Annotated in this window: 55 protein-coding genes, 1 tRNA gene and 2 riboswitches (1 of these 58 only partly in view); of the genes, 32 read left to right on the plus strand and 24 right to left on the minus strand. The window is 70.4% G+C overall.

Annotated features, from left to right (window positions below):
- Window positions 1-28: 28 nt before the first annotated feature.
- Window positions 29-181 carry a hypothetical protein gene (locus AC3EO4_RS17815; RefSeq protein ID WP_431896626.1) on the minus strand — a complete coding sequence of 51 codons (153 nt, stop codon included), beginning with the start codon at window positions 179-181 and terminating at the stop codon, window positions 29-31.
- A 170-nt stretch (window positions 182-351) separates the two neighbouring features.
- Between AC3EO4_RS17815 and AC3EO4_RS17820 the strand changes: the two genes are divergently transcribed.
- The gene (locus AC3EO4_RS17820) at window positions 352-2013 is read left to right on the plus strand and encodes a DUF885 family protein (protein WP_431896627.1); all 1662 of its coding nucleotides are present in this window, start codon (window positions 352-354) and stop codon (window positions 2011-2013) included.
- Window positions 2014-2020: 7 nt separating this feature from the next.
- On the opposite strand, the gene AC3EO4_RS17825 is transcribed toward AC3EO4_RS17820, so the two are convergent.
- Both AC3EO4_RS17825 and AC3EO4_RS17830 read right to left on the minus strand, forming a co-directional pair.
- Window positions 2021-2671 (minus strand): DUF4230 domain-containing protein, encoded by a 651-nt coding sequence (locus tag AC3EO4_RS17825; RefSeq protein WP_431896629.1) that lies wholly within the window; start codon window positions 2669-2671, stop codon window positions 2021-2023.
- Between the two features lie 39 nt (window positions 2672-2710).
- Window positions 2711-4045, minus strand: coding sequence for a hypothetical protein (locus tag AC3EO4_RS17830; RefSeq protein WP_431896631.1), 1335 nt, complete (start codon window positions 4043-4045; stop codon window positions 2711-2713).
- A gap of 217 nt (window positions 4046-4262) precedes the next feature.
- Here AC3EO4_RS17830 and AC3EO4_RS17835 point away from each other — a divergent pair, with 217 nt between their 5' ends.
- The 3 genes from AC3EO4_RS17835 to AC3EO4_RS17845 all read left to right on the plus strand — a co-directional run bounded on the left by AC3EO4_RS17835 (window position 4263) and on the right by AC3EO4_RS17845 (window position 6431).
- A complete protein-coding gene (locus tag AC3EO4_RS17835; RefSeq protein ID WP_379576815.1) occupies window positions 4263-4763 on the plus strand; it encodes a MarR family transcriptional regulator in 501 nt (166 codons plus the stop codon).
- Window positions 4764-4859: 96 nt separating this feature from the next.
- A complete protein-coding gene (locus tag AC3EO4_RS17840) occupies window positions 4860-5792 on the plus strand; it encodes a tetratricopeptide repeat protein (RefSeq protein WP_379576817.1) in 933 nt (310 codons plus the stop codon).
- A 9-nt stretch (window positions 5793-5801) separates the two neighbouring features.
- Window positions 5802-6431: a cytidylate kinase-like family protein gene (locus tag AC3EO4_RS17845; protein WP_379576819.1), complete on the plus strand. Its 630-nt coding sequence runs from the start codon at window positions 5802-5804 to the stop codon at window positions 6429-6431.
- Here AC3EO4_RS17845 and AC3EO4_RS17850 read toward each other — a convergent pair.
- Complete coding sequence (locus AC3EO4_RS17850) at window positions 6406-7563, minus strand: phosphatidylinositol-specific phospholipase C1-like protein (RefSeq protein WP_431896632.1); 1158 nt, start codon at window positions 7561-7563, stop codon at window positions 6406-6408. The two genes, AC3EO4_RS17845 and AC3EO4_RS17850, sit on opposite strands and share 26 nt — an antisense overlap.
- A gap of 186 nt (window positions 7564-7749) precedes the next feature.
- Between AC3EO4_RS17850 and AC3EO4_RS17855 the strand changes: the two genes are divergently transcribed.
- A complete protein-coding gene (locus tag AC3EO4_RS17855) occupies window positions 7750-9159 on the plus strand; it encodes an NAD-dependent malic enzyme (RefSeq protein WP_379576919.1) in 1410 nt (469 codons plus the stop codon).
- Between the two features lie 132 nt (window positions 9160-9291).
- Here AC3EO4_RS17855 and AC3EO4_RS17860 read toward each other — a convergent pair whose 3' ends face one another.
- Together AC3EO4_RS17860 and AC3EO4_RS17865 are read right to left on the minus strand one after the other, a co-directional pair.
- Entirely contained in the window at window positions 9292-10695 is a 1404-nt protein-coding gene (locus tag AC3EO4_RS17860; RefSeq protein ID WP_431896634.1) for an MFS transporter, read from the minus strand.
- Window positions 10696-10885: 190 nt separating this feature from the next.
- Complete coding sequence (locus AC3EO4_RS17865) at window positions 10886-11500, minus strand: hypothetical protein (RefSeq protein WP_379576825.1); 615 nt, start codon at window positions 11498-11500, stop codon at window positions 10886-10888.
- 121 nt (window positions 11501-11621) lie between these two features.
- Here AC3EO4_RS17865 and AC3EO4_RS17870 point away from each other — a divergent pair, with 121 nt between their 5' ends.
- On the plus strand, window positions 11622-12200 hold the full coding sequence (locus AC3EO4_RS17870) for a YqgE/AlgH family protein (protein WP_379576827.1): 579 nt from the start codon (window positions 11622-11624) through the stop codon (window positions 12198-12200).
- Here the strand turns inward: AC3EO4_RS17870 and AC3EO4_RS17875 are convergent.
- Window positions 12197-12814: a TetR family transcriptional regulator gene (locus tag AC3EO4_RS17875; protein ID WP_379576829.1), complete on the minus strand. Its 618-nt coding sequence runs from the start codon at window positions 12812-12814 to the stop codon at window positions 12197-12199. The two genes, AC3EO4_RS17870 and AC3EO4_RS17875, sit on opposite strands and share 4 nt — an antisense overlap.
- A gap of 122 nt (window positions 12815-12936) precedes the next feature.
- Between AC3EO4_RS17875 and AC3EO4_RS17880 the strand changes: the two genes are divergently transcribed.
- The 6 genes from AC3EO4_RS17880 (at window position 12937) to AC3EO4_RS17905 (ending at window position 19963) form a co-directional block, all read left to right on the plus strand.
- Window positions 12937-14517: an MFS transporter gene (locus AC3EO4_RS17880; RefSeq protein WP_379576831.1), complete on the plus strand. Its 1581-nt coding sequence runs from the start codon at window positions 12937-12939 to the stop codon at window positions 14515-14517.
- Window positions 14518-14606: 89 nt separating this feature from the next.
- Window positions 14607-14867 carry a DUF3039 domain-containing protein gene (locus AC3EO4_RS17885; RefSeq protein ID WP_379576833.1) on the plus strand — a complete coding sequence of 87 codons (261 nt, stop codon included), beginning with the start codon at window positions 14607-14609 and terminating at the stop codon, window positions 14865-14867.
- 133 nt (window positions 14868-15000) lie between these two features.
- Window positions 15001-15882, plus strand: a complete 882-nt coding sequence (locus tag AC3EO4_RS17890) for a zinc metalloprotease (protein ID WP_431896636.1) — start codon at window positions 15001-15003, stop codon at window positions 15880-15882.
- A gap of 26 nt (window positions 15883-15908) precedes the next feature.
- Entirely contained in the window at window positions 15909-17285 is a 1377-nt protein-coding gene (locus tag AC3EO4_RS17895) for an MFS transporter (RefSeq protein ID WP_431896638.1), read from the plus strand.
- Window positions 17286-17358: 73 nt separating this feature from the next.
- Window positions 17359-18087, plus strand: coding sequence for a hypothetical protein (locus tag AC3EO4_RS17900; protein ID WP_431896640.1), 729 nt, complete (start codon window positions 17359-17361; stop codon window positions 18085-18087).
- A 124-nt stretch (window positions 18088-18211) separates the two neighbouring features.
- Window positions 18212-19963 (plus strand): DEAD/DEAH box helicase, encoded by a 1752-nt coding sequence (locus tag AC3EO4_RS17905; protein ID WP_379576841.1) that lies wholly within the window; start codon window positions 18212-18214, stop codon window positions 19961-19963.
- 140 nt (window positions 19964-20103) lie between these two features.
- Here the strand turns inward: AC3EO4_RS17905 and AC3EO4_RS17910 are convergent, their stop codons facing one another.
- The 3 genes from AC3EO4_RS17910 to AC3EO4_RS17920 form a co-directional block, all read right to left on the minus strand.
- Window positions 20104-20628 carry a hypothetical protein gene (locus tag AC3EO4_RS17910; protein ID WP_379576843.1) on the minus strand — a complete coding sequence of 175 codons (525 nt, stop codon included), beginning with the start codon at window positions 20626-20628 and terminating at the stop codon, window positions 20104-20106.
- A 123-nt stretch (window positions 20629-20751) separates the two neighbouring features.
- A complete protein-coding gene (locus tag AC3EO4_RS17915; protein ID WP_379576845.1) occupies window positions 20752-21321 on the minus strand; it encodes a nicotinamidase in 570 nt (189 codons plus the stop codon).
- 68 nt (window positions 21322-21389) lie between these two features.
- Entirely contained in the window at window positions 21390-22673 is a 1284-nt protein-coding gene (locus AC3EO4_RS17920) for a nicotinate phosphoribosyltransferase (RefSeq protein WP_379576921.1), read from the minus strand.
- A gap of 46 nt (window positions 22674-22719) precedes the next feature.
- Between AC3EO4_RS17920 and clpS the strand changes: the two genes are divergently transcribed.
- The 5 genes from clpS to AC3EO4_RS17945 all read left to right on the plus strand — a co-directional run bounded on the left by clpS (window position 22720) and on the right by AC3EO4_RS17945 (window position 25904).
- On the plus strand, window positions 22720-23013 hold the full coding sequence (gene clpS, locus AC3EO4_RS17925) for an ATP-dependent Clp protease adapter ClpS (protein WP_358131639.1): 294 nt from the start codon (window positions 22720-22722) through the stop codon (window positions 23011-23013).
- A gap of 10 nt (window positions 23014-23023) precedes the next feature.
- Complete coding sequence (locus AC3EO4_RS17930) at window positions 23024-23548, plus strand: DUF2017 domain-containing protein (RefSeq protein WP_379576848.1); 525 nt, start codon at window positions 23024-23026, stop codon at window positions 23546-23548.
- A gap of 95 nt (window positions 23549-23643) precedes the next feature.
- Window positions 23644-24048, plus strand: a complete 405-nt coding sequence (locus tag AC3EO4_RS17935; RefSeq protein ID WP_379576850.1) for a M67 family metallopeptidase — start codon at window positions 23644-23646, stop codon at window positions 24046-24048.
- 196 nt (window positions 24049-24244) lie between these two features.
- On the plus strand, window positions 24245-24523 hold the full coding sequence (locus AC3EO4_RS17940) for a MoaD/ThiS family protein (RefSeq protein WP_379576852.1): 279 nt from the start codon (window positions 24245-24247) through the stop codon (window positions 24521-24523).
- 433 nt (window positions 24524-24956) lie between these two features.
- The gene (locus tag AC3EO4_RS17945; protein ID WP_379576854.1) at window positions 24957-25904 is read left to right on the plus strand and encodes a PLP-dependent cysteine synthase family protein; all 948 of its coding nucleotides are present in this window, start codon (window positions 24957-24959) and stop codon (window positions 25902-25904) included.
- Window positions 25905-25920: 16 nt separating this feature from the next.
- On the opposite strand, the gene AC3EO4_RS17950 is transcribed toward AC3EO4_RS17945, so the two are convergent.
- The gene (locus tag AC3EO4_RS17950) at window positions 25921-26448 is read right to left on the minus strand and encodes a GNAT family N-acetyltransferase (protein WP_379576856.1); all 528 of its coding nucleotides are present in this window, start codon (window positions 26446-26448) and stop codon (window positions 25921-25923) included.
- A 175-nt stretch (window positions 26449-26623) separates the two neighbouring features.
- Window positions 26624-27376, minus strand: a complete 753-nt coding sequence (locus AC3EO4_RS17955; protein WP_431896644.1) for a TetR/AcrR family transcriptional regulator — start codon at window positions 27374-27376, stop codon at window positions 26624-26626.
- A 76-nt stretch (window positions 27377-27452) separates the two neighbouring features.
- On the opposite strand from AC3EO4_RS17955, the gene AC3EO4_RS17960 reads away from it, so the two are divergent.
- The gene (locus AC3EO4_RS17960) at window positions 27453-28133 is read left to right on the plus strand and encodes an SDR family oxidoreductase (protein WP_379576860.1); all 681 of its coding nucleotides are present in this window, start codon (window positions 27453-27455) and stop codon (window positions 28131-28133) included.
- A 199-nt stretch (window positions 28134-28332) separates the two neighbouring features.
- On the opposite strand, the gene AC3EO4_RS17965 is transcribed toward AC3EO4_RS17960, so the two are convergent.
- Together AC3EO4_RS17965 and AC3EO4_RS17970 are read right to left on the minus strand one after the other, a co-directional pair.
- Window positions 28333-30204 carry a DUF3352 domain-containing protein gene (locus AC3EO4_RS17965; protein ID WP_431896673.1) on the minus strand — a complete coding sequence of 624 codons (1872 nt, stop codon included), beginning with the start codon at window positions 30202-30204 and terminating at the stop codon, window positions 28333-28335.
- Window positions 30205-30303: 99 nt separating this feature from the next.
- Window positions 30304-30627: a hypothetical protein gene (locus tag AC3EO4_RS17970; RefSeq protein ID WP_379576862.1), complete on the minus strand. Its 324-nt coding sequence runs from the start codon at window positions 30625-30627 to the stop codon at window positions 30304-30306.
- 100 nt (window positions 30628-30727) lie between these two features.
- Here AC3EO4_RS17970 and AC3EO4_RS17975 point away from each other — a divergent pair, with 100 nt between their 5' ends.
- The 8 genes from AC3EO4_RS17975 (at window position 30728) to AC3EO4_RS18010 (ending at window position 38772) form a co-directional block, all read left to right on the plus strand.
- On the plus strand, window positions 30728-31519 hold the full coding sequence (locus AC3EO4_RS17975) for a thioesterase family protein (protein ID WP_431896646.1): 792 nt from the start codon (window positions 30728-30730) through the stop codon (window positions 31517-31519).
- Window positions 31520-31732: 213 nt separating this feature from the next.
- Complete coding sequence (gene murI / locus AC3EO4_RS17980) at window positions 31733-32557, plus strand: glutamate racemase (RefSeq protein WP_379576866.1); 825 nt, start codon at window positions 31733-31735, stop codon at window positions 32555-32557.
- Window positions 32554-33306, plus strand: a complete 753-nt coding sequence (locus AC3EO4_RS17985) for an MBL fold metallo-hydrolase (protein WP_379576867.1) — start codon at window positions 32554-32556, stop codon at window positions 33304-33306. The genes murI and AC3EO4_RS17985 overlap by 4 nt, the downstream gene beginning before the upstream one ends.
- Before the next feature lie 40 nt (window positions 33307-33346).
- Window positions 33347-34066, plus strand: coding sequence for a ribonuclease PH (gene rph, locus AC3EO4_RS17990; protein WP_379576869.1), 720 nt, complete (start codon window positions 33347-33349; stop codon window positions 34064-34066).
- Window positions 34063-34650, plus strand: a complete 588-nt coding sequence (locus AC3EO4_RS17995; protein WP_379576871.1) for an XTP/dITP diphosphatase — start codon at window positions 34063-34065, stop codon at window positions 34648-34650. Before rph ends, AC3EO4_RS17995 begins: the two co-directional genes overlap by 4 nt.
- Before the next feature lie 252 nt (window positions 34651-34902).
- Window positions 34903-36801 (plus strand): molybdopterin-dependent oxidoreductase, encoded by a 1899-nt coding sequence (locus AC3EO4_RS18000; RefSeq protein ID WP_431896648.1) that lies wholly within the window; start codon window positions 34903-34905, stop codon window positions 36799-36801.
- A 388-nt stretch (window positions 36802-37189) separates the two neighbouring features.
- Window positions 37190-38512 (plus strand): toxin glutamine deamidase domain-containing protein, encoded by a 1323-nt coding sequence (locus AC3EO4_RS18005; RefSeq protein WP_431896649.1) that lies wholly within the window; start codon window positions 37190-37192, stop codon window positions 38510-38512.
- Window positions 38509-38772: a hypothetical protein gene (locus tag AC3EO4_RS18010; RefSeq protein WP_379576877.1), complete on the plus strand. Its 264-nt coding sequence runs from the start codon at window positions 38509-38511 to the stop codon at window positions 38770-38772. Before AC3EO4_RS18005 ends, AC3EO4_RS18010 begins: the two co-directional genes overlap by 4 nt.
- Window positions 38773-38921: 149 nt before the next feature.
- Here AC3EO4_RS18010 and AC3EO4_RS18015 read toward each other — a convergent pair whose 3' ends face one another.
- The 4 genes from AC3EO4_RS18015 to AC3EO4_RS18030 all read right to left on the minus strand — a co-directional run bounded on the left by AC3EO4_RS18015 (window position 38922) and on the right by AC3EO4_RS18030 (window position 44139).
- Window positions 38922-41372: an ABC transporter permease gene (locus tag AC3EO4_RS18015; protein ID WP_379576879.1), complete on the minus strand. Its 2451-nt coding sequence runs from the start codon at window positions 41370-41372 to the stop codon at window positions 38922-38924.
- Window positions 41369-42118 carry an ABC transporter ATP-binding protein gene (locus AC3EO4_RS18020; RefSeq protein WP_379576881.1) on the minus strand — a complete coding sequence of 250 codons (750 nt, stop codon included), beginning with the start codon at window positions 42116-42118 and terminating at the stop codon, window positions 41369-41371. Before AC3EO4_RS18020 ends, AC3EO4_RS18015 begins: the two co-directional genes overlap by 4 nt.
- Before the next feature lie 183 nt (window positions 42119-42301).
- On the minus strand, window positions 42302-42973 hold the full coding sequence (locus AC3EO4_RS18025) for a response regulator (RefSeq protein ID WP_431896652.1): 672 nt from the start codon (window positions 42971-42973) through the stop codon (window positions 42302-42304).
- Window positions 42970-44139, minus strand: a complete 1170-nt coding sequence (locus tag AC3EO4_RS18030; RefSeq protein ID WP_379576885.1) for a sensor histidine kinase — start codon at window positions 44137-44139, stop codon at window positions 42970-42972. Before AC3EO4_RS18030 ends, AC3EO4_RS18025 begins: the two co-directional genes overlap by 4 nt.
- Window positions 44140-44295: 156 nt before the next feature.
- Between AC3EO4_RS18030 and AC3EO4_RS18035 the strand changes: the two genes are divergently transcribed.
- Window positions 44296-44805, plus strand: a complete 510-nt coding sequence (locus AC3EO4_RS18035) for a hypothetical protein (RefSeq protein WP_379576887.1) — start codon at window positions 44296-44298, stop codon at window positions 44803-44805.
- Window positions 44806-44967: 162 nt separating this feature from the next.
- Window positions 44968-45417, plus strand: coding sequence for a VOC family protein (locus tag AC3EO4_RS18040; protein WP_431896655.1), 450 nt, complete (start codon window positions 44968-44970; stop codon window positions 45415-45417).
- A gap of 165 nt (window positions 45418-45582) precedes the next feature.
- On the opposite strand, the gene AC3EO4_RS18045 is transcribed toward AC3EO4_RS18040, so the two are convergent.
- The 5 genes from AC3EO4_RS18045 to AC3EO4_RS18065 form a co-directional block, all read right to left on the minus strand.
- The gene (locus AC3EO4_RS18045) at window positions 45583-46143 is read right to left on the minus strand and encodes a hypothetical protein (RefSeq protein WP_379576890.1); all 561 of its coding nucleotides are present in this window, start codon (window positions 46141-46143) and stop codon (window positions 45583-45585) included.
- 154 nt (window positions 46144-46297) lie between these two features.
- Window positions 46298-49417, minus strand: a complete 3120-nt coding sequence (locus AC3EO4_RS18050; protein WP_431896656.1) for a M28 family peptidase — start codon at window positions 49415-49417, stop codon at window positions 46298-46300.
- Window positions 49418-49511: 94 nt separating this feature from the next.
- Window positions 49512-50462, minus strand: coding sequence for a LysR family transcriptional regulator (locus tag AC3EO4_RS18055; protein WP_379576894.1), 951 nt, complete (start codon window positions 50460-50462; stop codon window positions 49512-49514).
- Window positions 50463-50528: 66 nt separating this feature from the next.
- The gene (locus AC3EO4_RS18060) at window positions 50529-51023 is read right to left on the minus strand and encodes a hypothetical protein (protein WP_431896657.1); all 495 of its coding nucleotides are present in this window, start codon (window positions 51021-51023) and stop codon (window positions 50529-50531) included.
- Window positions 51023-51631, minus strand: coding sequence for a DUF6286 domain-containing protein (locus AC3EO4_RS18065; protein ID WP_379576897.1), 609 nt, complete (start codon window positions 51629-51631; stop codon window positions 51023-51025). The genes AC3EO4_RS18060 and AC3EO4_RS18065 overlap by 1 nt, the downstream gene beginning before the upstream one ends.
- Before the next feature lie 100 nt (window positions 51632-51731).
- Here AC3EO4_RS18065 and AC3EO4_RS18070 point away from each other — a divergent pair, with 100 nt between their 5' ends.
- Complete coding sequence (locus AC3EO4_RS18070) at window positions 51732-52919, plus strand: amino acid deaminase/aldolase (protein WP_431896660.1); 1188 nt, start codon at window positions 51732-51734, stop codon at window positions 52917-52919.
- A 1-nt stretch (window position 52920) separates the two neighbouring features.
- Here the strand turns inward: AC3EO4_RS18070 and AC3EO4_RS18075 are convergent, their stop codons facing one another.
- A complete protein-coding gene (locus AC3EO4_RS18075; RefSeq protein WP_379576900.1) occupies window positions 52921-53250 on the minus strand; it encodes a DUF3618 domain-containing protein in 330 nt (109 codons plus the stop codon).
- Between the two features lie 107 nt (window positions 53251-53357).
- Between AC3EO4_RS18075 and bcp the strand changes: the two genes are divergently transcribed.
- The 3 genes from bcp to gcvT all read left to right on the plus strand — a co-directional run.
- A complete protein-coding gene (gene bcp / locus AC3EO4_RS18080) occupies window positions 53358-53831 on the plus strand; it encodes a thioredoxin-dependent thiol peroxidase (RefSeq protein ID WP_431896662.1) in 474 nt (157 codons plus the stop codon).
- Between the two features lie 79 nt (window positions 53832-53910).
- Window positions 53911-53994 (plus strand) — tRNA-Leu (locus tag AC3EO4_RS18085).
- A gap of 49 nt (window positions 53995-54043) precedes the next feature.
- Window positions 54044-54141, plus strand: a riboswitch (glycine riboswitch).
- Window positions 54142-54237: riboswitch (glycine riboswitch) on the plus strand.
- 33 nt (window positions 54238-54270) lie between these two features.
- On the plus strand, window positions 54271-55256 hold the 5' portion of the coding sequence (gene gcvT / locus AC3EO4_RS18090; protein ID WP_431896664.1) for a glycine cleavage system aminomethyltransferase GcvT. It continues 100 nt past the right edge of the window; 986 of the gene's 1086 nt are visible here — the first part of the coding sequence; it begins with the start codon at window positions 54271-54273; the stop codon falls past the right edge of the window.

The following is a 55256-nucleotide window of genomic DNA, read 5'->3' on the forward strand; positions in this document are numbered from 1 at the left end:
TGTTGGCGGCCGGGCTGTCGGACGGGGATCATGCGGCGCGGAGGCGGGCGAAGAACGAACGCTGGCGGCGCTCGGCTCGCGGCGCCTTGCGGGCCTCCCTTACCTGCCGCTCGTGCGCGGCGGCGGCGTGCAGATCGTCGATCCTGCTGCGCATGATCTGGAAGTTGACCTCGGGGTTCATCCGGTGCTCCCGTGATGTCGTGTTTCTTGCTGACAGTCTCTAGATTCGTGCTAAGTCCCACCCCGCCACATCGGACGGATGCCTTATCTCCCGGTCTGGCCCCGGCTCAGGGATGCCTAAGGCGGGGCGGTGGACGCCTAGGCATACGTGAAACAGGAGGTCGGTGCGGGATGGCGGACGCGGGCAAGCTGCTCAGGGATCTTGCGGAACGGTTCTGGGAGTGGCGCGTGGCCACCGCTCCCGACACCTCTGACGACATCACCAGGGTCGAACGCCCGCCGGGCTGGACGCCCGACTGGTCGCCCGCCGCGGTGGCGGCCAGGCGTGATGCGTGGCGCGGCTTCGACGCCGAGCTGCGCGCGCTCGACCTGGCCGGCGAGCCGGTCGAGGTCAGGGTGGACGCCAGGCTGATGGGGTCGGCGCTGGCCAGGGTCAGGTGGGAGCTGGACGTGCTCGCCGCGTGGCGGCGCAACCCCTGCTTCTACGTCGACCAGGCGCTGGTGTCGGTCTACAACCTGCTGCTGCCCCCACCGCCGTTCACCGCCGAGAGGTCGGCCTCGATCGTCAGGGTGCTCGGCGCGATCCCCTCGATGCTCGGGCAGGCGCGCGAGAACCTGGAGGGGCACGCGGCCGCGCCGTTCGCCCGCTCGGCGATGGCGCTGCTCGACGACGCCGGCGAGCGCCTGCGCGCCGCCATGTCCGCGCTGGCGCCCCTCCTCGAGTCCGGGAAGGGCTCCGGGGGCACAGGGAAGGGGCTGCTGGAGGCGACGGAGGCGGCCGTGGAGGCGCTCGACGGCTTCAACCGGTGGCTGGGGGAGCGGGTCGGGTCGTTCGCGTCGGAGACGGCGGTGGGGGCCGAGGGGCTGGCCTTCTTCCTGCACAGGGTGGCGCTGCTGCCGTACGGGGCCGAGCGGCTGCGCGCCATGGGCAGGCAGGAGTGGGACAGGGCGGTGGCGATGGAGGCGACGCTGCGGCACCGCCACCGTGACGCCGGTGATCCTCCGCTGCCGACCGACGCCGCGGCACTGGTCGAAGGGGAGGCGGCCGACGAGCGTGCCGTCCGGGCCTTCTACGTGGACAGGGGGCTGCTCAGCCAGCCTGACACGCTGCGCCGCTACCGGTTCGCCGAGATGCCCGCCTACCTGGCGCCGCTGGCGTGGCTGGGCGTCCCGCACGAGATCGGCGTCGAGTCGCGCCCTGACGCCGACGCCTTCAGGTACGTCGAGCAGCCCAGGCAGGACCTGCCGTACTTCGAGCTCGCGGCGGCGCGCGACCCGCGCACCCAGATCGCGCACGAGGGCGTCCACGCGCAGCAGCTCGCGCTGTCGTGGCGGCACCCCGATCCGGTACGGCGCCGCTACTACGACTCGGCGGCCAACGAGGGCATCGCCTTCTACCACGAGGAGCTGATGCTGCAGTCGGGGCTGTTCGACGACGCTCCACACAGCGCCGTGTTCGTGGCCAACGCGATGCGGTTGCGGGCGTTGCGCGTGGAGGTGGACCTGGCGCTCGCGCTCGGCGACCTGACCCTGGACCGGGCGGCGGACGTGCTGGCCGAGGCGGTGCCGATGGACAGGGCCACGGCCTGGGAGGAGGCGGTCTTCTTCTCCGGCAACCCCGGGCAGGGACTGAGCTACCAGATCGGCAAGCTGCAGGTCCTCGACCTGCTGGCCACGGCCGTGCGAGGGCAGGGCGAGGCGTTCGACCTCGGAGCATTCCACGACCGGTTGTGGCTGGAGGGCAACGTGCCGCTCTCGCTGCAGCGCTGGGAGCTGCTCGGCCTCGCCGATCACATCGAGGAGGCCGACAGGCTCGCGGACGGGATCGCGTAGGGAGCGGTCAGGTGGCGGGCGCCGCGCTGACCGTGACCTTGGTGAAGCCGAGCGACTTCAGCAGCCCCTCCAGCATCGCCTTGGTGTTGGCGTCGGCGCGGGCCCGCAGGTCGCTGGAGACCGCCGCCTCGGAGATCTTCTTCTCGGCCAGCACGTACAGCTCCTGCTGGTTCTCGGGCGAGGACGACAGGAAGCCCTGCACCCTGTCGAAAAGCCCGCGCTGCTGGGCGAAGACGTAGGAGCGCTTGTTGTCGAGGTTGGCCTTCTCGAGCTGGGCGGCGGGCAGGCGCACGGTGACCTCGGTGCGGTCGGCGTTGACGGTCACCGCGTTCTTCGCCAGCGACCCGAAGTCGACGTAGGCGTCGACGTTGCCCGCGCCGACGAACAGGGTGCGCGATCCCTTGACCGCGTCGGGCAGGAACGGCGCGTCCTTCTCCAGGTCGACGACGACCTGGAAGGAGCCGGTGGCCGCCTCGAACCTGGCCAGGTCGTGGATGGACTGCAGCAACACCGGCTGGCTGCGGTCCACGGTCCGCTCGTCGAAGGGATTGAGCCACGTCCAGGCCAGCCGCGCGCCCACCACCAGCAGGACCGCGAGCACCAGCAGTCCCGCCACATATCGCCAACGCCTGCGCTTGGCCACCGTCTGAACACTCATGCAGACACCCCTGCCCTCATAGAAACAGTGTCTACATGATCAACGCCAGCTCTGAGGTGACATCTCCGGACCCCAGCTCGCTCCGCTGGAGGTCGGATAGACGGGATAGCTCTGGGTGGCGCTCGGCACCGGCGAGGCGACGGCGGGGCCGCCGCCGAAGTGCCTGGCCGACAGGTGGCACGACTGGAAGTCGGTGTAGAACATGCGCAGCCACTCGCGGCGCTGGTGCTCGGTCAGCCCGGAGAACCAGGCGGCGGCGTACTGGTGCTCGGTCAGCGGCCCGCCCGGCAGCGGCTCGCCGCGCAGCCACGCCATCACGATCTCCCTGTAGCCGCCCGCGGACGTGTCGGAGCAGGTGGCGGCCAGGCTCTCGACGAAGTCGTAGGCGGCCTGGTCGGCGAAGCCCGCCGACAGGTCGGGCACGTGGATCGGCACGATGCCGGTCGAGGCGCGCAGGCTCTCGCCCAGCGGGCGCTGCTCGACCCTGGTGAACGCGGCGGGCGTCCCCGACAGCTTGGAGGCGATCTTGGTGAACTCGTCGCCAACCTCCGTCAGCCCCGCGCGCATGCCTGGGTGCAGGCAGACCGTGATCGGCCACTCCTGGCAGCTGTAGACCAGAGGCTGCGCGCTGGCGGCCTTGGGCTCGGTCACCAGCCGCGCCACTCCCGTGCCCGCCGCCAGAACGGCCAGCAGTGCGAAGGCCAGCACCAGGGCCTGCCTCGTCACCGCCGCCGCCCAGCCGAGCAGCAGGGCCAGCGCGATGCCCAGCAGCCACAGCGTCTGGTCGAGGAAGGCGGCTCCGGCCAGTCCCTGGAACAGGTCGTAGGGCTCGCCGGTGCCGGGGGCGAGCTTGTCGACCCACGTCCTGCCGTCGGCCAGCCAGGTGAACAGCCCGTAGCAGCCCAGGCCCGCCACCAGCGGCGTCGCCGCGCGCGGTACGAGCCAGCCGGCCACCCACCCGATGACGGCGTAGAGAGCCAGCCCCGCCATGCCCATGCCGAGGCCGGCGAGGTTGAGCCGGCCCGCCTGCTCGGTCAGCACGGTCTTGACCGCCAGGACCAGCACAGTGGCCGTGAACGAGCCCACGACCACGACCACGATGGCCAACGGCGCCTTCAGCGCGATCCACGTCGAGACCGCCCTGCCGCGCAGCGCACGGCGCTTGCGGGCGGCGACCCACGCCGCGAACGCGGCGGCGACGGGACCGGTCAGCTTCAGCGACCCGATCACCGCGACCACGATGTTCTCCCATGCGTCGACGCCGGGGATCAGGACGCTCCAGGCGGCGACCAGACCCAACGCCAGCAGGACGGCCGTCGTGACGGCCGCGCTCTGCTTCAGCTCCTCGCGCGTGACGCCGGCGTGCTCACGCACGGCGAAACCCCCCGCTGAAATACATCAAGCACCCCCCGTGCCCCATCAGCGACCGCGGAACACCGGCTCATGGCCGTCCCCTGGGCTCCGCGTCACCGTTTCGTGCGAGAACCATAACTGAGCGTGATGATTAGCGCCCGGGTTCTTGGTCAAGCGGTGAATATGGTTGCGCTGAGTAATCATACGAACCAGGACGAGGGCACGCTAACGTAACGGTGTGTCGCTCAACCTGCCGTTCGATCCCATCGAGCGCGCTGCTGAGACCTGGCGTGTTCACTTCGGGCCGTCCTCCGCCATGGCCGCGGTCACTTCGATCATGAGAGCGCACCAGATCCTGCTGTCGCAACTGGACTCGCTCCTCAAGCCGTATGACTTGACCTTCGCCAGATACGAAGCGCTCGTGTTGTTGACCTTCAGCAGAACAGGCGCCCTCCCGCTGTCCAAGATCGGTGAGCGGCTCATGGTGCATCCCACCAGTGTCACCAACACCGTCGATCGCCTGGAGAAGGCCGGTCTGGTCGTGCGTCTGCGCAATCCTCGCGACGGCCGGGGGGTCCTCGCCCAGATCACCGGCAGGGGGCGGGAGATCGTGGAGTCCGCGACCGCCGATCTGATGAACGCTGACTTCGGCATGACCATGTACGGCGAGAGCGAACTCGACGACATGTTCGGCCTGCTCCGCACCCTCAGAGTGGCGTCGGGTGACTTCAGTGCCTGATGGTCGCGCCCGCCTCGGCCTCCGTTGGCTCCTTCGTCGCTCTCTCCGGCCGGGCTCCTGCGCTTGGTGCGGCGGCGATGCGGCAAGATGAGGAGCATGGCTGACATCTCTAGGCCCGGCTCGCTCTACGGAGCGGTGGATCTGGGCGCCAGGAAGCAGGCGTTCGAGGCGCAGGCCAGGCGGGAGGCAGCGGGTCCCCAGGCAGCCGCGTCGGTGGTCGACGTCACGGACGAGACATTCACGACCGACGTCATCGACAGGTCGATGAGCGTCCCGGTCATCCTCGACCTCTGGTCGCCGCGCGCCCCCGGCAGTGCCCAGCTCAGCCCCATCCTGGAGAAGGTCGTCACCGACCTCGGCGGCAGGGCGACGCTGGCCAAGGTCAACGTCGACGCCAGTCCCCAGGTCGCGCAGGCGCTGCGGGTGCAGGCCGTGCCGACGGTGCTGGCCATCTTCCAGGGTCAGGCGGTGACCGGCTTCCAGCAGGTGCTGCCCGAGGAGGAGGTGCGCCGCTGGCTCGACGAGCTGATGGGCGCGGTCGAGCAGTTCTACGAGGCCAACCCCGACGCCAGGCCGCCGGCCACCGAGCCGGGCGCCGCCGCGCCCGAGGCTCCTCCCGTCGACCCCGACCTCGCCGCGGCCGAGCAGGCCATCGACGAGGGCGACCTCGACGCGGCCGCCGCGGCCTACGAGCGCCTGCTGGCCCGCTCGCCGGGCAACGAGGACGCCAAGATGGGTCTGGCGGGGGTGGGCCTGATCAAGCGCACCGCCGAGGTCGATCCCGCCGACGTGCAGCGCCGCCTGCAGGATCCCGCCGACATCGAGGCGCAGCTGCTGGCCGCCGACATGGAGATGCTCTCCGGCAACGTCGAGGAGGCCTTCGACCGGCTCGTCGGTTTGGTCAAGCGCACCTCGGGCGAGGAGCGCGACACCGTGCGCAAGCACCTGCTCGGTCTGTTCGACGCGCTTCCTGCCGACGATCCCGCTTTGGTCAAGGGACGTAGAGCGCTTTCGAGCGCGCTGTTCTAGCCTGGAGGCATGCGGGTCGTCACCATCTCGGCGACGTACGGCACGGCTGGGAGCATCATCGGCCCGGCCGTCGCCGAACGCCTTGGCGTGCCCTTCGTCGACAGAGCGATTCCCAGCGCGGTGGCCCAGGAGCTCGGCTGCTCGCTGGAGGAGGTGCTGGTCCACGACGACAGGGCGGAACACGGCCTCGGACGGCTGCTCTCAGGGGCGATGCGGCTGCCGACGGTCACCTTCGGGGGAGTCGACATGTACCTGCCGGGGGCGATGCCGCTGGCGCCGGAGGAGTTCGTCAATCGCATCGAACGCATGATCAAGGAATCCGCCCGGTCCACGGGCGGGGTGTTCCTCGGTCGCGCCGGCGCGCTGGTCCTGGCCGAGCATCCCGGCGCCCTGCACGTTCGTCTCGACGCGCCGTTGCGCAGGCGGGTGCTCCAGACCGCCTCGCTCGCCGACGTGTCCGAACGGGCGGCGCGCAAGCTGGTGGAGGACAACGATCGGGCCAGGTCGGCATATGTCCGGCATTTCTACCGGGCCGACCCGGCCGATCCGCAGCACTACCAGCTCGTCCTCGACAGCACCATGATCCCCGTGGGGGCCTGCGTCGAGATCATCGTCACGGCTGCTGAGGCGCTTGCCTGACGCGAGGCTCCAGCGTGTGGTCGCGGCAGCCGCGCTGCGCGATGACCGGGTTGCAGCGCGCGGTCGCGCCGCCCGGCAGCTCGGCCACGTAGTCGGTGCCGTTGCGCGCCGACAGGCCGACCACGGGGAAGTCCGTGCTGATCATCTGGGCGCCGCTGTCGAGCGCCGCCTTCAGCCGCGTGGTGTCGCCCGACCTGGCCTCGGTGAACGGGACGTCCGAGCGGGTGCGGACGTAGTAGCCACGCCGTACGAAGTCCTGGATCTGGGCGGTGTTGGCGCCGAGCGGGTCGTTCCAGCCGATGAAGGCGGCGTCGGGGCGGCCAGGCCTGGAGTTGGTGAACAGGACCCTGCCCTCCAGGTTCGGGTGGCCCGTGAGGTAGGGCGTCTGGACGGCGGGCGCCGAGTTGTCCATGAAGAACATCACCTTGCCGCGCGAGGACTCGAGGCGCGGCCAGCCGTGCTTCAGCACGCTCTCCTCCAGTGACAGGCCCGGCTTGCGCAGGTCGTCGGCGGTGATCAGCCTCTCCTCGGAGAACACGGTGCGGATCTCCGCGTCGAGCGCGCCGAGCAGGGCCGCGTCCCAGGCGGGGCTCTTGGCGCCGCCCATGGCCTCCTTGGCGGGGTCGGTGCTCTTGAGCTCGGTGAGGATGGTCAGCGGGACGTGCCCGGGGTTGGCGTCCGACCAGTCGCGCACCTGGCGCAGGCAGGCGACCAGTGTCGAGCAGTTGGTGCCGTAGTCGTGGTCGGCCCAGTGCAGGACCTTGAAGCCGGGCGCGGCCAGGCTCGGGTCCTGCAGCGGCGGCAGCCCCGCGTCCCTGCGCACCAGCGGCTTGGTGTACAGGCCGCCCTGCGGGTCGGGGAAGACGTCGAGCTCGATCCCGCGCACCCGCTGCGTGCCGAACTGGTGCGGGATGGCGGGATGGGAGTACTGCAGGTTCCACCAGTTGGCGTCCGTCTTGCGCTGAACGTCCTTCTCGGCGTCGGTCAGTTCGCGGTGGTAGCTGTTGTGGGTGGCCATGGTCTGGATCTGGTTGATCCTGACGTCGGACCTGCCGGTGGTGCCGACGGCGGGGGCCGCCGACGTCAGTACGGCCAGTGCCGTCGCGGCGAGCAGGGCGGTCACGCGGGACATGGTGCTCCTTGAGGGGTTCGTGGGGGCGCCTCAGACGGTTGCCTGGGACGGTGAACACCCGATCAAGAAAGAGTTCTCCCTTTCCGGAAATGTCCGTAAACAAGCTCGTAAAGGCTGCTGTCGAGAGGACTCGTCGGAGGTGGCACCATGGATGCATCCTTGGTCAGGCGCAAAGGAGCGATAGACGTGGCCACCGTCCCGAGCGTGTCCTACTCCATCACCGTGCGGCTCGAGGTGCCGGCGGGAGGCAAGGCGGTCAGCCAGCTGACCCACGCCGTAGAGTCGGCCGGTGGCGTCGTCACCGCGCTCGACGTCACCAACGCGGGTCACGAGAAGCTCCGCATCGACGTCACCTGCGCGGCCAGGGACACCGACCACGCCCAGCAGATCGTCGACCAGCTCGAGGCGGTCGAGGGTGTCGTCATCCACAAGGTCTCCGACCGCACCTTCCTCATGCACCTCGGCGGCAAGATCGAGATGAAGTCGAAGGTGCCGCTGCGCAACCGTGACGAGCTGTCCATGGCGTACACGCCGGGCGTCGCCCGCGTCTCCATGGCCATCGCCCGCAATCCCGAGGACGCGCGCCGGCTCACCATCAAGCGCAACAGCGTCGCGGTCGTCACCGACGGCTCGGCCGTGCTCGGCCTCGGCAACATCGGCCCCGCCGCCGCGCTGCCCGTCATGGAGGGCAAGGCGGCGCTGTTCAAACGGTTCGCGGGCATCGACGCGTGGCCGATCTGCCTCGACACGCAGGACGTCGACGAGATCGTCTCCATCGTCCGCGCCATCGCGCCCGGCTTCGGCGGCATCAACCTGGAGGACATCTCCGCGCCGCGCTGCTTCGAGGTCGAGGCCCGCCTGCGCGACCTGCTCGACATCCCGGTCTTCCACGACGACCAGCACGGCACCGCCATCTGCGTGCTCGCCGCGCTGACCAACGCCCTGCGTGTCGTCGACAAGCCGCTCGAGGACGTCCGCATCACGATGGCGGGCGCGGGCGCGGCCGGCACCGCGGTCCTGAGGCTGCTGCTGGCCGCGGGCGCGCGCAACGTGATCGTCTGCGACTACCTGGGCGCCGTCCACCGCAACCGCGAGGACCTCGACGACTCCCTGCGCTGGATCGCCGAGCACACCAACGCCGAGGGCTACTCAGGCGACCTGCGCGGCGCGGTCAAGGGCGCGGACGTCTTCGTCGGCGTGTCGGCCCCCGGCATCCTGAACGGCGACGACATCGCCACCATGGCCTCGGACGCGGTCGTGTTCGCCCTGGCCAATCCCGAGCCCGAGGTCTCGCCCGACGACGCCCGCGAGCACGCGGCCGTCGTGGCCACGGGCCGCTCCGACTACCCCAACCAGATCAACAACGTGCTGGCCTTCCCCGGCGTCTTCCGCGGCCTGCTCGACGCCCAGGCCACGGAGGTCACCCAGCAGATGCTGCTGGCGGCGGCGGGGGCGCTCGCCGCGGTGGTGACGCCCGAGGAGCTCGGGCCCAACTACATCATCCCCAGCGTCTTCCACCCGGACGTGGCCACCGCCGTGGCCGCCGCCGTCCGCGACTCGGCCGGCGGCCGGGCCCGCGGCTTCACCGAGGCCTGATCCGACCCGGAGGCCGGAGCCTCCTGGCTCGTCACCGCTGCCCCGCCGTGTCCAGGGCAGCAGCCGAGAAGCCGCTCTCCCCGGGTCTTCGTGCCCGGGGGAGCGGCGACGGTCGTGCGGCCGGAGCGCGGGTCATTCCGAGGCGGCCGGCTTCCGCAGGGTGGCGCTCACCGCGATGCCCAGCAGGACGAGGGCCGCGTTGACGAGGACGGCGACCCGGACGCCGCCGAGGACGTCCGCGTCCACCGACATCGCCGCCGTGACGACGGCGCTCATGACCGGGATCCCCATCGTGATCCCCACCTGCTGCGTCATCGTGGCCAGGCCGGTGGCCAGGCCCTGCTCGGAGTCGGGCAGGCCCGAGGTGGCGGTCACCATGAAGCCGACGATCGCGAGCATGTTCCCGACGCCGCCGACGAAGGTGGACACCAGCAGCAGCCAGATCCACTCCTGCGAGGTCCCGAGCAGCGCCAGCGAGGCGGTCGCCGCGGCCTGGACGGCGAAACCGGTGATCAGCGTGGCGCGGCTGCCGAGACGGGCGATGACGCGGGGAGCGCCGACGCCGCCCACCACCGTGCCGAGACCGAGCACCCCGAACGCGAGCCCGGTGGCCAGCGCGGAGTAGCCGAGCACCTTCTGTAGGTAGAGCGTCATGAGGAAGACCAGCGACGTCTCGGTGGCGAAGGCCAGGAGCCCGGCCAGGTTGCCCCACTTGACGCTCGGCCGCCTGAGGACCGTGACGGGCACCAGCGGCGAGGCGGCCCTGCGCTCGGCGAACCAGAACGCCACCAGCAGAACCGCGCCGGCGGCGAGCCCGCCGAGCGCGACGGGCGAGGCGAAGCCGTACTCGCCGGCCTGGGTGAGGCCGAAGACGAGCGCGAGCAGCCCTGCGGTCACGGTCACCGCGCCGGGGACGTCCATCGTGGGCCGCCGCTCGTGCCTGCTCTCGGCCAGTACGGCAGGCGCCGCGACCAGGACGGCGAGCGCCACCGGCACGTTGATGAAGAACGCCCAGCGCCAGCTCAGCAACTCGGTCAGCACGCCGCCGAGCACCGCGCCCGAGGTGAAGCCCGCCGACATCAGCGCGCCGTTCAGGCCGAGCGCCTTGTCGCGCAGGGGACCCTCGGGGAAGGACGTCGTCAGCAACGACAGGCCCGCGGGTGTGACGATCGCGGTGGCCAGGCCCTGGGCGACCCTGGCGACCAGCAGCATGCTCGGCGAGGTGGCCAGCCCGCCCACCAGGGACGACAGGCCGAGCAGCGCCATGCCGCCGAGGAAGAGCCGCCGCCTGCCGAACAGGTCGGCGATGCGGCCGAACAGCAGCGTGAACCCGGCGGCCGCCAACGCGAAGGCGGTGGCGATCCACTGGAGGTTCGACAACTGGAAGCCGAGGCCCTGTCCGATGACGGGCAGGGCGACGTTCAGGATCGAGAAGTCGACGGCGAGCATGAACTGGGCGCCGAGCAGCAGGACGAGGGTCAGTTTCTGCCGACCCGCCATCGTGGTGGCGGGAGCGCGCACGGCCAACGTGGTCATCAGCATCCCCTTAATGGGTCGCAAGTTCCTTTAAGATGGAGCAGACGGTAGCACGCTCGCGGTTGTTAAGGGAACTGTAGACCCATTTGGCTGCAACGGGGGCCTGGGGGTAGTACGGCGAGTGCGCGCGGCCGGACAGGCGCGCCGCGGCTCGCCGTGTGACCAGCCGTGCGGCCGGGACCAGGGCGGGCTACGGCTTGAGCTTCGGGTAGCGGCGGCGCGGTGTGCGGGTGCCGGTGAGCGGTCCGTCGGGCGTCTGGCGCGGCCAGATCGACCCGTACCACCACACGATCCCGCCCATGAGCACCAGCCCGGCCCCGGTCGCCAGCTTGCCCATCAGGTCCGCGGGCGGCCCCGTGTACGGCAGGCGCCCGTCTCCGTCCCGCCAGTTCTCCCAGCGGCCGTGCCCCCAGTCGTCGTCACCCCATCCGCCTCCGGACCGACGGCAGCTGTTGTACACCCGCTGGGAGTCGACCAGCTTGTCGTCGGAGTCGCCGCCCACGTAGTTGGCCTCGATGTTGGCCGACCTGCCGCGGGCGAGCGGCACGTACACCGTCGTGCTCCTGCGCGCCCGCACCGTGCCGCGCTCCACCAGGTGGTCGTCCTTCTGTACGGTGAACCCCGCCGCGTAGTCGCTGTTGCTCCTCAGGACCACGGCGACCATGTTCGTGTCGCACTTGGCGTCGCTGAGCGACATCGTGAAAGGGTCGTTGTCGTGCGCGGAGACGGCGGTCCCCGGTGAGAAGAGTTTCGCCCCGATCGGAACGGACAGCGCGAGGAGGGCCAGTCGGCTTCCGGTGATCATGGCTCCTCCCGAGCGCGCAAAGATTACGATCTTTGCTACCTACGGTGCCCATTTGTGTTCGCTCTGTAACATCGCGAACCCGGGGGCGCGGGATGGCCCGTGCACCGGTCATGATGGATGCATGGCGGAGGCGATCTACGTCGGCGGGTTGTTGGTGGCGACGCCACTGCTCGACGATCCCAACTTCCGGCGGAGCGTGGTGCTGATCCTCGAACACGACGTCGACGGTGGCACCCTCGGCGTCGTGCTGAACCGGCCGAGCGAGATCGCCGTCACCCAGGTGCTTCCGGTGTGGGACACACTCGTGAGCGGGCCCGCCGTCCTGTTCGAGGGCGGTCCCGTGCAGACCGACAGCGCGCTGGCGCTGGCCGCGGTGCCCAGCGGGGAGGAGCCGCTGGGCTGGCGGCGGCTGCACGCGGGCACGCCGTCGGTGGCCAGGCTCGGCACCGTCGACCTGGACGCGCCGCCGGAGATCCTGGCGGGGGAGATCGCCCAGATGCGGATCTTCGCCGGTTACGCGGGGTGGACGTCGGGCCAGCTGGAGAGCGAGATCGCCGAAGGGGCGTGGTACGTCGTCGACTCGGAGGTGGGCGACACCTTCGACGCCGATCCCGGTCGCCTGTGGCGTGCGGTGTTGCGCAGGCAGCGGGGTGAGCTGGCCTTCGTCGCCACCCACCCCGACGATCCGACGATGAACTAGCCGGCCAGATCCCACCCGGGCAGGAAGCTGCGCTCGGAGAGGGCGAGGCAGGCCTCCACGCGCCCCAGCATCTCCTGCGTGTTGGTCACCTTCGGCCGCGGGCACTCGAAGCCGACGCGGATCGTCGCCATCGCGTAGGCGACGACGAGGTGGGGGAGCTGGTCGGTCTCGGCGTCGAGGCCCTGGCGCCGGGCGATCTCGACGGCCAGGCGCCGCTCGGTCTCGACCCCGCGCGCCACGCTCCTGCCCGCCAAGGCGGGATTGCTCTCGAGAAGCTGCTGCATCTTGAGGAATCTCTCGTTCTCCTCGGGCGTTGCCTCCCTGAACACTTGCATCATGGTTCGCAGGGCACGCAGGAGTGCGGTGTAGGGCGGCTCGTCGTCAGGGCACTCCTCGAGGGCCTCGGTGAGAAGCTCCTCACTGTTGTCGTGGAACCACAGCACGACGTGTTCCTTGCTGGTGAAGTAGCGGAAGAACGTCCGGGCGGAGACTTCTACCGACCCCGCGATCTGCTCGACCGTGGTCGTCTCGTATCCTTGTTCGAGGAACAGGTCGAGCGCCGCGTCGAGAATCGCCAGACGCGTCTTCTCTTTTTTACGCTCCCGTAGCCCCATGGCCACCTCCCTGTCACAGTGTGCCATATGTCGGAAGATGGCAAACAAACCCATTTGTCATCTGTCAGTCTGTGCCATAAATTACTCAGGCTACCGAATCGTCAGTACTTAGGGGGACTCCCATGGCTCAAGCCAAGACCGTGGCGGCGCCATCGCCGTCTGCCGATGAAGGGGATGCGAAGGGCAGTCCATGGTTGACGCTCCTGGCGGTCTCGCTTGGTGTGATCATGGTCATGCTCGACGGCACCGTGGTGGGCATCGCCAACCCGGTCATCGGCAGGGAGCTGCAGGCATCTCTATCCGACCTCCAGTGGGTGACGAGCGGTTACCTTCTGGCCCTGGCGGTCTTCCTGATCACCGCGGGCAAGCTGGGTGACCTGTTCGGCCACAAGCGGATCTTCCTGATCGGTGTCGCGGGCTTCACCGTGACGTCGCTGGCGATCGGCTTCACCGGTTCCATCACCGCGCTGATCTTCTTCCGTGTGCTCCAGGGCCTCTTCGGCGCGCTGCTGCAGCCCGCCGCCCTCGCCCTGCTCCGCAACGCCTTCCCCGGCCCCAAGCTCAACCAGGCGATGGGGGCGTGGGGTGCCATCATCGGCCTGTCCAGCGCCGCTGGGCCGATCGTGGGCGGCCTGCTGGTGGAGAACGTGAGCTGGCAGTCGGTCTTCTTCATCAACGGCCCTGTCGGCGTCGCCGCCCTGATCATGGGTGTCGTGATCATCAAGGAGAGCAAGTCCCGGCTGCTGTCGAGGGTCGACTGGCTGGGCGTGGTGCTGCTGTCCGGCGCGATGTTCTCGCTGATCTGGTCGATCATCAAGGCCCCCGAGTGGGGATGGGGCGACGCCAAGACCATCGGCTTCCTGATCGGTTTCGCGGTGCTGACGGCGGTGTTCATCTTCTGGCAGACCGCGGCGCGCACCCCGCTGGTGCCGCTGTCGATCTTCAAGAACCCCTCGGTCTCCATCGGCACGGGCCTGATGATGATGGTGGCCTTCGCGATGTTCGGCGCGATGTTCTTCCTGGGCTTCTTCTTCCAGGGCGTGCACGGCCTGACCCCGCTGGAGGCGGGCCTGCGCATGCTGCCGATGAGCGCCGGGATGATCATCGCCTCGCCGCTGGCGGGCATGGCGATCGGCAAGCTCGGCCCGAAGATCACGATGGCGTCCGGTCTGCTGATCACCGCCCTGGCGATGTTCCTCATGTCCCGCCTGGGCGTCGAGGCCACCTTCGTCGAGAGCGGCATCCCGTTCCTGGTGCTGGCCTTCGGCCTCTCGCCGGTCTTCGTCGGCGCCACCGAGATCATCGTGGGCAACGTCGACCCGCAGTACGCGGGTGTGGCGGGCGGCGTGCAGCAGTCGGCCATGCAGGTCGGCGGCGCGCTCGGCACCGCCATCCTCGGCGCGGTCATGGCCGGCGAGATCGCCGACAAGCTGCCCGGCCACCTCGGCCCCGCCGCGCAGGCGATCAAGCCGGAGCAGATGCACCTGCTGGAGAAGGCGGCGGCCTTCGGCACGGCCCCCACCCAGGGCCTGCCCGCCGAGGTCGCCCAACTGGTCACGACGGCGGTGCACAACTCGTTCATGGACGGCATGCACCTGGCGTTCCTGGTGAGCACCGGCGTCGCGATCCTCACCGCGGTCCTGGCGCTGTTCGTCAAGCGCGGCAGCGCGCCGACCGAGGGCGCTCCCGTCCACGTCGGCTGAGATCGCGCCTCCCGTACGGCTCCCGCCACCCTCGGCGGGAGCCGTCTCCTTTTCATGGACGGGCTCCGGATCGGCATAGACTCGATGGCGTGAGCACGAAGATCCTTCCCGAGCAGGAAACGACGCCGCGGCTGTCGCACGGCGACGGCGACCACGAGCGGTTCGCCCACTATGCCGACAAGCACAAGATCACCGAGAGTATGGTGACCGGCACGCCGATCCGCGCTCTGTGCGGCAAGGTCTGGGTACCCAGTCGCGACCCCAAGAAGTACCCGGTATGCCCCGAATGCAAGGAAATCTATGAGGGCCTGCCCAAGGGTGGCGGCGACGGAGACGACAACAAGCAGTAACACTCAGTGAGTGTCGATCACGGGTGATCGCCCCACGGTGGAGCTAAGGTCGCGATATTGACCAGCTCATGCCGTATCGGGGGATCGCATGGCTCGGCGCGCGTCTGCCGCTGCTCTGATGTGCCTGCTCGCAATGATCGGGCACATTGTCGTACCACCCGCGGACGCGTCCGCGGCCACATCTGAGGGCTGCTGGCCCGCCGTGCCGGACGGGCACGGCCGGGCCGAGCCTGGCCATGCGTCCGTCGCCGGTGTGCTCGGCGACCTCGGCCAGCGGCTGCACAGGCTGCAGGCCGCCCCTCCCGCCGTCGTCACCGTGCCGACGTGGGTCCACGTGCTGACCGACGGCCAGTTGCGGCCGACCGACGAGGCGGTCCGTGCCCAGGTGGCCGTCATCAACGCGGCCTACGCAGGCCAGTACGGCGGCGTCGACACCGGCATGCGCTTCCGCCTCGACGGCGTGACGGTGACCAACAGGCCGCAGTGGTTCGCCAACCCGCTGGCCAACGACACCGCGATGAAGACGCGGCTGCGCCAGGGCGGGTCCGACACGCTCAACCTGTACATCGGCCAGCTGACACCGCTCATGCTCGGCTACTCGACCTACGCCTTCTGGTACCAGGCCATGCCCGTCAGCGACGGCGTCGTCATCGACTGGCGCAGCCTGCCGGGCGGCACGCTCGCCAACTTCAACAGGGGCGCGACCGCCGTCCACGAGATCGGGCACTGGCTCGGGCTGTTCCACACCTTCGAGAACGGCTGCACGGGCACGGGCGACGGCGTCGACGACACCCCGTTCCAGGACCAGCCGACGGCGGGCTGCCCGGAGGGCAAGGACACCTGCGCCCAGCCCGGTCTCGACGCGATCCACAACTACATGGACTACAGCTTCGACGCGTGCATGACGGAGTTCACCCAGGGGCAGGCGGTCCGCATGCACGAGATGTGGACGGCCTACAGGGCGGTGGAGAACAGGGAGGCCGCCGCTGCGGAGGGTACCGAGCCGGCCAGGTGAGATTTCGGTGCAACTAGGATGTTGGGGTGACAGCACCGAAGACTCCCGACACTCCATACGCACCCCCTCGCATCTTCGGTCCTGAGTACCGCACGGCGACCGTCGGCATCCTGCTCTGTGTCACTCTCGTGGCCTTCGAGGGGATGTCCGTCGGCGTCGTGATGCCCGCGATCTCGCGCGAGCTCGACGCCCTCGACCTGTACGGCATGAGCTTCTCCGCCTTCCTCATCGCCGGCCTGTTCGCCAACGTCGTGGCAGGCCTGTGGTCGGACAGGAAGGGTCACGCGCTGCCGTTCGTGGCGGGCGTCGGGCTGTTCGTCGTCGGCATGGCGCTGGCCGGCGCGGCGGGCAACAAGGAGCTGTTCGTCCTGGCCAGGGTCGTGCAGGGGCTCGGTGGTGGCTCGACCATCGTCGCCATCTACGTCATGATCGCCCGCGTCTACCCGCCCGAGGCCAGGGGCAAGGTCTTCGCCGGGCTCTCGGCCGCGTGGGTGGTGCCCGCCATGGTCGGCCCGGCCGTGGCGGGGCTCGTGGCCGACTCCGTCGGCTGGCGCTGGGTGTTCTACGGCATCTGCCCGCTCGTCGTGCCGGCCCTGGTCATGCTGCTGCCCGCGCTCAGGCAGAGCTCCCACGAGGCGGCCGAGCCGGAGCCGGGGGCGGCGCTGCGGATCCTGTCGGCAGCCGCCACGGCGGCGGGCGCGGGCCTGCTGCTGTTCGGCATCGACAAGCTGCACGCGGCGCCCCTCGCCGGCGCGCTGGAGACCGTCGGGGGCCTGGTCCTGCTGGTCATCGGACTGCCCAGGCTGCTGCCCAGAGGAGCGCTCAGGCTGGCCCGAGGCCTGCCCACCACGATCATGATGCGCGGCATGTACTCCGCCGCCTTCTTCGGCGTGAACTCCTTCATCCCGCTCGTCCTCATCCAGGTCCAGCACTTCGGCACCACGCAGGCGGGCATCGCGCTCACCACCGGCGCGCTCGGCTGGTCCACCGGCTCCTACCTGCAGAGCAGGCGGGCCCACGCGCCCGAGAAGCTCCTGCGCCTCGGCGCCACCGCCGTCCTGTTCGGCGTCCTGCTCACGATGCTCACCGCGCTGCCCTCCTTCAGCGGCTGGATCGCCGTGCCCGCCTGGATCGTCGCGGGCCTGGGGATGGGCATCGCCGTCACCACGGTCAGCGTGACCATGATGAAGCAGTCGCCCGAGGCGGAGCAGGGCAAGAACTCCGCGGCGCTGCAGGTCATGGACACCCTCGGGTCCGCTCTGGCCATCGGCGTCGGCGGCGCCCTCATCAACCTGATCGGCCACGCGCCCGACCGGATCTCCGTCGGGTTCGTCGTGATCGCGCTTCTCATGGGCGCCGTCGCGCTGACGGCCGTGGTCGTCGCCTCCAGGATCAGGTCCTGAACTCATTTCCCCCTCGCGTCCCAGCGATCACGAATCCCCTGATGGCGGCGTGAAGGAGTGATAAGACGGCGGCATGGAGGACGATCGCCGGGTGTGGCCGCCGGGTTCGCAGGATCCGGAGGCGCCCTGGAACCCCCGGCTCAGGCGCACGGTGGAGCGGTCGGCGCCGGAGCCGTTCACCGAGCCGCTGCCGCCGTCCGCCCGGTTGTACGGCGCCCCCACCGCGCCCAGGAGGGCGGGTGGCGGGTGGCGTGCCAGGGCGGGGGCCGTCCTCGCGCTGGTCGTGGCGGGCGGGATGGTGGCGGGGCTGGTCGTGGTCGTGCTGCGGCTGGCCGTACCGGAACGGGCCCAGGCGGCGCGGCTGAGCGACGCGGCGGCGGGCGTCACGATCCCGCTGCCCGAAGGGTGGCGGGAGGATCCCGTGCCGCCGGTCACCGGCTTCACCTCGGCCGCGCGTTCGGCGGGCGGGGCTCTGGTGATGGCCAGGCCGAGCGAGCCCGCCGGGAGCGCCCCTGGCGCCGCCGCCAGGGCCACCGCGGAGGCGGCCGAGCTCTACTCGCGCCTGCTGCTGCACGGCGACGAGGTGACCGTCGTCGAGGACAGATCCATCGCGATCGGCCCATACAGTGGGCACACGCGTTCGCTGCGCGCGGAGTACAAGGACGTGGTGAACCAGCCCGCGTATCTTCGAGTGATGCTTCTCACGAAGCCGGGGAGGAGTGTGGTCGTCGTCGGCCTGCTCCAACCCGACCAAACCCCCAGCAGGCAGGCGCTCGAGGCGGTCATGACGAGCGTGCGATAAGCCCAATAGCACGCAGAGGTGAGCTTGGCCAGGATCCCCATAGCACGGCACGTCTTGTCGGTGCCCCCGATTACCCTTGGGTCACTGTGAGAGAGCGAAGCACACGAGTCCCAGAGGTGATGGCGTGAGTACGTTCGCGGCATCCCACCTGTCGCCCTCCTATCCCGACCGCGCCGCATGGGGCACGGCGACCAAGCTGCGTGCCTGGCAGCAGGAGGCGTTCGACCTCTATTTCCGGCGCGAGCCACGGGATTTCATGACCGTGGCGACCCCCGGAGCCGGCAAGACCACCTACGCGCTGCGCATCGCCAGCGAGCTGATCGCCCAGGGCGTGATCAGGGCGATCACCATCGTCACGCCGACCGAGCACCTCAAGCGGCAGTGGGCCGACGCGGCGGGCAAGGTCGGCATCGCGATCGACCCCGAGTTCAAGAACAGCCAGGGCACCACCTCGCGTGACTACATCGGGGTCGCGGTCACCTACGCCCAGGTCGCCATGCACCCCGCGCTCCACAGGGCCCGCACGGAGGCCCGCAAGACGCTCGTCATCTTCGACGAGGTCCACCACGCGGGTGACGCCAAGTCCTGGGGCGACGGCATCAGGGAGGCCTTCGAGCCCGCCACCCGCCGCCTCCACCTGACGGGCACGCCGTTCCGCTCCGACGACAGCCCGATCCCCTTCGTCGAGTACGCCGACGACGCCGAGGGCTTCAAGCGCAGCGTCTCCGACTACTCCTACGGCTACGGTCCCGCGCTGGCCGACGGCGTCGTCCGGCCCGTCATCTTCCTGGCCTACTCCGGCGAGATGAAGTGGCGCACCCGCGCCGGCGACGAGATCGCCGCCACGCTCGGCACACCGCTGACCAAGGACCAGCTCTCCCAGGCGTGGCGGGCCGCGCTCGACCCCAAGGGCGACTGGATCCGCCAGGTCATGCAGGCCGCCGACCGCCGCCTCACCGAGGTACGGCGCGGCGTCCCCGACGCGGGCGGCCTGGTCATCGCCACCGACCACGAGGCGGCCCGCGCCTACGCCCGTCACCTGCGCAACATCACCGGCGAGGGCGCCACGGTCGTGCTCTCCGACGACCCGGGCGCGTCCAAGAAGATCAAGCAGTTCGCCGCCTCGCAGGACCGGTGGCTGGTGGCCGTCCGCATGGTCTCCGAGGGCGTCGACATCCCGCGCCTGTGCGTCGGCGTCTACGCCACCTCGACCTCCACCCCGCTGTTCTTCGCCCAGGCCGTCGGGCGTTTCGTGCGCGCCCGCAAGCGCGGCGAGACCGCCTCGGTCTTCCTGCCGTCCGTGCCGACCCTCATGGGGCTGGCCAACGAGATGGAGGTCGAGCGCGACCACGTCCTCAACAAGCGCCCGCCGGAGGACGGCCTCGACGACAGCCTGCTGGACGACGCCAACCGCAAGAAGGACAATCCTGACGTCCTCGGCGACGAGTTGCCGTTCGAGACGATGGAGGCCACGGCGACCTTCGACAGGGTGCTGTTCGACGGCGGTGAGTTCGGCACCGGCGCGGAGGTCGGATCGGCCGAGGAGGAGGACTTCCTCGGGCTGCCAGGACTGCTGGAGCCCGACCAGGTGGCCTCGCTGCTGCGCAAGCGGCAGGCGGACCAGCAGGCCGCCAAGCGGCGCGCGCCCAAGCCGGCCGAGCCCGTGCTGTCGCCGCACGAGCAGCTGGCCGAGCTGCGCAAGGAGCTCAACGGCCTGGTGGGCGCGTGGAACCATCGCACGGGGCAGCCGCACGGAGTGATCCACTCCGAGCTGCGCCGCGCCTGCGGGGGGCCGCCGATCGCCCAGGCGACGGGCGAGCAGGTCAAGGAGCGCATCGACAAGATCCGTCACTGGGCGACGCAACGCTCCCGATGAACGCGCGCTGAAGGGCGGCCACCGAGGATCACCTGGTGGCCGCCCTTCTTCGTGGCCTGGTCAGAGCACACCGGTCGTCCCGGAGCGGTGGGGCGATTCAGCGCCCCGATCGAAGGGACGTCACCGGCGCCTCGAAGAGGTCATTGCTCGTGTCTGGGGGCGATGTCCCTGCCGCTGCGCCCGTCGACCGTCCGGTAGTGGGCTCGCTCCGGCAGGTCGAGGGCGAGCCGGAGCGAGGCCGTGCCGCCCTCGACACGCACCGGAACCGTCCGCACGCCAACGTGGTGACCGCGCAGCGGGCCCTCGTGCACCCAGACCCGCAGCTCGCGTCCCCTGTGGCGCAGGACGACCTTGGCGGTCCTGCACTCGTCGGGCTCGGCCGACCAGAACAGCTCCAGGCTTTCGTGGCCCTTCTCCAGCCGGGCCGTCTGCGGGACGGGCGTCCGCTCCGCGCAGTCGGCGGCCGAGGGACGCGGGGGAGCGGGGACGTCGTGCGCCACGACCTGCGGGGCCTCATGGGCGGGGCGTACCGCCACCGTCGCCACCTCCATCGCGGCCAGCGTGAGCACGGCGCCGACCTTGGCTCCCATGCGGCCGCGGACGATGATCCAGAGGCACAGCGGCGACAGCACCAGCCAGGCGATGCCAAGAGCGATGGCGAGCATGAGGCGTTCCTCTACGCGTCGGGTGAGCTTGCTAGCTCTCCGTAGTAGTTCAGAAGCGGAGAGTTCTCATCGCCTTGACTATCACATATCCCGAGCGTTGCGCGCTGTCTACACGCCGTGACCTCACGCGACCATGGGAGCTCCGCTGAGGATCGCGCCCGCGTCCTTCAGCTGGCCCAACGCCGCCTGCGTGGTGTTCCTCGCCACGCCCGCCGTCAGGCCGAGCAGTACCCTGACCGCCAGCCCGTGCTCCACCGCGTCGAGCGCCGTGGCGCGCACGCAGTGGTCGGTCGCGATGCCGACGACGTCGACCGCGTGCACGCCCCGTTCGGCCAGCCACTCGGCCAGGGACACGCCCGAGCTCGACGCGCCCTCGAAACCGCTGTAGGCGGCCGCCCCCGCGCCCTTGCTGAAGACCTCCTCGACCTTCGAGGTGTCGAAGTTCGGGTGGAAGTCCGCGCCGCTGGTGCCCGCGACGCAGTGCGCCGGCCAGGTCGTGGCGTAGTTGGGATGGTCCGCGAAGTGGGCGCCAGGGTCCACGTGGTAGTCACGCGTGGCCACCACGTGGTCGTAGGGATGCGCGGCGACGTGCGCGCTGATCGCCGTCGCGACCGCCGCGCCGCCCTGCACCGGGAGGCTGCCGCCCTCGCAGAAGTCGTTCTGCACGTCCACGATGATCAATGCGGTGCTCACACCATCGAGCCTACTCACGCCGGGCGCGTCGTGCCGGGGGTGGTGGGGGTCCTGACAGGCCGCTCGCCTCAGGCGAACTCGGTCGAGATGGCCGCGTACCCCCTTCCGAGGTGGAGGGCCTCCTGCGGCAGCCGCCCGACGACCGCGCGATGCCTTTCGCGCGCCGCCTCCAGCGGCTCCCTGCCGACGAGCTCGCCGTCGCGCACCAGCTCGTGCAGCAGCGCGATCCCGCCCTCCGGGGCGACGTCCGACGTGGTGACCAGCTCAGTCTCGAAATGGCCCTGATCGTCCAGCAGACGGTAGGCGTACTTGCGCCCGCCGCGCGACGGCTTGCCCACCGAGCGCTTGGCGACCGGCTCCAGCTTGCCCGACGCGGTCTCCCTGGCCACCATCTTGTAGACCAGCGCGGCCGTCGGCACACCCGACCCCGTCACCAGCGAGGTGCCCACGCCGTACGCGTCGACGGGAGCCGCGGCGAGCGCGGCGATGGCGTACTCGTCGAGGTCGGAGGTGACCAGAATGCGCGTCTTGAACGCGCCGAGCGCGTCGAGCTGCTCGCGCACCTCCTGCGCCGCGGCGGCCAGGTCGCCGGAGTCGATGCGGACCGCGCCGAGCTCGTTGCCGGCCAGCTCCACCGCCGTCGCCACGGCCTCGGCGACGCTGTAGGTGTCGACCAGCAAGGTCGTGCTCTCGCCGAGCGAGGCGATCTGCGCCTCGAAGGCGGCCCGCTCGGTGTCGTGCAGCAGAGTGAAGGCGTGCGCGGCTGTACCGGCGGTGGGAAGGCCGTACTCGTACCCGGCCATCAGGTTCGACGTCGCGGCGAACCCGGCGATGTAGGCCGCGCGGGCGGCCGCCACCGCGGCCCGCTCATGGGTACGGCGCGAGCCCATCTCGATGAGCGGCCTCGTGCCGGCGGCGTTCGCCATGCGGGAGGCCGCCGAGGCGATCGCGCAGTCATGGTTCAGGACGGACAGGACCAGCGTCTCCAGCAGGACGGCCTCGGCGAAAGTGCCCTCCACGACGAGGATGGGCGAGGCGGGGAAGTAGAGGTCGCCTTCGCGGTAGCCGTAGATACTGCCGGAAAATCGGTAATCGGCGAGAAACGCCAGAGTCGGCTCGTCCACCACCTTGTGCTCGCGCAGGAAGGTGAGCTCATCGTCACCGAAGCGGAAGCGCTCCAGCTCGTCCAGCACTCTGCCGACGCCGGCGACCACCCCATACCGTCTTCCTCCAGGCAAATGGCGCGCGAACACTTCGAAGACCGCTCGCCGGTGCGCCGCTCCGCTGCGGAGCGCCGCCTGCAACATCGTCAGCTCATAGTGATCTGTAAGCAACGCAGTGCTCATGGTCATTCTCACGAGTTCGAGACTACGGCCCAGATAGGGCAGACTCGGGGATGTGGGTAGCACCGCTCCAATCGCCGTCGAGCGTCCTTCAACGGACGTCCGGCCCGATCTGCCGTGGGTCACGATCGTCTGGAACGACCCGGTGAACCTGATGTCGTATGTGACCTATGTGTTCCAGACCGTGTTCGGCTACTCCAAGGAGAAGGCCGAGAAGCTCATGATGGACGTTCACCACAAGGGTAAGGCCGTCGTGTCGAGCGGCACGCGTGAAGAAATGGAACGCGATGTGCAGATTCTTCACTCCTACGGCTTGTGGGCGACACTCCAGTCGGACTCGCTCTCGTGAGGTGGTGCCGGTGAGCTCGGGCTTCAAGTCCCGCCATGGCGGCGGGGTCATCGCGCAGTTCGAGGCCGCCGAGGTCTCGATCCTGCGGTCACTGGTGACGCAGGTGCTCGGCCTCGTCGCGCCGGGGGAGACCGGCGACGACCCGCTGGAGCGCGCGCTGGGCATCGGCTCGGCCGAGGCGCCCACCGACCCGGTGCTGGCCCGGCTGTTCCCCTCGGCGTACTCCGACGACGCGTCGGCGGGGGAGTTCCGCCGCTACACCGAGGCGACGCTGCGGGAGGGCAAGCGGGCCGACGCGCAGACGATGCTGGACACCGCCAAACCGGGGCGCACCGACCTCACGGCCGAGCAGGCACAGGCGTGGCTGCGCTCGCTCAACGACGTACGGCTGGCGCTGGGCACGCGGCTGGAGGTGACGGAGGAGGTGCACGAGGAGATCGCGACGATGTCGGAGGACGATCCCCGGTATCCGGCTTTCGTGACCTACGACTGGCTGACCTACCTCCAGGACACCCTCGTCCGCGCCCTCTGGTAGACCCGCCCGCCTCGGGCCCGGGTCCTGCTTCGGAGGGTCGCGCGACAGGCCCCGGGCGTCGAGTCGGTCGCGACCGCCCGGGTAATCTCTGCAGCATGCTGACGATCTCGCAGGATCTTGTCGACAAGATCATTGCGCACGCCCGTGCCGATCACCCCGACGAGGCGTGCGGGGTGATCGCGGGTCGTGGCGGCGTTCCCGAGCGGTTCGTCCCGATGGAGAACGCCGAGCGCTCGCCCACCTTCTACCGCTTCGACTCGATCGAGCAGCTGAAGGTGTGGCGCGAGATGGACGACCGCGACGAGGAGCCCGTCGTGATCTACCACTCGCACACCGCCACGGAGGCCTACCCCTCACGCACCGACGTGTCGTACGCGTCGGAACCGAACGCCCACTACGTGCTCGTCTCCACCAGAGAGGAGCTGGGTGAGCGGGCGGAGCTGCGCTCGTACCGCATCGTCGACGGGGTGATCACCGAGGAGGAGGTGACCATCACATGAGACGGCGAACCGGGGCGATTCACGCCGTGGGTACACTGCTGTCCATGACGGTCCGGCCTGTGCAGAGCTTCCTCTTCGCGCACACTCCGTCCGTTGTCGTCTACGACTGTCGCTGACCGGCAGTTCCACGGAATCCCTTATCCCGCACCGGCGTTTGCCCGGTGGACGACGACATGAACGAGGAGACTGACCCGCGATGGCCATCGAGGTTCGCATTCCGACCATCCTGCGCAACTACACCGACGGCGCCAAGGCCGTCGACGCCGAGGGCGCCACGCTCGACGAGTTGATCAGCAACCTGGAGTCCCGGCACCCGGGCATCAAGGAGCGGCTGGTCGACCAGGGCGCGCTGCGCCGCTTCGTGAACGTGTATCTCAACGACGAGGACGTCCGCTTCCTCGGCGGGCTCGGCACGCCTGTCGCCGACGGCGACACCGTGACCGTGCTGCCCGCCGTCGCCGGCGGCTCCCGCTGACCCTGGCGCCACCACGCCCACGGCCGCACCCGGCGCCAGTCGGTCCGGCCCGGCCGGTCGCCGTCCGCCTCGTCCGGTCCTGATCGGCACCAGGCGGTCGATCGGGGCCGAAACGGTCGGTCCGGCCCGGTCGGTCGCGATCCGGGCCGAAACGCTCGGTCCGGCCAGGTCGGTCGCGAGCCGGCCCTGACGGTCGCCACGGTCGCGGTCCTGGCCGGTCGGTCGCCATCCGGCCGGACCGGCAGGGCCCGGATGGCGGGGCTGAACGACGGGCCGGGTGACCGGCTTCGGTCGGCCTCCGACCCCAGCCGGTGACGAACCGACGGGGCCCGCGCAGGCGCCGGTCTGACGGCCGGTCCACGGCGCGGGCGAAGGCGCCCCTTGATGGACACAACCCAGATCCCTGTGAACGCCGAAGCGGAAGCCGTACACCATGCGCTTTGACTCCCTGATCGACTCCGTCGGTCGCACGCCGCTCGTGGGCCTGCCCAGGCTCTCGCCCTCCGACGACGTCCGGATCTGGGCCAAGCTCGAGGACCGCAACCCCACGGGATCCATCAAGGACCGTCCCGCGCTGTGGATGATCGAGCAGGCGGAGAAGGACGGCCTGCTCACGCCAGGCTGCACGATCCTGGAGCCGACCAGCGGCAACACCGGCATCTCGCTGGCCATGTCGGCCAAGCTCAAGGGCTACAGGCTGATCTGCGTCATGCCGGAGAACACCTCGGAGGAGCGCCGCCAGCTCCTGCGGATGTGGGGAGCGGAGATCATCTCCTCGCCCGCGGCGGGCGGCTCGAACGAGGCGGTCAGGCGGGCCAAGCAGCTCGCGGCCGAGAACCCGTCGTGGATCATGCTCTACCAGTACGGCAATCCGGCCAACTGGCGCTCCCACTACGAGTCGACGGGTCCCGAGATCCTCCAGGACCTGCCGACGGTGACGCACTTCGTCGCGGGGCTCGGCACGACGGGCACGCTCATGGGCGTGGGCCGCTACCTGCGTGAACACGTGCAGGACGTGCAGATCGTGGCCGCCGAGCCGCGTTACGGCGAGCTCGTGTACGGCCTGCGCAACGTCGACGAGGGCTTCATCCCCGAGCTGTACGACGAGTCGGTGCTGACCACGCGCTTCTCCGTCGGCTCCGGCGACGCGCTGCGCCGTACCAGGGAACTGCTGGCCGCCGAGGGCATCTTCGCCGGCGTCTCCACGGGGGCGGCCCTGCACGCCGCCCTGGGGATGGCGGGCAAGGCCGTGAAGGCCGGCGTGCGGGCCGACATCGTGTTCGTGGTGGCGGACGGCGGCTGGAAGTACCTGTCGACCGGCGCCTACGAGGGCACGCTCGACGAGGCGGAGACCAGGCTCGAAGGTCAGCTCTGGGCGTGAGCCCAGGGCCAGGCGCTCACCGCAGCTCGGACTCCAGCAGGCCCATCATGAGGAAGTCGTGCCGTTTGCCCCTGCTCCGGAACGCCTCCCTGCGCCTGCCTTCCTCGACGAAGCCGACCTTCTCGTAGACCCGCACGGCGGCGGTGTTGTCGGCGACCACCCAGAGCATCACGCGGTGCAGGCCGATCTCCTCGAAGGCGTACCTGCAGATCACCCTCAGGGCGTCGGTGGCGTAACCGCCGCCCCAGTGGTCGCGGTCGCCGATCGCGATGCTCTGCAGGATGGCCTCGCCGTGGACGAAGTCCGTCTCGCCGAGGGCGACGTAGCCGATCAGCTTCTGCTCGGCGAGCGTCTCGATGCCGAGCAGCATCTCCTCGAAGGTGTTGCGCGGCCTGTTCTCGCCCTTCTCCATGTTCTGCGCGAGCGAGATGGGGGGCGAGCCGTCCATCCATCGGCCGACCTCAGGGTCGTGGTACCAGCGCCACATGGCCTCGCTGTCGGCCGGCTCCAGGGCTCGCAGGCGGACGCGCTCTCCGGTCAGCATGGGACACACTTATCGAGCTTTCCGGCCGGGGTGCAATGGGTTTTCCGCTTTCGGGGGTCAGGCGAGGCGGGCTCGTCGACCGGCGGGGCGAACGGGTCGACCGGCGGGGCGATCGGGTCGAGTGTGCCGCGATGCCGCCGGCGCCCGTCAGCCTCTGACGCGGAACTCGTCCATGTCACGTGCCCTTCCTCTGGGTGGAACGGCGGTCACGCAGAGCCTCGATGCCGTCAAGCAGGCGGTTCATGCCGTGGTGGACGCTCGGGGTGAGGTCGCCGCCGTCGTCCTCGACGAGGCCGTCCTCGGCCATGAGCGACGAGAGCACGGGGAAGCGTCCGGGATCGACGTGCCGGGCCAGAACCTGGCCGTAGGCGGCCGCGGCCGCGGGGTCGAGCTCGGTGGCCGCTCTCGCCAGGCCGCGAACGGCGCCGCTGATGAACGTGGCCATGGGGATCAGTTCGGCGCGATCCAGCCCGGCGCGGGACAGCGGGCCCAGCAACGCCTCGAGCCACGCCAGTTCGTTGGGGCCGACGGGCGCGCTGTTCGTCGGCACCCGCACGAGCCAGGGGTGACGCAGATAGACCTCCCACACCGCGTCGACCCACGACTCGATCTCGGCGCGCCAGGACGGCGGCGGGGACGCGGGCGCGGGCGGGCGGCCCGTGGCCACGTCGGTCATGGCCGCGACGAGCTGGTCCTTGCCGGGGACGTGCCGGTAGAGCGCCATCGAGGTGTAGCCCAGCACGGACGCCACCCGTTGCATCGACAGCGCGTCCAGGCCCTCGGCGTCGGCGATCGTGACGGCCGCCTCCACGATCAGCCGGGCGCTGAGCCTGACGCGGCCGTCGTCCGCCCGCTCGTCGCCCGCGCGCCACAGCAGGTCGGCGACGGCGTCCAGGTCGGTCGAGCCGGTACGGCCCGCAGCGCGCATCGCTCCTCCGTTCCGTGATGTTTATGTCATATACTCGGTTTATAACATAAACGTCAGCTACGGGGGAGGTGACGTCGTGATCGCACTGGTCACCGGCGGGAACCGCGGGATCGGGCTCGAGATCGGCAGGCAGCTCGCCGGGCTCGGACACACGGTCCTGCTCACCGCCCGCTCCATGGAGGCGGCCACGGCCGCCGCGGACCGGCTGGGGCCCGGCGTCCACGCGCTACAGCTCGACGTCACCTCGCAGGCCGACGCCGAGCGGGCGGCCGCCGAGATCGCCGAGCGGTTCGGGCAGCTGGACGTCCTGATCAACAATGCCGCCATCACCTACGACACCTGGCAGCGCGCCATCGACGCGGACCTGGACATCGTCAGGGAAGCGGCCGAGACCAACCTGTACGGGCCGTGGCGGCTCACCCAGGCGCTGCTGCCGCTGTTGCGCAAGAGCAGGCACCCCAGGGTCGTCAACGTCTCCAGCGAGGCGGCGTCGCTGGCGAGCATGGGAGGCGGCACCCCGGCCTACAACACCACGAAGGTCGCGCTCAACGCGCTCACCAGGATGCTGGCCGGTGAGCTGCGCTCCGAAGGGATTCTGGTGAACGCGATCTGCCCGGGGTGGGTCGCCACCGACATGGGCGGCCCGGGCGGGCGGCCCGTCGAGGAGGGCGCGGCCGGCATCGTCTGGGCGGCCACCCTGCCCGACGGCGGTCCCACGGGCGGCTTCTTCAGGGACGGCCGGCCGCTCCCCTGGTGAGCCGCACGCCCCATGAACCAGTCTCACGCGCCGTCTCTCGCGCCGGTGCCTGCCGTTCGGGGGTGGGCCTGCCGTTCAGGGGTGGGCCTGCCGTTCAGGGGTGAAACGAGCAGGGTCGGGGTGGGCCGGCTGTTCAGGGGTGAAAACGAGCAGGGCCGCGCCCCGGGAACACCGGGAGCGCGGCCCTTCGGTCAGTCGCTCAGTTGAACAGGACGCGGAGCGAGAAGCTGGCCTCGCCGCCGCTCTGCTTGCCGCTGAGGCCCACCGCGCTGAGGACCTTGGCGTTGGCCTGGTCGTCGCCGGTGAGGTTGTTCAGGTACAGCGGCTCGATCTTGTCCACGTCCACGAACAGGGCGAAGGTCGCGCTGCCCGCGTCGGGGATCGCGGTCTTGAAGCTCTCGCTGTCGCCCAGCGAGCCGTCCTCCGACAGCAGCTTGGCGTACTCGGGCGTGGTCGCGATGGTCATCGTGCCGTCGCCGGGCACCTTGGCGAGCTGCGGGGCGGGCTGGCCCTGGTCGGTGAAGGCCTTCTCGATCTTCCCGATGACCTCCTGCGCCTTGGCGGGGTCGGTGACGATCTTCACGCCAGCCTTGGGCATCTGGCCGCTCTGACCGAGGTTGGCCAGGCCCTCGCCGTCGACCGCGAGGGTCAGATTCTTGCCGAGCAGCGTCGACAGGTCGGCGGGCAGGGCCAGGCCGTACTTCTGCTGGGCCATGTCCACGAACTGCTGGAAGCCGGCGCCCTCCTGGGAGGAGGCCATGGTCTTCTGCAGCTCGGCCCACTGCTTGGTGATCGCCTCGTCCAGGCCGGAGATCGACAGCGCGCCCACCGTGGAGACGGGCAGTGTGGAGAGGTCGGCGGCCTGCGGGTCGCCCACCGCCATGGCCTCGGCGCCGCGGACGACGCCCGCGAACTCGGCGTAGGCGGAGTCGAAGCGCAGGGCTGCGGCGAACCGGGCGTTCTTCGCCTTCTCCAGCAGCTGCTTCTCCTGCTCGTTCATCTCCCCGGCCATCTCGGCCATCTTGCCGACGCTCATCCACGTCGACAGCACGCCGGGCTCGCCGAGCGCGTCGAAGTCGGAGCTGAAGTCGGCGTTCTCCGCGAGCGTGGGCCCGGCGGCGTACTTGTCGGCCGCGGCCTGGTCGGAGGACAGGATCGCGTAGTCCTCGCGGAAGGCGATGCCGTACTTGTCGTCACCCATCAGCTTGGCGATGCCGGCCTTGGCCGCCGCCTCGTCCTTGACCTGGACGGCCACGGCGAAGCCAGGCTCCTGGCCCTTGGGCGCGGGAAGGGCGGCGACGCCGATCCTGCTGCCGAGCCACGGGTCGACGTCCTTGGCGAAGTCGATCTTCTTCAGGTCCTCGCTGTCGGCCTTGATCGCGTCGAACAGAGCCTTCCGCGGGTCGTCGCCGGTGATCCTGTCCTTGGTGACCGTGAACTTCCTGGCCAGGTTGAACAGCGCGATCTTCTGGTTGGCGGCGGGGTCGAGGTCGAGGCGCACGTACGCCATGGCGCCGCCGGGGAGCACCTCGTGCGGCTGCGTGCCGCCTCCGCCAAGGAAGGAACCGGCGGCCCAGACGCCGCCGCCTCCGACGAGGACGACCAGCAGCGCCGCGATGCCCGCGATCAGCCAGCCCCTGCCGCTCTTCTTGGCAGGCTGCTGCTGGGGGGGACCCCACCCGTCAGGGCCCTGCTGCTGCCATCCCGCAGGCTGCTGCACGGTCTGGTCACCGTAGGAATACTGCTGGTTCTGCTGCTGGTGCGGCTGCTGCTGTCCGTAGCCGGGCTGCTGCTGGCCATAGCCCTGCTGGGCGTAGTCCTGCTGGCCGTAACCTTGCTGGGCGTAGTCCTGCTGGCCGGGGTTCGACCGCCCGTAGCCCTGCTGGGCCTGGCCCTGCTGGCCGTACTGCGGCTGCTGCTGATAGGGCTGCTGGTACTGCGGCTGCTGCTGGGGAGGGTAGGGCTGCTGCGGGTACGGCTGGCCGCCCTGCGGCGTCGGCTGACCCTCGTTCCATCGGTAGGCCGTGGTCCGCTCAGGGTCCTGGCCGCCGGGGGGCGTATTCGCAGACATCACTCAACTCACAATGTGGACTTATTGACCACAGTGAAGTTAGTGCATGTGACTAGAGAGCTGGTTGCAAAGCACTGAAACCGACCAATTTGCGGTGATCTACACCCGACTGAGCTGCTTGCGGTGCGCGCTGAGGTGCACCTCGCCCGTGTCGCTGGAGGCGACCACGTCCCAGGGCACGAACGTGCATCCCGCGTAGACGACGCGGGCCAGGATCTCCGACAGCCAGCCGAGCCTGCCCTCCCTGTCGCGGGTCAGTCCGAGCATGACGGGTGCCCGCCTGGCCGAGACCAGGAGACCCATGACGGTATGGCTCTGCATGGACTCGCTCTTGTTCTTGACCACGCGGATGTCGACCACGTGGCCGACCCATATGCCCTGGGCATCCCAGACGGACTGGCCCATCAGTGCTGTCAACCCCATGATCCAACAGTCCCATCGGGTGGACGTTTCCGCAGGTAGGCGCGCTGGAGTGGGGATGTCGTAGAGTATGGAGCCACTAGAACTTAGTTCGGGAGTGGGCATGACGAAGTTCGACGAGGCGACGCAGGCGATCAGGGTGGAAGAGGGCGTCTACGACGTGTGCCTCGATCCGGGCTATTCGATCGGCGGCCCCCTCAACGGCGGCTACCTGATGGCGGTCCTCCTGCGGGCGGCCGTGGACGCCTCGCCACACGACCATCCGGTGAGCACCACCACGCAGTTCCTCCGCGCTCCGCGCCCCGGGCCCGCCAGGGTGGTGGTGGAGCAGATGAAGGCGGGCAGGACGGCGGCCTTCGCGAGGGCGAGGCTGGTCCAGGACGACGCTCCGCAACTGGAGTCGCTGATCACGACGGCCACCCTGAACGACGTCCAGCCCATATATACGGATAAATCAGCTACTGGGATGCCTGCGATGGAGGATTGCGTCAAGCTGCCCGACCCCAAGCCGGAGTCGGGCATGACGTTGAACGCGCAGATGGAGATGCGCTTCGACCCGCCCACGATCGGATGGCTGCACGGCAGGCCGACGGGACGCCCCGAGGCTCGCGCGTACTTCAGGATGGCCGAGCCGCAGGACCCCGACCCTTACGTGATCGCGCTGGCCGTGGACGCGCTGCCGCCGGTGGTGTTCTCGGCGGGACATCGGGGCTGGGCGCCGACCGTCGACCTCACCTGGCACCTGCGGGCGCTGCCGACACCGGGATGGCTCACGCTGCTCGGAAGCGGGCGGCTCGTCGCGGACGGGTGGTTCGACGAAGAGGTGGAGGTGTGGGACTCCGCGGGGCGGCTGGTGGCCCAGTCCCGCCAGCTCGCCAGAGTCGGACGCGGCTGAGCCCCGGCTCGCGGTCTCCCTCTGCCCCCTTCGGGAAACGGCGGCCGAGCCCTGGCTCGCGGTCTCCCTCGGTCCTCTCGGGGAACGCCGGGGCGGATGCGGGCCCGGGGTCGTCGAGGGGCGGCGGGGCGCGGAGGAAAACAGGAGAGGCATGGCTCTCGTGTGAGGATTCTTACGCTGTGGTGATCCCGCAGGTCGCCTACCCTCTGAAGCGTGCCGGACGCGAGCATTGGAATCTTCGACAGCGGGGTGGGCGGCCTGACCGTCGCCAGGGCGATCATCGACCAGCTTCCCCATGAGTCCATCACCTACGTGGCCGACACGGCCCGCCAGCCGTACGGGCCGAAAAAGATCGCCGAGGTCCGCGAATACGCGCTGGAGGTGATGGACCACCTCGTCGAGAACGACGTCAAGATGCTCGTCATCGCCTGCAACAGCGCCAGCGCCGCCGTGCTGCGGGACGCGCGCGAGCGGTACGACGTCCCGGTGATCGAGGTCATCCAGCCGGCGACCAGGCGCGCCGTCAGAGCCACCCGCAACGGCAAGGTCGGCGTGATCGCGACGCGCGCCACGATCGGGTCGATGGCCTACCAGGACGCCTTCGCCGCCGCCCCCGACGTCACTCTCACCGGCGTGGCCGCCCCGCGCCTGGTGGAGTACGTGGAACGCGGCGAGACGATGAGCGACGAGCTCATCGAGGTCGTCCGCGACTATCTGGCCCCCATCCAGGAAGCCGGGTGCGACACCCTCATCCTCGGCTGCACCCATTACCCGCTGCTGACCGGTGCCATCTCCTACGTCGCGGGCGACGGGGTGACACTGGTCTCCAGCGCGGAGGAGACGGCCAAGGACGTCTACCGGATCCTGCACGACCGCGGTCTCGCCAACGGTGCCACCTCCCCCCAGCACCGCTTCAGCGTGACCGGCGACTCCACTCTCTTCGCCGAACTGGGCAGGCGTTTCCTCGGGCCCGAGATCGAAGCGGTCGAGCCGGCCGCAGTTGGGGGTACCACCACCTCGAACGGGAGGTCCGCATGAAGGTGACGATCGTCGGATGCTCGGGGAGCTTTCCCGGACCCGACAGCCCCGCGTCCTGCTACTTGGTCGAGGCCGAAGGCTTCCGCATGCTGCTCGACTTCGGCAACGGCTCCCTCGGCCCGCTCCAGCGCCACATCGGTCTCTACGACGTCGACGCCATCTGCCTGTCGCACCTGCACGCCGACCACTGCCTGGACATCTGCGGCTACCACGTGGTCCGCACCTACGGGCCCGCCGCGCCGTACCCGAGGATCCCGGTCTACGCGCCGCGTGACGCGCCCCGCAGGCTGGCCGCCGCCTACGGCATGCCGGAGGAGCCGGGGCTCGAGACCGCCTTCTCGTTCGTGCCGCTGTCGCCAGGGCGGTTCGCCGTCGGCCCGTTCGAGGTGACGGCGGGCCTGGTCAACCACCCCGTCGAGGCGTACGGCTTCCGCGTCTCGCACGCGGGCAGGACGCTGGCCTACTCGGGCGACACCGGCGAGAGCGCCGAACTGGTGAAGCTCGCCGACGGCGCCGACCTCCTGCTGTGCGAGGCGTCGTTCATGGAGGGCCCCGACCTCACCCCCGACCTCCACATGACGGGACGCCAGGCGGCCGAGCACGCCGCCAAGGCGAAGGCAGGCAGGCTGGTGCTGACCCACCTGGTCCCGTGGAACGACAATGCGCGAGTCCTCGACGAGGCCTCGCGCGGCGCCTTCGGCGGGCCGATCGAGCTGGCCCGAAGCGGCGCCGTGTACGACCTGACCTGAACGGTCAGGGCCGTTCTTGAGCGGGGATAGGGTGATCTGCATGTCTCGACAGGATGGACGCGCTCCCGACCAGCTTCGCCCGGTGAAGATCACCAGAGGGTGGATCAGCCATGCAGAGGGATCGGTGCTGGTGGAGTTCGGCGGCACGCGCGTGCTCTGCGCCGCCTCCGTCCAGGACAGCGTGCCACGCTGGCGCAGGGGCAGCGGGCAGGGCTGGGTGACGGCCGAGTACGCGATGCTTCCGAGGGCGACCAACACCCGCAACGACCGCGAGTCGGTGAAGGGCAAGATCGGCGGTCGGACGCACGAGATCTCCAGGCTGATCGGCCGCTCGCTGCGCGCCTGCGTGGACTACAAGGCGCTCGGCGAGAACTCCATCGTGCTCGACTGCGACGTCCTGCAGGCCGACGGCGGCACCCGCACCGCCGCGATCACCGGCGCGTACGTCGCGCTGGCCGACGCGGTCGCGTGGATGCGCGCGCGGAAGATGTGCCCTGGCGACCCGCTGGTCGACTCCGTGGCGGCGGTGTCGGTGGGCGTCGTGAAGTCCACGCCCATGCTCGACCTCTGCTACGTCGAAGACGTCGCCGCCGAGACCGACATGAACGTCGTGATGACAGGATCAGGAGCGTTCGTCGAGGTGCAGGGCACCGCGGAAGGCGCGCCCTTCGACCGCCGCGCCCTCGACGAGCTGCTCGACCTCGCGGTCGCGGGCTGCGAGGAGCTGACGCTTCACCAGCAGGAGGCACTGGGCCGATGAGAATCGTGCTGGCGACCCGCAACGCGGGCAAGATCGTCGAGCTGCGCCGGATCCTCGGCGGATTCGAGGTCGTGGGCCTCGAGGAGTTCCCCGAGATCGGCGAGGTGGCCGAGACAGGGCTCACGTTCGCCGAGAACGCCCTGCTCAAGGCGCACGCGGTCGCCCAGGGGTCCGGCCTGCCCGCGGTGGCCGACGACTCCGGGCTGTGCGTCGACGCGCTCAACGGGATGCCGGGCGTGTTCTCCGCGCGCTGGTCCGGCAAGCACGGCGACGACGACGCCAACCTCGACCTGCTGCTCGCGCAGGTGTCCGACGTACCCGACGACCGGCGCACGAGCAGGTTCGTGTGCGCGGCCGCGCTGGCGCTGCCGTCAGGCGAGGAGCGGGTGGTCGAAGGGGAACTGCAGGGACGGCTGCTGCGGGAACGCCGGGGAACGAACGGGTTCGGCTACGACCCGATCTTCGTGCCGGACGGGGACACGAGGACCACGGCGGAGATGACCGCCGAGGAGAAGGACTCGATCAGCCACCGCGGACGCGCCTTCCGCGCCCTGGCCCCGATCGTCACCGCCACGCTCGCCTGAACCGCGCGACCTCCCCGCCCCGGCCCGCGCGCTGTGCCGGTCCGCGCGCTGTGCCGGTCTGTGCGCCGCGCCGGTCTGTGCGCCGCGCCGGTCCCAGCCTGTACGGCAAGCCGGGTCAAGGCCACCGTCGTCACCGCCGGCCGTCCGTCCATCACGCCACTCCAGCCGCGCCGCGCACCCGCCGTGACGTCGGCCCCGGTTCGTAACCGGTGCGTAAGATCTCGCGTCGCGCGGCAGGCGTAGCGTTTTCCCGTGGAGAGCTACAGGGTCGTACCCGCTTGGGCGGGGGCCGTCATCGGACTGGTCGCGGGAGCGGTGGCGCTCGGCGTCGCGTATGTGGTCGCAGCGGTGGTGGGGCCGACCTCGTTCCCGGTCGTCGCGGTGGGCGACGCGGCGGTGGACCTGGCCCCCGCGTCCGCCAAGGAATGGGCGATCGCGACGTTCGGGGAGAACGACAAGGCGGTCCTCGTGACCGGTGTGGTGGTCGTGCTCACGCTGGTCGCGGCCCTGCTGGGGGTGCTGTCGAGACGGAGCGTCGGTTTCGGGCAGGCCGGGTTCGCGGTGTTCGGGGTGGTGGGGTTGCTGGCGGCGCTCACCAGGCCGGACTCGGGAGTGGCCGACGGGTTGTCGACGGTGGTCGGAGCGCTGGCGGGGTCGTGGACGCTCACCCTCCTGTTCAGACGCGCGGTGGAGTCCCTCCCCGCCACGTCCCGCTTCCGCCTGAGTGACGGGGAAGGCGGCCCCGGTGCGCGATCAGGTATCGGGGACAGCGCCGCCGGGGTCGGTCCTTCGAGAAGCGGTGCCGGGGATCCTCGGGGTGGCCCGATGGGTTCTTCCGGGGAGGCCTTGGGCGATGCCGGGGATCCTCGGGGTGGCCCGATGGGTTCTTCCAGGGGGGCCTTGGGCGATGCCGGGGATTCCGGGGTCGGCGTGGTGGGTTCTTCGGGGGAGGCCTTGGGCGATGCGCGGGACTCTCGGGGTGATGGAGAGCGTCCGGAGGTTCGGGAGCGGGTCGCGGAGCTGGGGGCTGGGCCCCTGGAGAGGGAGCGGCCTGCCGTGATGCGGGCGGGGGCCGAGCTCTACGCCTTCGACAGGCGGCGGCTCATGATCGGTTTGGCGGGCGGGATCGCCGTCGCCGGGGCGGCCGCCGTTGCCGGGCAGGTGCTGTCGGGACGCAGGGTGGGGGACACCGCCAGGGTCGGGGTGGCGCTGCCGAAACCCGCCACTCCGGCCAAACCACTGCCTGCCGGGGCCGATCTCCGCATCGGCGGGCTGTCGCCGTTCGTCACCCCGAACAAGGACTTCTACCGGGTCGACACCGCCATCATCGTCCCGCAGGTGAACCCGAACGACTGGACGTTGCGTATCCACGGCATGGTCGACCGGCCGATCGAGCTCACCTTCGACGACCTGCTCAAGCGGCCCCTCACCGAGGCGGACATCACGCTCACCTGCGTGTCGAACGAGGTCGGCGGGCCGTACGTCGGGAACGCGCGGTGGTTGGGGGCGCGGATGGCCGACGTCCTCCGCGAGGCCGGTATCCAGAGGAACGCGGACATGCTGTTGTCCACGTCGGCCGACGGGTTCACCTGCGGCACGCCCGTGGACGTCGTGATGGACGGCAGGGACGCGCTGTTCGCCATCGCGATGAACGGCGAGGCGCTGCCCGTCGACCACGGTTTCCCCGCCCGGCAGGTGGTTCCCGGGCTTTATGGCTACGTGTCGGCCACCAAGTGGGTCGTGGACATCAAGGTGACGCGGTTCGACACGGACGAGGCCTACTGGACGCCGCGCGGGTGGGCGGCCAAGGGGCCGATCAAGACCCAGTCGCGGATCGACGTGCCCAAGGCGGGGGCGCGACTGAAGCGGGGCCGTACGACGATCGCAGGAGTGGCGTGGGCGCAGCACACCGGGGTGGAGGCGGTGGAGGTGCGGATCGACGGAGGCGCGTGGCAGCAGGCCAGACTGGCGGTGGTGCCGGGCCCGGACACCTGGCGACAGTGGGCGTTCGACTGGGACGCGACGCCGGGCGGGCACACGATCGAGGTACGGGCGACCGACGCGGCCGGCCGTACCCAGACCGAGCGGCAGACGTCCGTCGCGCCCGACGGGGCGACCGGCTGGCACACCATCTCGGTGCGCGTCGACTGAACGGGACGGCGGCGGCTCGTCTTGGGATTGTGGATGGGCGTGGCGGCTCGTCTTGGGGTGTCGGCTGACGGTGGATGGGTGGCGGCTCGTCATGGCGCGTCTACTGACGGTGGATGGGTGACGGCTCCGCGTGGGGCGTCGGCTGACGGTGGGTGGGCGGCGGCTCGTCCTGGAGGGTGGGGCTCGGCGGCTGCATCGACGCCGCCTTCCGCCACGTTCTGCCTGGTCTTGCGGGTGTGGGGAAGAGGCCGCGGCCTTGAGAGGTTCACCCGCTCGGTCGGCGGCGGGCCGGGAGCGGCATCGGGGGGCCCAGGTAAATCTTCGAACCTCGTGACTGTGGGCGATAGGCCGCCTACGATCGGTCGTCGATGACGAAGGAGGCGGCGAGATGTTTCGCGAGAGCCTTCCCGAGGGCCGCTACAACCCGCTGATCGCCGAAGGCGTGCGGTGGCGCGACTACGAGCAGGCCGCCGAGTCGGCGCCCGAGCCCGTCGTGCAGGATCCCACCGCGCTCGAGCCTGCCACGCCGGATCCCCTGACGCCTGAGTCCGGTGTGCAGGGTTCTACCGTGCCGGGTCAGGTGATGCCTGAGTCCGGTGTGCAGGGTTCTACCGTGCCGGGTCAGGTGATGCCTGAGTCCGGTGTGCAGGGTTCTACCGTGCCGGGTCAGGTGATGCCTGAGTCCGGTGTGCAGGGTTCCGCCGTGCCGGGTCAGGTGATGCCTGAGTCCGGTGTGCAGGGTTCGACCGTGCCGGGTCGCGGGGCGCCGGGTCATGCGACGCCCGAGCCCGCCGGGTCCGAGCCCGCCGTGGTGGAACTCGCCGGGTCCGAGGTCGCCGTGCAGGGTTCCGCCGCGTCGGATCTTGCGGCGTCCCGGTCCGGTGTGCAGGGTGGTGCCGCGCCGGATTCCGCGCTCCAGTCCGCTCTGCATGATTCCGTCGCGCCGGGCCCCGCGACGCCGGAGGCCGCTGTGGAGGCTCTCGCCGGGGTCGAGTTCGCCGGGAGGGATCCCGCTGTCCGGGATCTCGCCGCTACAGAGATCGAGCCTGGCGTGCGGGATCCCGCCGCGTCGGCGACCGGCGTGCACGATCCTGACTGGTTCGACCTGCCGAACCGTCCGCCGCGCCTGGCCGACTGCAGGCCGTATGGTGTGCCGGGTGGGCTGGCCCGCACCGACCCGCAGGCCGAGTCCGACCTGCTGCAGGCCCTGCCGCCCGGCATCAGGTTCGCCGACCCGCGCGGTACCTGGGTCAGGCTGGTCAACGGCATGGGCGCCGCGGAGGATCCGTTCAGAGCGAGCAACGCGGCCGACTGCGCGCTCGCGGTGGTGTCCACGTGGCACGGCGAGCCAGTGGTGGCGGCGCCGCGGCAGCCCGAGTACGACCCGGTGGGCCGCCCGCTGCTCAGGGGAGAGACGGGCGGCACCGCGCGGATCGAGCGCTGGCTGGGTCAGCGGATGGAGTGCGTGGGGCAGGGCAGGCAGGCCTACGCGGTGATCGCCAGGCGGCTGGCGGAGGCGGGGCACGGCGCGTCCGCGGTCATCGTGGTGCGCTGGCCCGCCGGGGGCTCCCACGCCTGGAACGCCGTCAACGCCGACGGCGAGGTGATCTGGATCGACGCCCAGCGAGGGCACATGGCCGTCGAACCGCCCTATGAGAGCGTGACCGGCGTGTTCTGCGCGATCGTCGACAGGCGGGGTGAGCAGGGGTGAACCTGGACCAGGCGCGCGCGGTGGCGGAGGAGTACTTCAACGGCGGCCGGCACGACCCCGTGGAGCTGGGTCTCTACGCGTTCGGCGAGGGCTACGTGGTGTGGGCGAAACCATCCGAGCCCGACGATCCCTCCACGCTGCCTGAGACGGTCGGCGGCGGGTGCATCGTGATCGACAGGCAGACGGGCGAGTTGGTGATCCGGCCGCTGCTCGACCCGGCCACGGTGGCCGAGCAGTGGCCTGGCCGCCACCCCCGCTGACAGCCAGGCCGCCACCCCCGCTGACGCCGGGCCGCCACCCTCCGCTGACGGCTGGGCTGCCGTGAACCGGCCGGGTTGCCGTGAACCCGGCTCGGCCGCCGTGAACCCGGCTGGGCGGCTGTGAAGCGGCGGGACCGCGGCAGGGGGACTCAGCCGCTCGCCAGTGAGGTGACGATCGACGCGCGAGCCGCCTTGCGTGCCGGGAGTACGGCCGCCAGCACGCCCGCCAGCCCCGACAGCGCCACGAACAGTGCGATCTGTCCGAAGGGCACCGACAGCGTCGAGTCGTCCATCATGGTCCTGACGGCCGCCCAGCCGAAGGCGATGCCGAGCGTCACCCCGACCAGCGCGCCGATCAGGCCGAGCACGAGTGCCTCCACCGACAGCATCCGGCGCAGTTGCGGCCTGGTCAGGCCGAGCGCCCGCAGCAGGGCCGACTCGCGGGTGCGCTCGTGGACCGACAGCGACAGCGTGTTGGCGATGCCGAGCAGCGAGATGAGGATCGCCAGGCCGAGCAGCCCCGTGACGATCATCAGTGTCATGTCGAGGGCGTCGTCGTACTCGCCCCGCACGTCGGTCGAGCTGATCACCTGCACGGTGGGGAAGGCCGCGGTGGCGGCCTCGACCAGGTCGCGGGTCTTGTCAGGATCGACACCGTCCTTGATCTTGAGGTAGATCCTCGAATCGGGCGTCCTGCCGAAGTACTGGTCGTAGGAGCCGGGCGAGAGGGTGACGGACGGCAGCAGCGTCTCGTCGTCGAGCAGCTGGCCGACCTTGAGGGTGACCGTTCCCTCCCGCTTGGTGGTGAGCCGCAGTGTGGAGCCCGCCTTCAGCCCCCGCTCCTTGGCCTGGCTCTCGGTGAGCGCGACCTCGCCCGGGCCGAGCGGTTCGAGCTTGGCGGGCCCGGTGAACGTGCCGACCTGACTGTCGACCTTGCCGACCTTCGCGCTCGTGTCGCGGATCTGCAGGACGGAGTCGAACTCGGGCTTGGCCCGCAGGGTGTCGCCGACCGAGCGGGGGATCGCCGCCTCGCGGTCCTGGGTGGCGACCATGTAGTCGGCGGGGAACTGCGAGTCGAGCTTGGCCGCCATCGTCACCCTCGTCGAGGCGGTCATCACCGAGATGACCGTCATCAGCGTCACGCCGATGGTCAGCGCGATCGTCGTGGTGGCCGCCCGCTTGGGGTTGCGGCCCGAGTTGTCGACGGCCAGCCGTCCTGGCACTCCGAACAGCACGCGCGGCACCTGGCCGACCAGCCTGCTGAGCGGCTTGACCAGCACCGGGCCCAGGATGAGGACCGCCAGGAAGATCAGCGTGCACCCGCCCATGGCGACGAAGAGCGAGACCTGCTCGCCGGGGGCCATGAACACCGCCGCGCCGGTCGCCCCCGCCCCCGCGAGCAGCAGGAGCCCCGAGATGACCACGCGGATCAGGCCCGCGCGGTAGGTCTGCTCCTCCACCTGGCTGCGCAGCGCCGCGATCGGCGCGACGGCGGTGGCCGAGCGCGCGGGCAGCAGGGCGGCGCCGACGGTCACGACGAGGCCGACCACGAGCCCGACGGTGATCGTCAGAGGCGTGAGCGACGGGCCGAGCCCGGTGGGCAGCGGCGCGTCCAGCGCGCGCAGCACGGCCATCGCGCCCGCGCCGAGCCCGTACCCGGCCGCGAGGCCGAGCACGGAGGAGAGCAGGCCGACGACCACCGACTCCAGCAGCACCGAGCCGAACACCTGGCCGCGCGTGGCGCCGATGCAGCGCAGCAGCGCCATCTCCCTGGTCCGCTGGGCGACGAGGATGTTGAAGGTGTTGTAGATGACCAGCGCGGCCACCATCATGGCGATCAGGCCGAAGATCAGCAGGCCCAGCTTGATGAAGTCGATCTGCACGCCGTTGCTCTTCGCCATGGCCGCCGCCAGTTCGTGGCCGGTCTTGACGTCGTAGGCCTGGCCGAGGGCGGTGGTGACGGCCTGCTTGAGCGCGGCGGGGTCGTCGCCCGCCAGGTCGATCTCGCGAAAGCCCTTCTCGCCCGTCAGCCGCTGCGCGGTCGCGGTGGTGAAGCCGACCGCACCGGTGTAGCCGAGCTCCTGGTCCAGGCCGATGTCGAAGACGCCGACCAGTTTGAACGCGTGCCTGCCGCCCTTGCGGTCGAGCACCGTGACGGTGTCGCCGACCGCGAACCCCTGCTTGCGCGCGGTGTTCTCATCGACGATCGCCTGGTCGTCCCCGGCGGGGGCGGCGCCGTCCGTGATCGTCGTGCGGGTGGTCGCGGAGATCGCGGTGGTCGGCAGGTCGCCGATCGTCTTGCCGTTCCTGCCCAGCAGCGGGGCGTTGCCGCGCACCTGTCCCTGGACGTCGGTGACGCCGTCGAGACCGCGCAGGCGCTCGACGAGCTTCTCGGGGAGCGCCTGCGCGCCCGGCTTCGGCAGGACGGCGACGGCCACCTTCTCGGCGTCCGCGGTGACCTTCTGCGCGAACCCGGCCTCGATGGTGTCGGTGAGCACGAACGTGCCCGCGATGAAGCCCACTCCGAGCGCGATCGCCAGGGAGGTGAGCAGCAGGCGCAGCCGATGCGCCCGCAGGCTTGCGAGGGTCGTCTTGATCACTTGGCTTCCAGCCTCATCAGCGTGTCGAGCACCGACTGCGGCGAGGGCTGGGCCACTTCGCTGACCAGTTCGCCGTCGCGGAGGAAGACGACACGGTCGGCGTAGGCGGCGGCGACGGGGTCGTGGGTGACCATCACGATGGTCTGGCCCAGTTCGCGGACGCTGGTGCGCAGGAACGACAGCACCTCGGCACCGCTGCGCGAGTCGAGGTTGCCCGTGGGCTCGTCGGCGAAGATCACCTGTGGCTTGCTGATCAGGGCGCGGGCGACGGCGACGCGCTGCTGCTGGCCGCCGGACAGCTCGGTCGGCCGGTGGCCGAGCCTGTCCTTCAGGCCCACGGTCTGAATGACCCGGTCGAACAGCACGGTGTCGGCCTGGCGTCCGGCGATCTCCAGCGGCAGCCTGATGTTCTCCTCGGCGGTCAGCGTCGGCAGCAGGTTGAACGCCTGGAAGATGAAGCCGATCCTGTCCCTGCGCAGCAGCGTGAGCTGCTTGTCGCCGAGCCCGGTCAGCTCGACGTCGCCGATGTGGACGTGGCCGCTCGTGACCGTGTCGAGCCCGGCCAGGCAGTGCATCAACGTCGACTTGCCCGAACCCGACGGGCCCATGATCGCGGTGAAGGCGCCGGTGGCGAACGAGACGTCCACCCCGCGCAACGCGTGCACCCGCGTGTCGCCCTGTCCGTAGGTCTTCGTCAGTCCGGTGGCCACCACGGCGGGCCTGAGGGATATCTGTGTCGCTGTCACGCAGAAGACGCTATGAGGGACAAGACGGCTTTCCCTGGGACTCGAGGAGGGACTTCCTGTCACACCTCAGATGACCCGGATCAGCCTTTCGGCCGATCCGGGGGACATCCCTGGAACCGCCGAACCACCGATCCGGTCCCCGCGACGAAAGCCCCGCACAAGGGGCCCGTCCCGGATCGGCCGCTACCGCAGCCGGTCCTGAGGTCGGGGTGGTAGCCGGTCGGACGGGACGACCAGCCCGGCCTCGTAGGCGTAGACCACCACCTGCGCCCTGTCGCGCAGCCCCAGCTTGGCCAGCACCCTGCCCAGGTGCGTCTTCACCGTCGCCTCCGCCAGGTCGAGCCGCCCGGCGATCTCGGTGTTGGACAGCCCGCGCGCCACCAGCATCATGACCTCCTGTTCCCTGGCGGTCAGCAGGCTGCCGTCGGGCAGCCGTTCGGTGGTCAGCTGCGCGGCGAACTTCGCCAGCAGCCTGCGCGTGGCGCTCGGCGCCATCACCGAGTCACCGTTGTGGACCGAGCGGATCGCGCTCACCAGGTCGGAAGGCGGCACGTCCTTCAGCAGGAAGCCGGAGGCGCCCGCCTTGATCGCCGCGTAGGCGTACTCGTCGAGGTCGAACGTGGTCAGGATGAGCACCTTCGGGCCCTCGATCAGCCTGGTCGCCTCGACGCCGTCCATGCGGGGCATGCGCACGTCCATCAGGACGACGTCGACCTCGACCTGCTTCAGCAGCTCCAGCGCCGTGACGCCGTCGCTCGCCTCGGCGACCACCTCGATGTCGGGCTGGGCGCCCAGCACCATCTTGAAGCCCGCGCGCAGCAACTGCTGGTCGTCGACCAGCATGACCCTGATCATGCGGCGACCGGCAGCCTGGCCAGCACCTCGAAGCCGCCGCCCGGTCTGGGGGCGGCCTGGACGGCTCCGCCGTACATGGAGACCCTTTCGCGCATGCCGAGCAGGCCGTGCCCACCCTCGCTCAGGGGCGCGGCCGCGCCCCTGCCGTCGTCGGTGACGCGCACCACGAGTTCGCGCATGCCGTACTCCATCTCCACCGTGGCCCTCGCGCCAGGCCCCCCGTGCTTGAGGGTATTGGTCAGTGCCTCCTGCACCAGCCGGTAGACGGCCAGCTGCTCGCCCTCCGACAGCTCGTGCGGGGTGCCGGTGACGCGCAGGTCGACCGGCAGGCCGGAGCCGCGCACCAGGTCCTCCAGCTGCGCGAGGCCCGGCTGCGGGGTGTAGTCGGCGGCGTCGGGGGCGGTGCCTGCCGGGTCGTCGCGCAGCACCCCCACCAGGCGGCGCATCTCCGCCAGCGCTTCGCGGCCGGTCTTGGAGATCGCGTGTACGGCCTGCCGCGCCTGGTCGGGGTCGCTGTCGATGGCGAAGCTCGCCCCGTCGGCCTGAACGATGATCACGCTGACGTTGTGGGCCACCACGTCGTGCAGCTCCCTGGCGATCCTGGCCCGCTCGGCCGCCGCCGCCATCCTGGCCTGCTGGTCGCGTTCGCGTTCGGCGCGTTCGGCCCGCTCCTCGAGGCCCTCCAGGTAGCGCTGGCGCGTGTTGGCGTAGATGCCGGTCAGCCAGATCATGATCACGAAGAACGAGCAGCTCAGGAACATGCCGAGGCTGACGGTGTCCCAGTGGGAGAGGGCGAGGAAGATGCCGAGCTCCGAGACCAGGCCGGCCGCCAGCGCCCATCTGAACCTGCATCGGCTGGCCATGGCGTACATCGCGACGAGCACCGCCGAGTTGGCGGGGAAGGCGTCGACGCCTGCCAGCCACTGCCCGAAGCTGGTCAGCGAGACGAGCGCGAACACGGAGCGCGGATGGCTGTTGCGCCAGAAGAGGGGTACGAGCAGCGCCGTCGAGAGGAGCAGGTAGCCGACCAGGTCGACGGGCGCGTTGGCCGGCGACTGGGTGTAGGTCGTGGCCAGGGCCGCGCACAGCGCGATCAGCGGGGTGACCCACAGGACGTCCACGAGCATGCGGCGGCGTTGCGACCACGCTCGAATCTTGCCGAACACTCCCTCACTGTACGTATCGCCTCGTGGCCGTCCTTCCCCCTGGAGTCGGAGGTCAATGTACGACCCTGGTCGCATGCCACATTTACGCGCTATTTATAGGGCGTCGGGCATTGTCATCTCTGGGAGCGCCCTCTGGGCGAGTAAAGGGAGATCGTGATGGCGGATCATGATCACGCCGCAGGGCCGCGCGGTGAAGAGGAAGCATCGCGCGGCCCGGACCCTGAGAGCGCCCCATCACCACCTTCGGGCCCGCCCTCGGAACCGCCGTCCGGCCCTCCGCAGAATGGCCCCGTCTTCGGACCGCCGCCACCTCCGCGCGAAACCTTCGCGACGTTCGTCCGGCAGCGGCACGCCCAGATCATCGGCGCGGGGCTCATCGGACTGCTGATCGGCGGCCTTCTCGGCGGCGGTGCGGTCGCGATCCTGTTCAGGGTCGCCGACCACGGCGACCGGCACCGCGTGTCCCACTGGGAGGGACCCGGCCGGTACGGCATGCAGCCGCCCGCCGACTGCTGGTACACCCCTGACGGCGGCACGGCCTGCGCGCCCCCGTACCGGTACAGGTATCCCCGGCAGGCGCCCGTGCAGCCCATGCCGCCCGTCCCCACGATGTCCCTGCCGCCGAGGACCGGCCTCCCCACTCCGGTGCCGTCGCCGACGGGCTGACCGGCTACCCCGTTTTCCGCACGTGAGGTCGTTTGAAGATCATCGGGTGGCTGTGGTGATCGTCGTCGCGGTATGACGTGGCCGGCGAGACAGCGTGCGCCGCAGTCGCGGGGCATGCGCAGGCCGAGCAAATTGTCGGATGGGTCCGGCAGGATGGCTGCCATGGTTTCTTATCAGCTGGTCATCGACTGTGCGGCACCCGAGCGGATGGCCCGGTTCTGGGCGGGCGCGCTGCGGTACACGGTGGAGCCGCCGCCGGGTGGATTCGACACATGGCGGGATTACTGGCGCAGTCTCGGAGTGCCGGAGGACGAGCTGGGCGAGGGGGACGGCAGCGACAGCATCGTCGATCCCGAGGGGTACGGGCCGAGGATCTGGTTCCAGCAGGTGCCTGAGGGCAAGGTGGTCAAGAACCGGTTCCACCTGGATGTGAAGGTGGGCGGCAAGCGGGAGGACGTACCGCTGGAGACCCGGAAAGCGCGGGTGGACGCCGAGGTGGAGCGGCTTGTCCAGGCGGGGGCGTCCGTTGTGCGGGTGCTGTCGCAGCCCGGGGTTGATCACTATGCGGTGGCGATGATGGATCCCGAGCAGAACGAGTTCGACGTGGTCTAGCGCCGTATTCCGCACGTCATCACGGCTATCCCGTGTCTCCGCATCCCTCGCCCTCCGCCGCACTTTCTGCCTGGGTCCTTCTGGAAGAGAGGGAGGCTTGGGTGGAAGAGAAGGACGGGGTGTGGACGGGTATCAGGGACGAAGCGGCACGTGCGGAAAACGGGGCTAGCCGCACACCCCGGTGGGGCGGCCGGAGGTGTCCAGGTCGACGCCGACGGGCCTCTCGCCGGGGACGCGCGCCTCGACCCTGTTCCTCCCCGCCCACCGGACGAGGTGAAGTTCGTCCCGCGTGAGGTCGAGGTCGGGACAGCCGAGCGACCACTCGCGGCTGAGCAGGCCCGCGCCGTCGCGGACGCTGAGCGCCATGCTGCTCTCGAACAGGCCGCTCTGCTCCCGCACGATCAGGGTGAGCGTGCCCGGCCCCTTCACGGATGCCACCTCGTAGGAGGTGAAGACCGACCAGCGGATCCCGTAGCCCATCCAGCCGAGCATGCCCGCGATCGTCGCGATCACGACGGCGGCCCGCGCCCATGGCGTCGGCCTGACCAGCTCGCGCACGCCCAGGCCGCCGAGGAGGAGAGCGGCGAGACCGAACAGGACGGGGTGGTCGAGGGTGTCGTTGAGCAGGACCAGTTCGGTGTCGGCGGTCCTGGTGACGACGACCGTGGCGGCGAGTGTGAGGGCCGGGACGAGGTACGCCAGGGAAAGGAGGGGCCTGCGGGGCATGGGGGATATGGTGCCCGATTTATCCGGTAATGGCGATTTCTGGATGACGTGACGGCGGCCCGCCGGAGTCCCGCTGGAGGAGGCGTGAACGACGGACGGCCACCGGTGACCCCGGTGGCCGTCCGCCCGCTTGCCGTAGCCGCTGAGAAAGGGCCTAGATGGGCAGCCAGAGCGCCGGCACGTTCGGCGGCTCCCATCCCGGCAGCGAGGTGTGGCTGATCCTGCAGCGGTACCTGACGCCCTGGTAGACGACCACGTCACCCACCGTGTACGGCGTCCACGCGGCCCACGTGGTCTCCCCGTCGCCGCCGACCGTCAGCGTGAAGCGGGCCGAGTGGTCGGCGCTGGCGCCGTCGGCTTCGATGGTGATCGGGTACGCCCCCGGCGCCGTACCCGAGGCCGTGGCGAGCGTCACCGTCGCGGTCTGGCCCGAGGTGATCGTCTGCGGGCTGATGGTGACGCTCACCCCGCCGGGCGCGCCGGCCGCCGAGAGCGTGACGCTCTGCTGGCCGCCCGAGGTGACCTGCGTGCTGAGCGTCGCCGTGGCGGTCTGTCCCGGCTGGACGGTCGCCGACGACGGGTTCAGCGTCACCGAGTAGTCGTCGGCCGCGGTGCCGCCGACGGCGAGCTTCCACAACACGTACGCCGCGGCGTCCGCGTTGCGGTCGAGCGCCGTGGTGTTGACGTTCGCCGGGTAGGTGTCGCACGCGGAGTGGTAGCAGCGGTCGAACGCCTGGCCTGAGGTGCCGCCCCACTTGGCCGCCTGGGCGGCCGACTTGATCGCCTCGGCGCCGGTGAAGACGCCCCCGACCCTGACGCCCGCGTTCTTGAACGGGGCGTGGTCACTGCGGCCGTCGCCCGCCGTCTCGATCTCGGTCTGCACGTTGATGGAGGCGTAGTAGTCGTTGAACAGCCGCTGCAACTGCGGGTCGTCGTCGTAGACGAAGTAGCCAGGGTTGGGCGAGCCGGTCATGTCGAAGTTCAGGTAGGCCTCGATCCCGGACACGCCGCTGGTCTGCACGTAGTGCTGCGAGCCGCGCAGGCCCAGCTCCTCGGCGCCCCACCAGGCGAAGCGCACGTGCTTGGTCAGGGTGGGGTTGCGGCCCGCGAGCGTGAGCGCGAGCTCGAGCATCGAGGAGGAACCCGAGCCGTTGTCGTTGAGTCCGGGTCCCGCGCTGACGCTGTCGAGGTGGCTGCCCAGCATGACGACCTGGTTGCCGGGGCCGCCGGGCCAGTCGGCGATCAGGTTCTGGTGGGTGGCGCCGCCGTAGGTGAAGTTCTGGACCTGGGTGGTGTAGCCGGCGGCGTCGAGCTTGCCCTTGATGTAGGTGAGCGCGGAGGTGTATCCCGTGCTCGGCGAGGGGCGCGGGCCGATGCTCTGCAGCTGGCTCAGGTGCGCGGTGATGTTGGCGACCGGGATGTCGGGCGTGCCGGGGTCGGGCGGCGTGCCGACGGTCAGCGAGAACGCGGCCTGCCTGTCGACCTCCGTGCCGTCGGCCAGGACGCTGACGGAGTGGGTGCCGACCGGGGTGCCCGAGGAGGTGGACAGGGTCAGCGTGGCGCTCTGGCCTGCGGTGATGGTGGCGGGGGAGAAGCTCGCCGTCACGCCCGACGGCAGGGTGCCGGTGCCGAGGGTGATCGACTGTGCGGTTCCGATCGCGGTCGTCCGCACGGTCGTGGACGCCTGCCGGCCTGGCTGGACCGTGCGCGAGGCCGGATCGAGCGCCACCGTGAAGTCGCTGCCCTGCTGGCAGGTCGGCTCCCCGGTCTGCTGCGGCACGCTGACGCCTGACCAGGCCTCCTTGACGACGTTGAACTCGACGCAGCTGCCCGGGTAGAGGGTCTTGGCCGCGTTGAGCGTGGCGACGCGCGCCTTGGCGTGGGTCCACGGCTGGGTCTTGGTGTTCAGGGCGCTCATGAAGATCTCGCCGGCCTTGCGGATGCCGATGCCGGTGATCGCCTGGCCGTTGTCGCATCTGGAGCTGGCCGGCTTGCCCTGCGGGTTGGTGCCCTCCGCCACCAGGTAGAACCAGTGGTTCTGCGGTCCTGCGCCCGCGTGCACCTCGGGGGCGGGCAGGCGGAAGCAGTTGGGGTGACCGAGCGCCGAAGGGTTGTACATGTTGCGGATCGGGCCCGAGCCGCTCAGGTTGACCTCCTCGCCCACCAGGTAGTCCGGCGGGTCGAGGTTGGCGGGCTCGTTGACGTAGTGCTCGGTCAGCGCGCCGAAGATGTCGCCGGTCGACTCGTTGAGCCCGCCGGTCTCGTTGCCGCTGCCCGGGCCGCCCGGCGTGGTGTGGAAGATGCCGTGGCCGAACTCGTGGCCGACCACGTCCATCGCGGTGAGCTGCTGGGTGCCCGCGGAGTTGCGGCCGAAGGTGGTGTAGGAGCCCGTCCAGTAGGCGTTCACCTCGGCCAGCCCGACACGCGCGGGGAAGCCGCCGCCGCGGCCGTCGATCCCCTGGCGGCCCAGCCAGTCGCGCAGCATGTCCCATTCCTTTTGGACCGCGAACAGCGCGTCGACGCAGGCGGTCTCCAGGTTGGTCCCTGTGCCGTTGCCCCAGCTGTCGTCGGTGCCGGTGTAGGCCTGGCCGTTCTGCCCCCCGCACTGGATGCCGCGCCTGCCGGGGTCGACCATGGAGTACGAGGGCGAGGTGGCGATCTGCACGGGGTTGCCGTTGTAGTAGCTGTTACCGGTGCCCGCGCGCACCTCGTCCCACTCGTCGACGATCGTTCCGGTGACGGCGTCGACGTAGACGTGCAGCTTGCTCGGCACCTTGGCGGTCAGCCCTTCGACGACCACCTCCCATGCGAGGCGGGGGCGCTCGCCCGCCGCGTGGATCGACAGGGTCGGCGTGCCGACGGCGGACACCGTGGGCACGCGCTTGCGGGCGGTCAGCGCGGCCTGCCCCGCGCTGACGGTGGCGGCGTCGGGGACGGCGAGCCTGGCCCGCTGGCCGGTGGTGACCTGCTGGACGACCTGGCCGGACTCGTCGGTGGCGACGACGACGTCGCCGCCGTAGACGGGCAGGCCCGCGTGAGTGCGGGCGTAGGTGAGGTACTGCAGGCCGCGCACGCCGCTGACCGAGGAGACGAGCGTGAAGTCGTCGTCGGGGGTCGCGAAGAGGGCCTCGCTGTTGGCCAGGAGGGCGCTCTGGGCGGCGGAGACGGCGTTGCGGCGTTCCGCGGGGGTGGGCGGATCCGCCGCCGCGGTCGTGGTCATGACCAGTGCCAACGCGAGCGTGGCGGCGGCACCCAGCCGGAGGGTGGGTTTCACTCTCGTGCTCCTCGGGGGGTCTAGGCGGGAGTTGCCCCAAGTTGACCGCGAGAGTAAAAGCCTTAGTAACCCAACATTTTCCTATAATTTTGCGTTATATCCGCCCGTGTCGCTTCAGCCAGGCCTGATACGCCGGCGCGCGCCGCGCCTCGCTCCAGTAGGTCTTGGTCACCGTCTGCACCAGGTCGTCGGCCAGCGGCGCCAGCGGACCCTTCTCGTGCCATCCCAGCAGGTGCCGGAAGCGCAGCGGGGCGCCGCGCAGCGGCCTGATCGTGATGCCGTCCCTCGCGGGCGCGGTCGCCTGGAACAGCCCGACGCACCTGCCCTCGCCGATCAGGTCGAGCGCCACCTCCAGGTTCACCCCGTAGGCGACCCGCTGCGTGAAGCCGTGCTCGGCGCAGGTCGTCAGCATGTGCTCGCGCGGCCCCGACTCCAGCAGCGCGGGCTGCGCCCAGTCCTCTCCCGCCAGGTCGCGCAGCTCGACCTCCTCGGCCCCCGCCAGGCGGTGGCGGGAGGAGAGCCCGACGAACAGCGGCTCGGTGGCGATCACCGCGTACCGCGTGCCCCGCGGAGCGACCAGTTCGTGCCCCGGATAGTCGTCGAGGGTGGCCAACTCGATCCGCTCGCTCTCCAGCAGCCCGGGCAGCGGGTCCAACGTCGCCTCGGTGCGCAGGCTGACCTCCGCGCCTGGAAGCAGCCGATCCAGGCTGCGGGCCAGGTAGATGGCCAGCCGGGTCGGCGCGCACCCGACCCTGATCCGCAGCGGCCCGCCGGGCGGCGTGGCGTAGCGGGCGGCGTCGCGCCGCAGCTCGTCGAAGGCGGGCAGCAGCGAGCGCGAGCGCGTCAGCAGCCACTCGCCTCGCGGGGTGGGGCTCACACCGTCGTGCGAGCGGTCGAACAGCGGGCCGCCCACCATCCGCTCGATCCTGCGCAGCTGCGCGGCGATGCCGGGTTGCGACATGCCCAGGGTCGCGGCCGCCTTGGAGATGCTTCCCGTGTCCGCTATGGCGCACAGCACCCGCAGGTGACGAACCTCAAGGTCCACACCGCGAGCTTAAAAGTAAAGAAGCTTTCCAGTAAGGCCCAATCAGGTGGCGGCCACGGGGGCACGTCAGCGACGGACGTGCACGCGGACGATCGCGCCCATGTCGTCCTCGCCGATGTCGCGGCGGACCCTGCCGACGATCTCGCGGTCGAGCTTGGTCACCACCGCGCCCACGTCGGCGGTGACGGGGCAGGTCACCGCCAGCCGCAGCCGGTCCTCACCCACCACCCGCACGCTGGTACGGCTGATCCCGTCCACGTCCTTCAACCCCACGCAGAGCAGGGCCGTACCCGTGCCCGACCGGTTGCCGAGCCTGCCCCAGCCGAGCGCCATGAACAGCCACCGGGTGGCCAGCATGGCGGCCAGCACCAGTGCGAGCGCCAGCCCCCACGAGATCAAGGGGTGCGCGGCGACGAAGCCGTCGAGGTCGGCCTCCAGGACCATGGTGTTCCTGCCCTTGCCGAGCTCGCCGCCGCCGCGCAGGTAGGCGTAGACGCCCGCGCCCAGCAGCACCGCGCCGACCACGCCGAGACCGATCCTGTTGCCGGAGTACTGCCGCATCAGAGCCCCCTCCTGCGCAGCCGCACCACGACCTCGCCCGCGCACATCGCGCCGAGCCCGTTCAGCCGCTCGCCGACGGCGGCGCCGGTCCTGCGCAGCATCTCGCCTGACCGCTCGGCGTCGGAGACGACGGCGACCTCGATCAGGCGGCGGCGCAGCCGCACGCGCACGCTGCGCACCCCGTCGACGTCCTCGGCCACGGACTTGAGCGTCCTGCGCAACCCCGTCCTGGTGATGGCCATGACGATCTTCGGGTCGGCGGTCTCCAGCGCCACCAGCCTGCACCTGCCCGGCACCAGGGCGAGCCCCAGCAGGGCCAGGCCCGTGGCGGCCACCCCCAGCGCTCCCAGCATCAGAGCGGGGTCGGACCATGGGGTCGCGGCCGCCATGGCGACCACCTCGTCGACCGGCACGAGTCCGAGCCTGCCGCCCATCAGCGTGGCCAGGATCTCGGCCGACACCAGCGCCAGCCCGGCCGACAGCGTGAAGGCCACCGCCACGCCCGCGGGGGTACGCGCAGGTCTGAGCACTCTGGCCGCCCTGCGGCGGGGCGTCTCACGCTCGCCCAGAGCGGCTCCGCCAGGCAGGCGCTCCTGGAGTGTTGTCATCACACCGACCAGAGGTACAGGGACCCGCCAGGCCATAAAGCCTTCCCCGCCGCCGGTTTACGGGATCTTTGCCGACGAAAATCGGTATTACCCTGCTTCTATGGACGACCGCCAGCGCTACGACAGGGCCACCGCCGAGTTCGAGCCGCCCTTCGCGATCCTCGATCTGGAGGCGTTGCGCGCCAATGCGGAGAGCCTCGTCCGCCGGGCCGGCGGCAAGCCGATCAGGGTGGCGAGCAAGTCCGTCCGCTCGCGCCCGATCCTGGAGCGCATCCTCGCCATGGACGGCTTCCGCGGCGTCATGGCCTTCACCCTGCCCGAGGCCTTGTGGCTGGTCTCGCACGGCTTCACCGACGTGCTGGTCGCCTACCCCACCGCCGACAGGGCGGCGCTGGCCGCGCTGGCGGCCTCCGAGGAGGCGGCGCGGGAGATCACTCTCATGGTCGACTCCGTCGAGCACCTCGACTTCATCGAGTCGGCGATCCATGACGCCGGTCCCGTCCTGCGACTCTGCCTCGACCTCGACGCCGGGTACGTCGCCTTCGGCGGGCGGTTCCGCGCCGGCGCGCTGCGCTCGCCGGTCCGCGAGCCCGTCCACGCCGCCGACCTGGCCGCCGAGATCGCCAAGCGGCCCGCCTTCCGCCTGGTCGGCCTCATGGCCTACGAGGCGCAGATCGCGGGCGTGGGCGACGACCCGCCGGGCAACGCGGCCTTCGCCCGCGTCATCAGGCTGATGCAGGCCCGCTCGGCCCGCGAGCTGATCGTACGGCGCGGCCGCGTCGTCAACGCCGTCAGGCAGCTGGCCGAGCTGGAGTTCGTCAACGGCGGCGGCACCGGCAGCGTCGATCGCACGGTCAGGGAGAAGGCCGTCACCGAGTGCGCGGCAGGCTCGGGCTTCTTCCACCCCCGGCTCTTCGACTTCTACCGCGGCTTCAGCGGTCGCCCCGCGGCGCTGTTCGCGCTGCCCGTCGTCCGGCGTCCGGCGCTCGGTGTGGTGACGGTGCTCGGCGGCGGCTACCTCGCCTCGGGGGCGCCCGGCCCCTCGCGGCTGCCCCAGCCGTACCTGCCGGCCGGGTTGCGCTACTCCAGCGACGAGGGCGCGGGCGAGGTGCAGACCCCGCTGCTCGGCCAGCCCGCCGAGGACCTGCGGGTCGGCGACAGGGTGTGGTTCCGCCACGCCAAGGCGGGTGAGCTGTGCGAGCGCTTCGCCACGCTGCTGCTGATCGAGGGCGACAAGGTCGTCGAGGAGGTCCCGACCTACAGGGGCGAGGGCAAGACCTTCCTCTGACTCACCTCCTGCGGCGCCTGCCGCGCCACAGGATGATCGCCGCGCCCACCACCAGCACCGCGCCCACGGCGATCAGCGCGGTGCCGATCGGCCGCTCGTCCTCCCACACGTCCTCGGGCTCGTCGCCGAAACGCACCGGCTTGGGTGTGACCCCCACGAGGTCGCCGACCGACGCCACGAAATGCTCGGCCCTTGACTTGACCTCCTCCACGCCCCGCTGGGCCACCCGCTTGGGGCTGACCCTGTCGGCGATGGCGTCGACGGTCTGCGCGAGCTCGGCGCGCGTCTGGGCGATCTTGCGCTCCAGCTCATCAGGGTCGGTGTCGGCCATGGCTCTCCTCTCTCAGGGTGATCAGTCTGTCAGGTCGCATCGCCGTACGGCACAGCGGGCGAAGGCCGAGGGCGAAATGTGTCCCGCCGATTGGTTAGGTTGAGCCCGTGACCGAAACCAAGCTCCAGCCGGGAGACGCCGCTCCGGACTTCACGCTACCCGTGGCCGGCGGCGACGCCGTCTCCCTCGACGCCTACCGCGGCAAGCGCGTCATCCTGTACTTCTACCCCGCCGCGATGACGCCCGGATGCACCAAGCAGGCGTGCGACTTCCGCGACAACCTCGGCCGGTTGACCGACGAGGGCTTCGTCGTGCTCGGCGTGTCGAAGGACAAGACGGACAAGCTGGTGAAGTTCGCCGAGCGCGACGCGCTGACCTTCCCGCTGCTGTCGGATGTCGACCTGGAGGTCCACAAGGCCTACGGCGCGTACGGCGCCAAGAAGCTGTACGGCAAGGAGGTCGTCGGCGTGATCCGCTCGACGTTCGTCATCGACGCCGACGGGAAGATCGAGCAGGCCCTCTACAACGTGAAGGCCACGGGGCACGTGGCGGGCCTGAAGAAGAAGCTGGGGCTGGCCTGACGTCTTCGATCAAGCTCGCGGGCTTGATCGCAAACGAGTGTCTCCGCCCCTGCCCGGGCGCTAAGCTGATGGCGGATGCGCGGGCGTGGCGAAATAGGCATACGCGGCAGGTTTAGGTCCTGTTGGTGGAGACACTGTGGGGGTTCGAGTCCCCCCGCCCGCACCTTTCCCTTGGCGGGCCAATCCGTACTACTCTTGCCTACAGACACCGATGAACCCACGCGGGAGAGCGTCCTGGCATCCGGCCAGGAACCCTGAAGGAGCAAGCCCTCCCCGCGAACCTCTCAAGGCAAAGGACCGCGCGGGCCAGGTGACCTCTGGAAAGCAGGCCTGCGGGGCCTCGCCGAAGGTGAAAGTCCGGCAAACCCGGGCGAAGCTCTCAGGCACCGATGACAGAGGGGGAGGATCCTGGCATCCGACCCATTCTGAGGTGCGAACAATGTCCCGACCGACACCGCTGCGCGACGTACACGAGAGTCTCGGTGCGACGCTGACCGACTTCGCCGGCTGGCTCATGCCGCTGCGCTACGGAAGCGAGTCAGCCGAGCACAACGCCGTCCGCGAGCGGGCCGGGCTGTTCGACCTGTCCCACATGGGGGAGATCTTCGTTACCGGGCCGCAGGCGGCCGAGGCGCTCGACTACGCCCTCGTCGGACACCTGTCCGCGCTCGCGCCCGGCCGCGCCCGCTACACGATGATCGTCAACGAGAGCGGCGGCGTGCTCGACGACCTCATCGTCTACCGGCTGGCCGACCAGGAGTTCATGGTCGTCGCCAACGCCTCCAACTACCTCATGGTCGCCGACCGGCTCACCGAGCGCGCCGAGCGGTTCGACGCCGTCGTCGACGACCGCTCCGACCAGTACGCGCTCATCGCCGTCCAGGGCCCGCGCGCCCAGGAGATCCTCTCCGCCCTCACCGACGCCGACCTCGAAGGCCTGAAGTACTACGCGGGCCTGCCCGGCACCGTCGCCGGCGCCGAGGCGCTCATCGCCCGCACCGGCTACACCGGCGAGGACGGCTTCGAGCTGTTCGTCCGCAACGCCGACGCCGTCGCCCTGTGGCACGCGCTGACCAAGGCGGGCGAGCCGTACGGGATCATGCCCGCGGGTCTGTCCAGCCGCGACACGCTCCGCCTCGAAGCCGGCATGCCGCTGTACGGCAACGAGCTCGACGTCTCGCTCACGCCGTTCGACGCGGGGCTCGGCCGCGTGGTGAAGTTCGACAAGCCCGGCGACTTCGTCGGCAGGGCCGCGCTCGAGCCCGCCAAGGACGTTCCGCCGCGCCGCCGCCTCGTCGGCCTGGTCGCGACGGGCCGCAGGGTCCCGCGCCACGGATTCCCTGTCACCAAGGACGGTGCCGTCGTGGGAGAGGTGACCAGCGGCGCCCCGTCGCAGTCCCTCGGCAGGCCCATCGCGATGGCGTA

The organism is Nonomuraea sp. bgisy101 (genome assembly GCF_057708945.1).

Bases quoted from the DNA above. Each gene is read 5' to 3' on its own strand.
- AC3EO4_RS18045 (WP_379576890.1), bottom strand. From the start codon at position 46,143: ATGCCCCGCAGGCCCCTCCTTTCCCTGGCGTACCTCGTCCCGGCCCTC.
- AC3EO4_RS17970 (WP_379576862.1), bottom strand. From the start codon at position 30,627: ATGGGGTTGACAGCACTGATGGGCCAGTCCGTCTGGGATGCCCAGGGC.
- AC3EO4_RS17860 (WP_431896634.1), bottom strand. From the start codon at position 10,695: ATGACCACGTTGGCCGTGCGCGCTCCCGCCACCACGATGGCGGGTCGG.
- AC3EO4_RS17945 (WP_379576854.1), top strand. From the start codon at position 24,957: ATGCGCTTTGACTCCCTGATCGACTCCGTCGGTCGCACGCCGCTCGTG.
- AC3EO4_RS17965 (WP_431896673.1), bottom strand. From the start codon at position 30,204: ATGTCTGCGAATACGCCCCCCGGCGGCCAGGACCCTGAGCGGACCACG.
- rph (WP_379576869.1), top strand. From the start codon at position 33,347: ATGTCTCGACAGGATGGACGCGCTCCCGACCAGCTTCGCCCGGTGAAG.
- AC3EO4_RS17870 (WP_379576827.1), top strand. From the start codon at position 11,622: ATGGCGGAGGCGATCTACGTCGGCGGGTTGTTGGTGGCGACGCCACTG.
- AC3EO4_RS18075 (WP_379576900.1), bottom strand. From the start codon at position 53,250: ATGGCCGACACCGACCCTGATGAGCTGGAGCGCAAGATCGCCCAGACG.
- AC3EO4_RS18025 (WP_431896652.1), bottom strand. From the start codon at position 42,973: ATGATCAGGGTCATGCTGGTCGACGACCAGCAGTTGCTGCGCGCGGGC.
- AC3EO4_RS17900 (WP_431896640.1), top strand. From the start codon at position 17,359: ATGGAGGACGATCGCCGGGTGTGGCCGCCGGGTTCGCAGGATCCGGAG.
- AC3EO4_RS17890 (WP_431896636.1), top strand. From the start codon at position 15,001: ATGATCGGGCACATTGTCGTACCACCCGCGGACGCGTCCGCGGCCACA.
- AC3EO4_RS17955 (WP_431896644.1), bottom strand. From the start codon at position 27,376: ATGCGCGCTGCGGGCCGTACCGGCTCGACCGACCTGGACGCCGTCGCC.
- AC3EO4_RS17995 (WP_379576871.1), top strand. From the start codon at position 34,063: ATGAGAATCGTGCTGGCGACCCGCAACGCGGGCAAGATCGTCGAGCTG.
- AC3EO4_RS17950 (WP_379576856.1), bottom strand. From the start codon at position 26,448: ATGCTGACCGGAGAGCGCGTCCGCCTGCGAGCCCTGGAGCCGGCCGAC.
- AC3EO4_RS17935 (WP_379576850.1), top strand. From the start codon at position 23,644: ATGCTGACGATCTCGCAGGATCTTGTCGACAAGATCATTGCGCACGCC.
- AC3EO4_RS17880 (WP_379576831.1), top strand. From the start codon at position 12,937: ATGGCTCAAGCCAAGACCGTGGCGGCGCCATCGCCGTCTGCCGATGAA.
- AC3EO4_RS18060 (WP_431896657.1), bottom strand. From the start codon at position 51,023: ATGCGGCAGTACTCCGGCAACAGGATCGGTCTCGGCGTGGTCGGCGCG.
- AC3EO4_RS17985 (WP_379576867.1), top strand. From the start codon at position 32,554: ATGAAGGTGACGATCGTCGGATGCTCGGGGAGCTTTCCCGGACCCGAC.
- AC3EO4_RS17820 (WP_431896627.1), top strand. From the start codon at position 352: ATGGCGGACGCGGGCAAGCTGCTCAGGGATCTTGCGGAACGGTTCTGG.
- AC3EO4_RS17875 (WP_379576829.1), bottom strand. From the start codon at position 12,814: ATGGGGCTACGGGAGCGTAAAAAAGAGAAGACGCGTCTGGCGATTCTC.
- AC3EO4_RS18070 (WP_431896660.1), top strand. From the start codon at position 51,732: ATGGACGACCGCCAGCGCTACGACAGGGCCACCGCCGAGTTCGAGCCG.
- AC3EO4_RS18040 (WP_431896655.1), top strand. From the start codon at position 44,968: ATGGTTTCTTATCAGCTGGTCATCGACTGTGCGGCACCCGAGCGGATG.
- AC3EO4_RS17865 (WP_379576825.1), bottom strand. From the start codon at position 11,500: ATGATCACCGGAAGCCGACTGGCCCTCCTCGCGCTGTCCGTTCCGATC.
- AC3EO4_RS17840 (WP_379576817.1), top strand. From the start codon at position 4,860: ATGGCTGACATCTCTAGGCCCGGCTCGCTCTACGGAGCGGTGGATCTG.
- AC3EO4_RS18065 (WP_379576897.1), bottom strand. From the start codon at position 51,631: ATGACAACACTCCAGGAGCGCCTGCCTGGCGGAGCCGCTCTGGGCGAG.
- AC3EO4_RS17845 (WP_379576819.1), top strand. From the start codon at position 5,802: ATGCGGGTCGTCACCATCTCGGCGACGTACGGCACGGCTGGGAGCATC.
- AC3EO4_RS17850 (WP_431896632.1), bottom strand. From the start codon at position 7,563: ATGTCCCGCGTGACCGCCCTGCTCGCCGCGACGGCACTGGCCGTACTG.
- AC3EO4_RS17815 (WP_431896626.1), bottom strand. From the start codon at position 181: ATGAACCCCGAGGTCAACTTCCAGATCATGCGCAGCAGGATCGACGAT.
- AC3EO4_RS17975 (WP_431896646.1), top strand. From the start codon at position 30,728: ATGACGAAGTTCGACGAGGCGACGCAGGCGATCAGGGTGGAAGAGGGC.
- AC3EO4_RS17940 (WP_379576852.1), top strand. From the start codon at position 24,245: ATGGCCATCGAGGTTCGCATTCCGACCATCCTGCGCAACTACACCGAC.
- AC3EO4_RS17910 (WP_379576843.1), bottom strand. From the start codon at position 20,628: ATGCTCGCCATCGCTCTTGGCATCGCCTGGCTGGTGCTGTCGCCGCTG.
- AC3EO4_RS17920 (WP_379576921.1), bottom strand. From the start codon at position 22,673: ATGACCATGAGCACTGCGTTGCTTACAGATCACTATGAGCTGACGATG.
- AC3EO4_RS18005 (WP_431896649.1), top strand. From the start codon at position 37,190: ATGTTTCGCGAGAGCCTTCCCGAGGGCCGCTACAACCCGCTGATCGCC.
- AC3EO4_RS17825 (WP_431896629.1), bottom strand. From the start codon at position 2,671: ATGAGTGTTCAGACGGTGGCCAAGCGCAGGCGTTGGCGATATGTGGCG.
- AC3EO4_RS18035 (WP_379576887.1), top strand. From the start codon at position 44,296: ATGGCGGATCATGATCACGCCGCAGGGCCGCGCGGTGAAGAGGAAGCA.